This window comes from Sporocytophaga sp. (assembly GCF_017745095.1).
Lineage (GTDB): Bacteria > Bacteroidota > Bacteroidia > Cytophagales > Cytophagaceae > Sporocytophaga.
The window spans coordinates 1-57,671 of record NZ_JAGHZZ010000009.1; the positions used below are offsets into that span (position 1 = coordinate 1).

Sequence of the window (57,671 nt, forward strand, 5' to 3'; positions counted from 1 at the left end):
ACCTGTAAACCTATTTCAGGACGAGACAGAAAGTTTGGCAAATCAATAGACTTGCCATCATTTGTGGACTTAAGTTAAATAAACTTAAGCCAGGATGCTGAATATTTGTTCCAGCTTGTATTCCGGAGCAAAATGAAGTACACTAAGTTTATCATAAAAGAAATTTGTTTATCTCTAAGGTAAAGATATAAAACCCTGATGCGCTCAAGAGTATTACAGGATGGACAAACAGCATTTTGTCTTTTTATATTTCCGTGTGGAAGAAATTTTGTAAAACTCTTATTGCAGCAAACACATGTTACGTTTGATCCTGAATAAAAAAAATTCTTATATAAAATTTTGTATGATGAAGTTTTATCCACGTCCTTTCGGAAAGGATGGATTTATAGATCGTCTTTACTATTTGCAACATTGAATAGGGCAAGAATTGAATCGTTAAGTTAAAGGATAGTTTATCAAAAACGAAGCATTAAATTTTCATGCCCAATTTTAGTAGTAGAAATTTTTAGTTTTGACACCTTATAATATCTTTTATAATTGGTGCAGCCAAATTAGGCACAAGATAGTCTGTAAAGTAGCTCCCACTGCTACTCTTTTGCTTTGAGCTTCTGTGTGTACTTCTGTATGAATATTTTGAAGTATAGTTCCGGTAAGGCTTCCCCTGAAGATTTTTTTTGAGAGGAGCAGCATTGTATTGTTGATTTTTATAAGCAAAACCTTCAAATCTGTTTTTCCTTGAGTTTAAAAAGTCGTATTGACTTTTTATAAAATAATTGTCGCCCGATGTCTGAGCTTTGAGATTGAGCATAGCCAGCAAAAATAAGCTTGTAAAAATAATAGTTACAATTTTCTTCATTTTTGTAAAAGTGTAAAGATATAAGTATAAGTCCTTTTTTGTTAAAAGGTTACAAGCTCGACAAATGATTTCCTAAACTCTTAACGGATCATTTTATTTATTACAGGCTTCCCTTCCAGATTAAAATCTCCTTCCAGATCTACCCATGACTTGCAGCCTCCATATTCCGGAAGTATTTCAATAGTTTGAGGTTCGTTTAGTTTGTAAATCTGAACGATAAGAAGATGTGCTCTTTTCTCCCATCTTTCAAAGCGTTCCTTAATGATTGCTTCGCTCCATGCATGGAAAGGAAATAATTTGGCAAGTTTGTCCCACTCAGTTATAATCCTGCTGTCCGCAATCTCAGCAAAATATTCAACCCTAACTTTATCTTGTTCCTTATGAAATTTTTCTGGATCAAAACCTTCAAACCAATCGCTTTTTACTAAGTCTTTTGCCTGATGGAAGAGGGTGGGGAACAATAAGAATTTTTTTGTTTTAATTTCAAAATCAGAACCTTCTTCATGAATACCTCCTTTTCGGATGATGATGTTCTGTTTGCCTGTTCCTAAGGCTTCCACTATATATGACCATTCTTTAAATGCAGGAGTCATGATTTTAACTTTGTAATATGTTATAAAAACTTAAGCATTAATTGGTAATCGTTCTGTAATGCTGGAATAAAAATAATAGAGGAAATTCAGATTTAAGTATTTTTATTCCCTAATTTATTTTTGAAATTGTAAGTTTATTACATTAACACCTGTTCATCAAAACATTGAAAGATATCATAATCATAGGTGGAGGCCTTGGTGGGCTCATTACTTCCATTTGCCTTGCAGATAAGGGATATGATGTTTTAGTGATAGAAAAGAAAGAATATCCCTTTCATAAAGTTTGCGGAGAATACATCTCTAATGAAGTAAAACCTTTTTTGAGCTCAATAGGATTAAAAATTGCCGACCTTGGCCCTTCAGAAATTAAAAGACTAAAAGTTACTTCTCCGCTTGGTGCGGAAGTAAACATGCAGCTTGACCTTGGGGGATTCGGACTCAGTCGTTATGCACTTGATTATGCTTTATATACACTTGCAAAATCAAAAGGAGTAAGTTTTGTCTTAAAAAGGCAGGTTGAAGATGTGAACTTTGAAAACGACATCTTCAACGTAAAACTGCAGGATGGCTCAGAGTATTATTCCCATATTGTCGTGGGTAGTTTTGGAAAAAGATCAAACCTTGACAGGCAACTCAATCGCAGATTTTTCTTTAAAAGGTCTCCTTACATTGGTGTGAAATACCATATCAGGACGGAATTCCCTAACGATCTGATCGCTTTGCATAACTTTAAAGATGGTTACTGTGGTATATCAAAAATTGAAGATAATAAATATTGTCTATGTTATCTGAGCTCAAAAAGTAATCTGAAAGATCATGGAAATATTGAAGAGATGGAGAAAGAAGTACTTTTCAGGAACAAGCATTTAAAGTACATTTTTGAGCACTCTGATTTTCTATATAAAAAGCCAGAAGTAATAAATGAAATCAGCTTTGAAAGAAAAGAAGCTGTATCCAATCATCTTTTGTTTTGCGGAGATGCAGCTGGTATGATCTCTCCCCTTTGCGGCAATGGAATGGCTATGGCTATACATTCTTCAAAGATCTTATCAGAACTTATCTCCACACATTTTGTAAAATCATCTTTAAACAGACAGCTTTTGGAAGATCAATATTCACAAAGGTGGAATGAATTATTTTCAACCAGATTGTTTGTTGGGAGCCAAATACAAAAATTATTCGGGCAGGACCTGATGACAGAGTTTTCTTTGAGATTCCTGAATACAGCAAAGCCTGTTTTAAGGCAACTTATAAAAATGACTCACGGTGACCCATTCTAGGTATACTTAAGAACGGTAAGGAAGATAAAGAAAGCTATAAATCCTAGAGAGGACAGCATATTCAGTGTCATAGTTGATTTGAAATTTGCAGCATTTTCATCCTTTAATACTCTTATAAACCATAGGAGAAAGTAAACCAGAGTGGGCATCATAAATAAAGGAAAAGCGTAAAGAGCAACTAAAAGATTTTTTGCGATGAAATAATATACAAATCCACCAGAACCAATTGTAAAGACCAACGCTGTCCAGATGAAAGTACCTCTGATTCCAAGCATTCTGCTAAATGTTTGATCTCCTCTTCTACCATCTTCATTATGCTGATATACTTGAGTCATAGGGTATGATCCCAAAAGGATCAAAGTACAAAGAGAAGCCGGAAGAATAAGATCATAAAAATTGACATCTGAATATGTCAGTCCGTTAATCGCTAAATAAGACATCAGATAAGTCCAGAGGCCCTGAAAGAAAGAAACGACAAGAAGTCCTCCTATTGGATATTTCTTCAATCTTGTAGAAGGATGACTATATGCCTTACTTGCCATTGCGATAATAAAGACCATTAGGGCAAATTGCCACCCTATAATAAATGAAAGGCCAATCGCTATAAACTCAAATAGTAATGATGTAAAATACAACTCTTTTGAAACAGGGGGAGGATTTTCGATGCCTCCTATACTTTCTTCATCTTTGTCAAAATAACTATTGTAACCATTGCTTGAGGGATAAAAAAAGAGGTGAATTATAATGAATGAAAGAATCAAATAAGGTATATTGGGATTCGGTGATTGGCTTAAAGCAAAGATAAAGAAAGGCATCAAAAAAATTGAGAAGGGAATTCTCAAGTGAATTAATGTTGATTTTTGAATCATCATTGTTTTAAGAGTTTTTAACAAGATAGATAAAATTTTGTTTCTAAGGAATGAAAAGTTTCATTACAGCGATAGGTACTGCAAATCCCGCATATGGTTTTCCGCAATTAAAGATAGCGGAGTTCATGTCGGATGCTGTTTCCATGAATGAGGAGGAAAGACAAAGGTTATTTACCTTGTATCGTGCTTCTGGCATAAGACATAGATACTCGGTCTTACCTGACTTTGGGACTGCATTTAAGTATTCTGATTTTTTCAAACCAGGAGATAAAGCCCTTATGCCATCTGTGTCTGAAAGGATGGCTCTTTATAAACAAGAGGCGCTTCCTCTGAGTATCGCTGCAATTGAGAACTGTTTGGATCAATTAGGATCTTTTTCCAAAGATAAAATCACTCATCTTATTACTGTTTCATGCACTGGTATGTATGCTCCAGGTCTTGATCTTGATATTGTTCAGTCTCTTGGCTTATCTCATTCAGTGAACAGAACATGTGTCAACTTTATGGGATGTTATGCTGCATTCTCTGGGATGAAAGTTGCGGACGCTATTTGTAAAGCGGACAAAAATGCTGTTGTATTAATGGTTTGTGTTGAACTTTGTACCATTCATTATCAGAAGAGTATGAATTGGGATCACATTCTCTCTAATGCTATATTCGGGGATGGAGCGGCAGCGGTGATTGTTCAGGCTGAAAAATCCAGCGCACTAGCCTTGAGTCCGGAGTTGTTTTATTGTGATTTACTACCGGAAGGTCGCAAAGACATGGCCTGGTCTATAGCTGACTTTGGCTTCGAAATGACTTTATCTTCTTATGTTCCTTCAATGATAAAAAGTGGGATAAAAGAGTTAACAAACAATTTGCTATCAAAGCTTAGTTATAAAGTTGATGAAATAGATTATTTCGCTGTTCACCCTGGAGGAAAGAAGATACTGGAAGTAATAAAGGATGAGTTGGAAATTAAGAAGGAAAAATGTCAACAGAGTTTTGACGTGCTTGCTGATTATGGGAATATGTCTTCGCCATCGGTACTTTTTGTTTTGAAAAAGATTATGCAGGATTTACAAAACGATCTTTCCTCTAAAAGAATTTTATCATTTGCATTTGGTCCTGGACTTACAATGGAATCAATGGTTTTGGAAGTTGTCCCATCAGAATTTACCAAAGCCCTTGAAGATGATAAGGAGTTTATCAATATAGAAGCAGTATGAGTCGTTTTTTGCAAAGATCAGCAGACCCTGAAATTATGGACGACCTGGAGTTCGAAGGGGAGGTTCTTGGCCAAACGTTAGATGAAATTGAATTTATAAATAAATGGTTAGGGGGTAATGCAGTAACGTTGGATGCTGTTAAAAGGGTTATTAAGGAAGGTAAGTTGCAAGCTTCAGATAATTCTATAACTATTTCTGATCTCGGATGCGGTGGAGGAGAAATGCTTTCACTCATTTATAAATGGGCACAGTCAAAAAGTATAAAAGTAAACCTTATTGGCATTGATGCTAACGACTATGTGGTGAATCATGCAGCAAAAAAAGTTCCTTTAAATAACAGTATATCATTTAAAAAATTTAATGTGCTGGATAAGGATTTCAGAAATGAATTATTTGATATAAGCACTTGTACACTTTTTTGTCATCATTTTGAAGATGATGTTTTTGTAGATTTTTTAAAGCAATTGAGGAAACAAACTCGTGTTGCTATCATAATTAATGACATTCACAGGCATTGGTTTGCTTATTATTCCATAAAATACCTTACGGGGTTGTTCTCCAAGTCATACATGGTGAAATATGATGCTCAGCTTTCGGTACTTAGGGCATTCAAGAAAAAGGAACTTGAACTTTTAATTACTAAAGCCGGTTTCGCTAAGTTTGAAATCCGCTGGAAATGGGCGTTTCGTTTTCAGGTGATTTTGTGGTGTGATTAATCTTGTGAGTTAAGATCAATTAACTACGGAATTAGTTTAACCTTCTTTTGAAGCTGCAAAACAAGAAATTTTGCTTTGTATTAAATGGTGTAATATGATCTTCAGTGATGCACTTCATTTTGTCAAATCCAGCTTCAAGTTCTGCTGTCAATGCTTGTTCATCATACTGTTTTATTTCAAGGCCACTGCACTTTGTTGGTCCATCTGTTGAAAAAGTTCCTATAGCTATGTAGCCAGATACACTTTGCTTTACAGTTTCCAGATAATGGGCAATTTGATCTTTTGTTGTGAGGAAATGAAAGGTTGCTCTATCATGCCAGATGTCGTAGTTTGAAGTAGGCTTAAATTCTGTTATATCACTTACAATCCAGGTTACCTTGTCGGCTTTGTCACCCAAGCGATTTTTTGCTTTGTCAAGGGCATTTTTAGAAATGTCAAGAACTGTTATGTTTTCATAACCTTCGTCAAGAAGGTGATCCACTAGTTTACTATCTCCACCGCCAATATCAATAATTTTCGCATTCTTAGACAGACCAAATGAATGAATAAAGTTCAATGAAGTGGAGGGAACATCTTGAGTCCAACTTACCTGGTCAGGAGTTTTCGTTGCATAGACTGTTTCCCAATGTTTTTTATTTGTCTGATTTTCCATAATAAGTGCTATTTAGATAGGAATATTTAGGTTCGTTCCGTTGTATTACCACTTATTTACAACAGATTGAATATAGTTTCAATTCTTCCTTAGGAGAAATTGCACCTATTTATTTTGATCTTGGTTGATTTATTAAGGAACCAAAGGGAAAGATCTTATGAGCAAGGTACATTTTATAGTTGGATTAATTGGTATCGTTGTACTCATCGTTGCGGGTGCTGCAACTGGTATAGTAAAAATAGGTGAAGCCGCGATTATTGGTGTTCTCGTATTCGCAGCTTCTCCTTTTATTTTCAAATTTGTGCAAGCAACCAGAAAGCACGACGAGCGCTGACTATCTGTAAAAAAGTTATTCTATTTTATTGAAGATCATTCAATAATTGGCCGCTTAACCTTTGCAGCTCAATTTCGGCAGTTTTTGCTGTAAATTGGGCTGAAAGAAGGTTGTTTTCTGCATCGGTAAGTTTTTGCTGGGTAATTCGAAGATCTATATCATTTATATTACCTAGTTTATATCTGCCCACTGCAATATTTAAGTCTTTACGTGCTACTTCAACATTTCCAACCTGAATATTTACAAGTTGAATGCTTGTGAGGTAATTGTTATAGTATTTATACAAGTCATTTTTAAGAGATAATTTTGTGTCTTCATACAGAGATGTATTTGATTTATATTGAACCTTTGCATTCTGAACATTCAAGGACGTGACACTTCCATTGAAGATGTTCATGCTTGCCGTTACCCCGTATGTTAAACCATTGGATTGGTTCAAACGTGCTGGGCTCACTGGGTTTTGGGTTTTTGTATAGTTGTATCCTCCAAACACTCCAATTATCGGTAAATATTGGCTACGGAAAGATTCTATATCATATCTGGCAATATTGGCATTTGCTCTGGATGTTAGTAACATTGCATTTTGACTCTCTAACTTCTCATTAAGATCATTAAAATCAAGCTTTGCATTAATTGGTATTTCTGGCCTTACTTCAAATGCCGTAGTAATTTCACGTGCAAGAAGCCGGTTAAGATCTGCTTTGGCATTACGGATTAGGGCCGCTTGTTGTAGAAGCCTTGTACTGTCGGCATTTGCATCCACCATTGCCTGATAAATTGCCTGCTCGGATCCGGTTCCTATACTTTTCATGCTTTGGGCCAGCTTAAGTCTTTGCAGTGAAAGGCCGATAGCTTCTTGAATCACATACATCATCTTTTGTTGCTGTACAATTGAGTAATATGTATTAATGATGTTTGCGACTGTTACTTCAATATCCATACGAGCTTTTGTCTGTCCGGCTCTTTCAAGTTCCTGAAGTTTATTCTTTGTAATAAACATGTTGAAGCCATCGAATATGGTCCAGTTGACAAGGGCATTAGCAGATATGCTTTTGGGTTTAAGACCGGTTACATCTTTTGCAGGTGTAGGTGGCTGATATTCTACGTGAGTATTCACAAGGTTGCCGGTATTATTAAAGTTTAAGTCAACCGTAGGTAAAAATCCAGCATTCCCAAGAGTATTGCTATTTTCTGCTATCTTCTGATTATTCCTTGCAATTATTATGGAATAGTTATTTTCAAGCCCTGTTTCAATAGCTTTTTCAAGTGTCAAAGTATCCTGACAAAAAGCAGTTAAAAAGCTGGCTGTCGATATAACAGCCAGCATAAAAAATTTAATTTTATTCATATGAATATTCTATCTTTTTAGGCTCTTCTTTAACTTCTTTCTTTTTATTCTTCTTTCTGGATAAGAATGTGTACATCGCCGGAATTACATACAAGGTCAGGATTAAAGAAAACAATAATCCTCCGATAATTACAAGTCCCATCGGGATACGGCTTTTAGCGCCAGCCCCAATAGCAAATGCAATCGGAACTGCTCCCAGAATAGTTGCAAGACTGGTCATTAGGATTGGTCTTAAACGTGCTGCTGCTGCCTCACGTGCTGCATCCATTACAGATAATCCTTCTTCTATTTTATGATTCGCAAATTCTACAATCAAGATACCATTTTTGGTTACCAGACCAATTAATATAATAATACCAATCTGGCTGAAAATATTTAATGTCTGTCCAAACGCATACAAAGTTATAAAAGCTCCGGCAAGTGCTAGTGGTACGGTTAACATAATTACCAGCGGATCTATAAAACTTTCAAATTGCGCAGACAAAATAAGATAGATAAGTACCAGCGCCAAAGAAAATGCAAATAGAATATTTGAAGAACTTTCGGCAAAATCCCTTGATGGTCCGCTCAGACTGGTGCTGAAGGAATCGTCTAGCAGTTTTTTGGAAATCTGGTCCATGGCTTCAATTCCATCCCCAATGGTTTTGCCAGGAGCAAGTCCGGCAGATACTGTTGCAGATTTATATCTGTTAAAGTGATAAAGTTGGGGTGGACTATTCGTTTCCTCTATTTTCACCAGATTGTCCATTTGAACAGGAACTCCGTCTTTGTTTTTCACATACAGCGAACTCAGATTCAATGGCTGATCACGGTTTGCCCTGTCAAGCTGACCGATAACCTGATATTGTTTTCCATTCATGTTAAAATAGCCAAACCTCTGCCCACTAAACGATAATTGAAGAGTCTGAGCAATATCACTCACAGAAACGCCAAGCGCTTTGGCTCGTTCTCTATCAGGTTTTACAATAAGCTCAGGCTTGTTGAATTTTAGGTTAACATCAAAGCCCATGAATGTGGGGTTTTTCCCTACTTCTTCCATGAATTTAGGAAGTACAGAAGACAGTTTTTTAAAATCAGATGACTGGATAACATACTGTACCGGAAGTCCGGACTTGGCGGCGCCCCCACCGCCACTGATCGTCTGTTCCTGAACGACGAAGAGTTTGGCAGATGGGAAAGACTTCAGATTTTTGGATAAGTAATCTGCAATCTCCTGCTGCGACCTGTTCCTGTCATGAGGATCTGTCAATGCTATTCTGAATATACCCGTATTCATGGCTCCGGAACCTGAGAATCCCGGTGCTGTGATGGTCATAGCAATTTTATTTTCAGGTACGGAATCTTTGATGAACTTAGATACATTGTCCATGTAGTTAAGCATGTAATCAAATGAAGTACCTTCAGGTGCCGTTGCAGAAACTCTGAGTACACTTCTATCATCAAGTGGTGCCAGCTCTGACTGAAGATTTCCTTTGATATATCCGATAGTTCCTAATGATGCAAGAAGTATGATAATTGCAACCCATCTTACATTCAGAAATTTTCCCAGAGAGCGACTGTATAGATTGGTCATCCCAACAAAGAAAGGTTCAGACCATTCATAGAAGCGTGTTCTCTTGGTATGGTTTTTTCTAGCCAGTTTTACATTCAACATTGGCGTAAGTGTAAGAGATACAAATGCTGATATAAGTACAGCACCTGCAACCACGATACCGAATTCCCGGAATAATCGACCTACAAAGCCTTCAAGAAATATAATCGGAAGAAACACTACAGCGAGAGTTATGGAAGTTGATATTACCGCAAAGAAGATTTCTTTGGAACCTTCATGAGCAGCATTTAACGGATCCATGCCTTCCTCAATTTTTTTGTAAATATTTTCCGTGACGACTATACCGTCGTCGACTACGAGACCTGTGGCAAGAACTATTGCAAGTAAGGTTAGAATATTAATAGAAAATCCTGCAACATACATGATAAAGAATGCCCCAATAAGAGATACAGGGATATCTATCAAAGGTCTGAAAGCAATAAGCCAGTCGCGGAAGAACAAATAAATGATGATAACCACAAGTACGAATGCGATGATCAGTGTTTCCTGGACTTCCAGTATAGATGTCTTAATGAATCTCGTGTTATCAAGAGCGATGTCCATCTTGTAATCATTAGGAAGATCTTTTTTTATCTGGTCGAATCGCTTGTGAAACTCGTTGGCAATTTCAATATAGTTTGCTCCTGGTTGGGGCACCACACCAAGACCAATCATTGGAATGCCAGATTCCTTAAGCATGGTGTTTTCATTCTCTGCACCTAAAGTAGCCCTTCCGATATCAGACAGCTTAATAATTCTGGTTCCATCGTTTTTAATGATAAGGTTATTGAACTCATCTTCTGTGGTAAGTCTTCCCATCGTCCTTACGGAAAGTTCAGTAGCATAACCTTCAATTTTACCACTAGGAAGTTCTACATTTTCTTTGTTCAATGCACCCCACACGTCGGCAGCTGTTAGCTGATAGGAGGCCAGTTTAAATGGGTCCATCCAAATCCGCATAGCATATTTTTTCTGTCCCCAAATCTGTACAGTACTTACACCTGGAATTGTCTGGAGCCTTTCAAGCACCACGTTTTCGGCATAGTCGCTCACTTCAAGCTGACTTCTGGTATTGCTTTGCAGGGTAAGAGCTATGATGGCATCAGAATTTGCATCTGCTTTTGTAACAACCGGAGGACCATCAATATCCAAGGGAAGAAAGCGAACCGCTTGAGAAACCTTATCCCGAACGTCATTCGCTGCAGTTTCAAGATCTGCATCTAGATTAAATTCAACAGTGATGCTGCTTGTTCCTGTGCTGCTTGAAGAAGAGATGGATCTGATACCCGCGATTCCGTTGATACTTTTTTCCAATGGTTCCGTGATCTGCGATTCTATAATATCAGCATTGGCACCAGTATAGGATGTCTTAACTGTAATGACGGGAGGGTCAATGGATGGGAATTCCCGTATACCCAGGTATTTATAGCCGATGAGTCCGAATAGTACAATGACTATGGACATCACGGTTGCCAGAACAGGGCGGTTTATACTTACAGAAGAAATATTCATAGCAGATTACTTGGATAAGGTTATGTTTACCTTCAGGCTGTCTTTTAATTGCATGATACCTGAAGTAATTAATGTGTCTCCAGCATTCAGACCTTCGGTTATCTGAATGGAAGAGTCGTTACGCACGCCAGTTTTTACATTTTTGGAAATAGCATAACCTTGTTTATAAACAAATACTTTTGAGCCATTTTGCATGGGTACAATTGACTGTGTAGGAGCCATGATAGCTTGAGCGTCTTTTTGTAACAAGAGATCAATTTTAATAAATGACCCAGGTCTCAAACTGAAGTCTTCATTTGAAGATCTTGCACGCACTTTTAAAGTTCTTGTAGCTACATCTACCATAGGTTCCGAAGCATATACTGTACCATTATAAATCTTGTCAGATCCGGTTACAGTAAACTTTATATCAGAACCTTTCTTGACAAAAGCACCATATTTTTCAGGAATATCGAATTCAAGCTTAATGGGATCTATTTGCTGAAGAGAAGCTATAACAGTAGTAGGAGAAACAATTTCACCTTCACTCACATAGCGTAGTCCTATTATCCCACTGAATGGTGCTTTCACTTCAGTTTTACGCAATTGAGCAGATAATAAGTCCAGATCTGCATGCAGGGTACTTGCTTGGTTGCTGGCAATGTCATATTCTTCCTGGCTAATACCACCTATTTCGAGGAGCTTCCTTTTACGCTCTTCTTCTCTGTTAGCTAGTTCTTGTTGAAGCTTGATCTTTTTATATTGAGCTCTGAGTTCTTCATCAAAAATTTTTACAAGAAGTGTTCCTTTGGAAACTTTTGCATCTTCTTTAAAATGAATCCCTGTTACTCTACCGGATACCTCACTTCTAAGATCTACTTTTTCATTTGAAAGTATAGTTCCTATAATTTCTATCTTATTGTCCACCTCTTCAGGCTTAAGAATTAAGCCTGTGATGGATAAAGGAGGTGTATCCTTTGGCCCACGGATCTCTTTGGCTTTTTTGCCGGAGGATGTGCAGGACCAGATAGTGGCCAAAATAAAAATAGCGGGAAATATGGTGGTTCTGATACTCATCGCTTTGGTTTTACTTAACTTTATTAATTTTGAGTTTGATGTCTATTTTGCTTGAATGCAGAGCTTTTAAATTATTTCTTATCAGGTCAAGGGTACTATAGAAATTATTTATTTCTATTTCACTCATCCCTTTAAATGCTCCTTGCTCCAGTTCTTTATATGTTTTCCTGATTTGCGGAATTAACTTTTTGCCTTTGGTGGTCACTTGTAAAAGATGCTCCCTTCGATCTTTCTGGTTAATGACCCTTTCTACAAGCTCAAGCTTGGACAAATGATCAAGATTGCGCAGGGTAGTAACTTTGTCGCAATGAAGTAATTCGGAGAGTTGCTGCTGGGTTATTTTTCCTGAGTTTTCATCCAAAACCAACAACATATAATAATACCTGTCCAAGCCAGAGCTTTCTAGATTTTCAACAAGAAATGCCAGATAATTTTTGGCCAGATCTGTGCAGCGTTTTCCCAGCGGAGGTTCTTTTGATGAAATAATTCTCATTTAAAGCAACAACAATAGTAAATTAAGTTAATTGTTAGCAATATTAACTAATTGGTTTAATAACGTAAATAAACAGACTAAAATTTAATTGTTTATCATCGTTCGTCTATGAATTCCATGATTTGGAATTCGAAAAATTAGGAACAGTAAATGCGGGATAATAGTTTGAAAAATATTTATTTGAATGTGAAAACTTACAGCGGAGAGTTCAGATGTTTCGTTTTTTTATTTTTGCCTATTTTTTTAGGCATAGAAACTACCTTATAGGTTAAAAAGCAAACAATGGCGAGAATAAAGAATAGTAGCATAACAAAAAAATTAAGGTGTTTAAGTGTTTATACGTGTTTTTTGAGGGTAAGTAACCTGGTTTTTCGTGAATTTTATTTCTGTGATATTAAACGTTTTATGTAATGAGGAGTCTGTGGATTCCTTATTAAGTCTGCGTTAATATTTTTTGCTCATCTTCTCGCAGGTTGGCAATAATTAATTTTCTGATTATAAGTAGATTATAATGATTGATAGTAAAGCAATTACTAAAATTTGTTACAATTGGTCAATTTGTTTTGTTTTTAACATTTCTCCGATTAATTTTGAACCCTCCAAAGTCAATTACTCTGAACATGTAATTGATTTATAAAGAAGAGGGGAGAGAAAAGGCTCTTTGAACCTCTAGCAACCTATCCTTTTGAGATAAGGTGCTAATTCCTTTCCTAAGATATTAGGGCATATAAATTAATTATGATGAAGAAATTAATTGAATACTATTACACCTTTCGTTATACCTCTTTCTTTAAGAGTAAAGGCCAGTCTTTTAATTTCCTTTTTATCTGTTGTTAGTTTTGTGCTGAATTTGTTGGTTTAATCTGGAGTTTAAAAGTGGAAAATAAGACCTTTACATATAAGAATAATTTTGTTTTAGAGTCAGGGCAGGTTCTTGAAAACCTTACGATTCAATATTCTACATTTGGGAAACTAAATAGTAGAAAAGATAACGTAATTTGGGTTTGCCACGCTCTTACTGCTAATTCAGAAGTACATACATGGTGGTATGGGTTGGTAGGAGAGGATAAATTTTTTAATCCTGAAAAGCACTTCATAGTATGTGCCAATATACTTGGTTCTTGCTACGGAACAAGTGGCCCTCTTAATGTTAACCCTCAAACAGGTAAACAATATTTTCTAGACTTCCCGCAGGTTACAATAAGAGATATGGTAAATGCCCATATCGTCCTTAAAGAGGAATTGGGTATTTCTAAAATACATTCATGTATCGGCGGATCCCTTGGCGGTCAGCAGGCTATGGAGTGGGCTATTATAGCTCCTGATACTATCGAAAACCTGATCTTGCTGGCAACTAATGCGTTTCATTCTCCGTGGGGAATTGCTTTTAATGAATCTCAGAGAATGGCTATTCAGGCTGATAGTACCTGGCAAGAGTGCAGAGAAGATGCAGGGCAGGATGGTTTGAAAGCGGCAAGGGCTATCGCACTTCTTTCATACAGAAATTATAATACTTACGTTTCCACACAGAAAGAAACGGACGACAATAAGCTGGATAACTATAAAGCATCCTCTTACCAGAATTATCAAGGGGTTAAGCTTGTAAACAGATTTAATTGTCATTCATACCTTTACCTTTCAAAAGCAATGGATTCACATCACGTCGGTCGTGGACGCGGTGGAGCTGAGGTTGCGTTAAAGGCTATAAAATCAAATACTTTGGTGATTGGCATCAAAACCGATATTCTTTTTCCAGTTTGCGAGCAAATTTTCTTAGCTCAAAATATTGTTGGAGCAGAATATCAGGAAATTGATTCTTTGTATGGGCATGATGGCTTTTTGATTGAAACTGAAAAAATTGCACATATACTGAAGGATTTTTATAAAAGAAAAACCGCTGCCGGATTATTCTGATAATTTATTTTTCTTCCCTTCGTCTTCCCCGCAATAACTTTATCCGATAAATCGTATAGAAAAAAAGCCTATATTTAGGGCTCTTTGTATTTATCAGAAATCTGACAGAAATCAATTAATTCAATTCAAATGAAAAAAGGTCTTCTTATTTTTCTGGGGATAATAGCATTTTTATTTATCCTCTTGTTAACCATTCCATTCCTTTTTAAAGATCAAATCAAAGCCAAAGTAGATGAGCAGATCGCCAAAAGCGTGAATGCTACTGTTGTTTTTGATGCGGATAAATTAGGATTGTCTCTTATCAGAAACTTTCCAAACGTAACTATTTCCATCGACGATTTTGGTATCATCGGAAAACAGGAAGAGTTTAAAGGTGATACTCTTTTCTTCGCTAAGAACTTTAAAGTTGTCGCCGATATCATGAGTGTTATTTCAGGAGATCAGATAAAAGTTAAAAGCATTTATCTGAATAAGCCAATTGTTGCTACATATGTGACGAAGGACGGCAAGATGAGCTGGGACATTGCTATAGCAACTCCTGAAGATACTGTTAAGAAAGCTCCGGAAGAGCCTTCTAAGTTCAGCATTGCACTGGATAAATGGGAAATCGAAGATGGTCTTATTATTTATGAAGATAAATCGTTGCCTATGTATGCTGAGTTGAGGGGCTTTAACCATACTGGGAAAGGGGATATTACTCAGGATATTTATGATGTTGAAACTTATACAAAGTCTAAAGAGACAGTTGTTATTTTTGACAATGTTGCTTATCTGAACAAACATCAGGTTGAAGCGAACCTTAATCTGAATATCAACATGCCTAAGTCAGAATATAAGTTCCTTGAAAACAATATCAAGATCAACAATTTTGATTTCGGGTTTAACGGACTTATAGCAATGCCAGGTGATGATATCATCTATGATCTTACTTATGAGGCAAAGGAAACTGATTTCAAAGATCTTATTTCTCTTGTTCCTGCGATCTATACTAAAGATTATAATGATCTGAAGGCTGAAGGTAAAGTTGCATTTAACGGAATTGTAAAGGGTAAACAAACAGCTACTACACTTCCAGGCTTTACATTCAATTTGAAAGTTGATAACGGAAGCATGAAATATCCATCTCTACCTTCTGCTATCAGCAATATTGCGACTGACCTGAGTGTGGTTAACAATGACGGAATCATTGATAATACTGTTATCAATCTGAAAAAATTCCACATGGATATGGACAAAAATCCTATAGATGCACGTGCTCTTGTTGAAGGGTTGAATCCATATAAAATTGATGCGAATGTACTTGCAAAGGTAAAGCTTGATGATGTAACTAAGTTTTACCCGATTGAAGGAACTACATTAAAAGGACTTTTCGGTGCTGACGTAAAGGTAAAGGGTATGTATAGCGACTCTTTGAAACTGATGCCGGTTGTAGATGCAAAGATGTTCTTACAGAATGGTTATGTTAAAACCAAAGATTTCCCTGCTGCATTGGAGCAAATGAGCTTTAATGCTGCAGTGCAAAGTTCAGGTGATATGCCAACTTCTAAAGCATCATTGGAAAACTTTAAAATGGTGATGGACGGAGAGCCATTTGAAATGAAGGCTAATGTTGTGAATTTTGATGACCCTGCCTATGACGTGAATTTGAAAGGAATTATTGATCTTACAAAAATGACAAAGATCTATCCTCTTGAAGATATGACAGTAGCAGGTAGAATCATTGCAGATATCGCAACTAAAGGAGTATTGTCTGATGTGGAAGCAGGAAGGTATGAAAAAACTTCTACTGCTGGTACAATGAAGGTTTCCAACCTGAAATATTCTAGTAAAGATTTCCCTCAGGGAATGGCTCTTTCCTCTGCAAGCTTTACACTTACACCTGATAAAATGACTATCGATAATATGGATGGTTATCTTGGAAAAAGTGATATCAGCATAAAAGGATTTTTCTCTAATTACATGGGCTATATGTTCGGAAAGCAGGACACTGTACTTCGCGGAAACATGAGCTTTAATTCGAAGAAATTTGATGTGAATGAGTGGATGACAGACGAAGAGGCTACAACTCCTCAGGCTCAGGCTGAACCTGTAGATAGCGGTCTTGTTGAAATTCCCAAGAACATAGATTTTTTCCTTGCTTCACAAATCGGAGAAGTTCTTTATGACAATATGAGCCTTAAGGATCTTAAAGGTAACATCATCATGAAAGATGGTATAGCGAGACTGGAAAATCTTGTATTCAATTCTCTTGGCGGAAGTTTCTTACTGGCTAAGGGAGAGTATAATACGAAGGATGTAGAAAAGCCGTCATTCGATTTTGATATGAAGATTACAGAGATTCAGATCAAAGAGGCATTTAAGACCTTCAATACAGTTCAGACATTTGCTCCAATGGCAAAAAATATGGAAGGCGTTGTTTCTTTATCCCTGAAGACAAATGGTCAGATGGATAAATATATGAATCCGCTTTATCCGACAATGTCAGGAGCAGGAAGTCTTGCTATTCCTAATGCTACCATTAAGGACAATCCTATTCTTGCTACAATGAGCAAGCTTACTATGGTAAAGGAGCTTAACCCGCTTGGTGTTAAAAATGTGATTGCGAATTTTAAGATTGAAGGCGGCAAGTTAAAAGTTGAACCTTTTGATGTAAATGCTGGTAACTTCAAAATGAATATTGGTGGTGCTTCTGGCTTTGATGGAGGTCTTGATTACATTGTAAAAATGGATGTTCCAGCAGGTGCATTAGGTTCTGCCGTAAACTCAGCTTTAGGGAAGATTACAGGTCAGCCTTCTTCAGGTTCTGAGAACATAAAACTTGACCTGAAAATTGGCGGTACCAACAGCGATCCAAAAGTGGGTATAGCAGGAAGCAGCGTACAAGAGCAAGGTAAAGCTCAGGCGAAGACAGCCGTTGAGAACAAGGTAAAAGAAGAAATCAAAAACAATGCTCAGATCCAGGAAGCTCAGAAGCAAGCTGAAGAAGCGAAGAAGGCTGCAGAAGAAAGAGTAAAGGCAGAGCAGGAGAGAATAAAGAAAGAAGCAGAAGAAAAGCAGAAAGCGGAGCAGGAAAGACTGAAGAAAGAAGCTGAAAAAGCAATTAAGGATAAGTTTAAGCTTCCTAAATAATAATCAGAAATTATAATTAAAAAGAAAAGAGGTTGTTTCCAAAAGAAGCAACCTCTTTTTAGTTTTAAGTAATAATTTCTATGAACACACTCTTACAATTTATTACTTACAACTTTTAAATTTCCACCAGAGCTACTTCAGATACATAATAGCTTTTTCCACTTTTGCATTCTTTGCATATATACCTTGTTCGATTTAGTTTGCCTTTGATAAAAAATTTTCTTCCCAGTCGGAATCGTTGTCCCTCGTTAAGTTCCGACAAATAGACGAGATTGTCATCCTTATCGAATTCTCTTAAAGCCATCATCAGATTTGTGTCAGAGCAAGTGGAAGCTTTAGGATCAGCGATATAATCTTTTAAAGCTTTAGATAAGGAGGCTGGAAAATCATGCCTTTCGAATATTGGAATCAATAATTCTGAGAATATGGCTTTCCATTGATCACCATGAGGTTTTATCCTGTTTCCGTAACGGATCTGTGCTTTAAGGTGTGCTACTTCATGCAGATAAGTGACAAGGAAAGAATATGGATTAAGGTCATGATTGAGCGTTATTGTATGTTCCTTAGTACGTGGATCATATCTGTAATCGCCAAGTTTTGACTCCCTTCTCCGTGCTAATCTGAAGTAAAAGTGATTCTCATACCATAGCTTGTAACAATATGAAACTGTCCCTTTCGGAAGATGCTTTTCAAAAACTGAAATAAGAAGATTTTCCTGCATTTTAGGTGTAAATAGAATTTTAAAATAAGAATTTGCAGGAACAGTGGCATGAGAATGTAAGGATTTTTTATTCCTGGTAATAATGGGACTTTTCTGCTTATTTTTCATACCCTTTTTTTGAAATTACATGCCAGAACAGGAAAAGTTTTACAAAAAATGGTCTAAATTTTTAACTTATGGTGTTTAGATGATATAAGAAAGCTTTAAAATTGTTATATTAGCTCCTTAAGAATTTTTAAATTAAATAAGTATGGTTGAAAATATAAAAACATCCGCTCTAAAAGGTGTTGTAGTAGGAGATCAGGTTCAGGAGATTTTCGAAGCAGCAAAAAAACATCAGTTTGCCCTTCCTGCAGTAAACGTAGTAGGAACTAACTCTGTAAATGCTGTTATGGAAACAGCAAAAGAAGTTAATTCACCTGTAATTATTCAGTTATCAAACGGTGGTGGACAGTTCTATGCTGGAAAATCTCTTCCAAATGACAAACAGCAGGCTTCTATAGCAGGTTCTATTTCTGCTGCTCACCATGTACACCAATTATCTTTGGTTTACGGTGTTCCTGTTATCCTTCACACTGACCATGCAGCAAAAAATCTTCTTCCTTGGATAGATGGGATGCTTGCCGCTGGTGAGGAGTTTTTCAAAGCATACAAAAAGCCTTTGTTCTCATCTCACATGATTGATTTGTCTGAGGAGCCTCTTGAAGAGAACATCGAAATCTGCAAAGAATATCTTAAAAGAATGTCTAAATTGGGTATGACTCTTGAAATCGAACTTGGTGTAACAGGTGGAGAAGAAGACGGAGTTGATAATTCAGATGTGGATAATTCTAAACTATATACTCAACCTGAAGAAGTTTCTTACGCTTACGAAGAGCTTATCAAAATCAGCGATAAATTTACAATTGCAGCAGCTTTCGGTAACGTTCACGGCGTTTATAAGCCAGGTAGCGTAAAGCTTGAGCCAAAAATTCTTAACAAGTCTCAAGAGTATGTTAAGAAGAAATTCAATCTGAGTGCTGAAAAACCAATCAACTTTGTATTCCATGGTGGATCTGGATCTAGCCAGGAGCAAATTAGAGAAGCTATCTCTTACGGAGCTATCAAAATGAATATCGATACAGATATTCAGTGGGCTTATTGGGATGGTGTGAAGAACTACTACAAGAAGAACGAAGGATATCTACAAGGTCAGATTGGTAACCCTAAAGGAGAAGATCAGCCTAACAAGAAATTCTACGATCCAAGAGTTTGGTTGAGAGAAGGTGAGAAAACTCTAGTAGCGAGATTGAAGCAGTCATTCGAAGATTTGAATGCGATCAATATCAACGCTAAATTGTAATTTGATTATATAATATACCTCAACGTGCCGCTCCGAAGGAGAAGTACGTTGAGGTAAAACTCTATAAATAAAAAGCCCTCGACGTATCGAGGGCTTTTTATTTATGCATGTATTTATCTTAAAGATTCTCCTGAGGTACTTCAGTAACTTTACCTTTGAGGATAATCAGAAGATCTGTTAATTTAGATTTAAGCTCTTTTCTGTCAACTAGAAAATCAAGGAAGCCATGCTCCAATAAGAATTCAGCGGACTGGAAACCTTCAGGAAGGTCTTTACCTATTGTTTCCCTGATTACCCTTGGTCCTGCAAAACCAATCAAAGCTCCTGGCTCAGATATGTTGAAATCGCCTAACATTGCATAAGAAGCAGTAACCCCTCCGGTGGTAGGGTCTGTCATTAATGAAATATAAGGAATTCTCTCCCTGTCAAGAAGGGCTAGTTTGGCAGAAGTTTTAGCCATTTGCATCAATGAAAAGCCAGCCTCCATCATTCTGGCTCCACCAGATTTACTGATCATTAAAAAAGGAATTTTGTGTTTTCTTGAGTAGTCGATTGCTCTTGAAATTTTTTCACCCACAACTGATCCCATTGAACCACCAATGAATTTAAAATCCATGCAGGAGATAACGATTTCAATTCCGTTCATCTTTCCTACAGCAGATCTTACAGCATCTTTAAGTCCTGATTTTTTTTGTGAAGCTTTAATTCTGTCCGGGTAAGCCTGGCTATCTGTAAATTCTAATGGATCTGAGGAGCTAAGGGTAGGATCTAATTCAGTAAACTGATTATCATCAAAAATCAGTTCGAAATATTCTTTTGAGCCAATTCTGGCGTGGTAATTACACTCAATGCAGGTATAGGAATTAAGTACATGAGCACTCGTCTGCATGACTTTTTTGCATTCGGGACACTGATACCAAAGCCCGTCAGGAACCTCTTTTTTCAGTTCTGTTGGTGTTTGAATTCCTTTTTCTGTTCTCTTAAACCAAGTCATCCCCTTATTCGTTTTGATTGTTTATTTTCACTATTAATTATAATTCTTAAGCTAAGTCAATTTCTTTGGTTAGGTAAACATCCTGAACCGCATTTAAAAGTTTTACGCCCTCGGATAGCGGTCTTTGAAAGGCTTTTCTACCTAAAATTAGTCCAACTCCTCCAGCTCTTTTATTAATAATCGCTGTTTTTACCGCTTCTTTTAGGTCATCATCTCCTTTTGATTCTCCGCCAGAATTGATCAGTCCAATTTTTCCTGAATAACAATTGGCTACCATATATCTTGTGAGGTCGATAGGATGGTTTGTTGAAAGCTGAGAGTACATCTTTTCGTCATATTTTCCGAAATTTAATGCCTTAAAGCCTCCGTTGGTTTCTGGTAACTTTTGCTTGATAAGATCGGCCTGTATGGTCACTCCTATGTGGGTTGCCTGGCTGCTCATATCTGTCGCATTATGGTAGTCAACGCCGTCTTTTTTGAAAGCATTGTTCCTTGTATAGCACCATAGTATTGTTGCCATCCCAAGTTCATGTGCCTGCTCAAAGGCTTCAGAAACTTCAATGAGTTGTCTGTTACTTTCTTCGGCGCCAAAATAAATAGTTGCTCCGACCGCAACAGCCCCAAGGTTCCAGGCTTCTTTTACTTTTCCGAACATAACCTGATTGTATTTATTCGGATAAGTGAGCAGTTCGTTATGGTTGATTTTTACTATAAAAGGAATTTTGTGGGCGTATTTTCTGGCATTGATGGCTAATGTACCGAAAGTACTTGCAATGGCATTGGAACCACCTTCAATTGCCAGTTTTATAATGTTTTCAGGATCAAAGTAAATGGGATTTGGAGCAAATGAAGCTCCTGCTGTATGTTCTATATCCTGGTCCACGGGCAAAATAGATATATACCCTGTTCCAGACAGTCTTCCGTGTCCAAGCATAGAAGCAAGGCTTCTCAGAACCGGTGTCGGGCGATTAGACAGAGCAAACGATTCATCTACATAGTTAGGTGTAGGATTTCTTATCGATTGCTTAGTGATTGTCTCACATTGATGCTTCAGGAGGTAATCGGCATCATTTCCAAGCAGACTTAATATCTTATTGTAGGACATTTTTCTTCTTTTGTAATGAAAACTTTATCCAATACAGAAAAGCAAAGATATCTTTTTTTTCAAATCCTCCAAATTTGGATATTTCAAACACCTGTCTGAAAATCAAATGATTAACAGACAGGTGTTTTGGTGATTTCAGAGTAACATTTTGAAAAGGATAGCTTTACTTTACTTCCTCATAGTCTACATATTCCCCCTCAGAAGGTGATTTTCCCGATTTCTTCTGATTGTTAGGAATATAGTCAATGTCTATAGTCCCTTCTTTTTTTCTTGGACGTATTGGCTCTTGGTTATTTGTGTTAAAACCATGCTGTTCAGCCATTTTTTTTGCCATGCGCTCAATAGCATACCTTAATAAAGGTTTCGTAAGCCACCTTATCGCCAGATAAATAAGAAATATAATTAATAAGACTTTAAACATATATCTATAAACTACCTGCTGAGGTATAAGTTCCTTTCAGAATAAAGTTTTAAGAAATAGTCGTCCTGCAAATCGTCAATGAAGTAAATTGCTTCTCCTGTCGATTTCATTTCAGGGCCAAGTTCCTTATTTACATTCGGGAACTTGTTGAATGAAAATACTGGTATTTTTATAGCGTATCCCTTCTTTTTCGGATTAAAATTGAAGTCTTTAACTTTATTTACGCCTAACATTACCTTTGCTGCATAATTTACATATGGCTCATCATAAGCTTTGCAGATGAAAGGTACTGTTCTTGAAGCTCTTGGGTTTGCTTCAATCACGTATACTACTTCATTTTTTACAGCAAACTGAATATTTATTAAACCTACTGTATTTAAAGCAATTGCAATTCTTCTGGTATAATCTTCAATTTGCTTGATCACATTTTCACTCAGATTAAATGGAGGTAGTACTGAATGAGAATCTCCTGAGTGAATTCCTGCTGGTTCAATATGTTCCATTACGCCAATGATGTAAACATCCTCGCCGTCACATATTGCATCTGCTTCTGCTTCGAGCGCATTTTCAAGGAAATGGTCAAGGAGTACTCTGTTTTCAGGGATATCTCTCAGGATGTCCACTACATGCTGCTCCAATTCCTTTTCGTTGATAACGATTTTCATGCTCTGACCACCTAATACATAAGAAGGTCTTACAAGAAGTGGGAATCCAAGTTCTTTGCTTAATTCAATTGCATCATCAGCAGTCTGAATAACACCAAATTTTGGATATGGAATATTGTTTTCTTTAAGAAGGGTAGAGAAACTTCCTCTGTCTTCAGCAAGATCAAGTGATTTATAGTTTGTTCCAAGGATTTTTATTCCGTAACGCTCAAGTTTTTCTGCAAGCTTAAGCGCAGTCTGACCTCCAAGCTGAACTATTACGCCTTCAGGTTTTTCATGCTGAATGATATCATACAAATGCTCCCAGAAAACTGGTTCAAAGTATAGTTTATCCGCAATGTCAAAATCCGTAGAAACAGTTTCTGGATTACAGTTGATCATGATGGTTTCGAATCCAGCTTCTTTAGCTGCAAGGATCCCATGCACACAAGAGTAATCAAATTCGATACCCTGGCCAATCCTGTTCGGGCCAGATCCAAGAACGATGATTTTTTTCTTATCGGAACGGATAGATTCGTTTTCTCCTTCGAAAGTCGAGTAGTAATATGGAGTTTTTGCCTCAAACTCTGCAGCACAGGTATCTACTACTTTAAATACTCTCTGGATATTGTAATCTGTTCTTTTCTTGTGGACTTCACTTTCAAGACACTTCAAAAGATGCGCTATTTGTCTGTCTGCATAGCCTTTTTTCTTTGCAGTAAACAGCAAGTCTTTTGAGATATTATCTATAGTATTTTTTTGAATTTCTTTTTCAAGCAACACTAGCTCCTCAATTTGATGCAGGAACCAAGGGTCAATTTTGGTAAGCTTATGAATTGTTTTAAATGGAATTCCCATAGCGAAAGCGTCACGCACATGGAATATTCTGTTCCAACTTGGATGTTCAAGGCTCTCAAGGATTTGATCCTGTTTGGTAAGTTCTTTGCCGTCCGCTCCAAGTCCGTTTCTCTTTATTTCGAGAGACTGACAAGCCTTCTGAAGCGCTTCTTGGAAGTTTCTTCCAATACCCATAGCCTCTCCAACAGATTTCATCTGTAAGCCAAGGTGTCTGTCTGCTCCTTTGAATTTGTCGAAGTTCCAGCGAGGAATTTTAACGATTACATAGTCAAGTGCTGGTTCGAAATAAGCACTTGTTGTTTTTGTAATAGCGTTGTTTAATTCATCCAAGTTATATCCCACTGCAAGTTTTGCTGCTATTTTAGCGATTGGGTAACCAGTAGCTTTTGAAGCGAGAGCAGATGAACGAGATACTCTAGGGTTGATTTCAATGGCAATTACAGATTCGTCTTCTGGATTAACAGAGAACTGTACATTACATCCACCGGCAAACTGACCAATACCGTTCATCATTTTGATGGCAAGGTCTCTCAAGTGTTGGTAAGTAGTATCCGCCAGAGTCATTGCCGGAGCTACAGTTATTGAGTCTCCTGTGTGGATACCCATTGGGTCAAAGTTTTCGATAGAGCAAATGATAATTACATTGCCTATATTATCTCTTAAAAGCTCAAGCTCATATTCTTTCCAGCCCATGATACTTTGCTCTACAAGAACCTCATGAATTGGGGAGGCGTGCAATCCTCTTGTAAGCGCTTCATCAAAATCTTCAGGTCTGTTTACGAAACCCCCACCTGTACCACCAAGTGTAAAAGAAGGTCTGATAACAAGAGGAAATCCTATTTCCTGAGCAATTTCTTTTCCTTCTAGGAAAGACGTTGCAGTTTCCCCTTTGCAGACACCTACTCCCAGTTCAAGCATTTTAAGCCTGAATTTCTCTCTATCCTCAGTGGTTTCAATTGCTTTAATATCAACCCCAATAATTTTTACATTATATTTTTTCCAGATACCTGCTTTGTCGCAGTCAATTGCCAGATTCAGAGCAGTTTGTCCGCCCATTGTTGGAAGAACAGCATCAATTTTATGCTTTTCTAAAATCTCAATAATAGATTTTTTCTCAAGCGGCTTTAGATAGACATGGTCAGCAGTGACCTTATCAGTCATGATTGTAGCCGGGTTAGAATTAATGAGTACGACTTCTATACCTTCTTCTCTCAGGGACCTGGAGGCCTGGGAACCGGAATAGTCAAACTCACAAGCTTGTCCGATGATGATTGGACCGCTACCTATGATCAAGACGGTCTTGATACTATTGTCTCTTGGCATTTATGATGGGCGTTTTATAAACAAATATTTAAATCTGATACAAAATTGGGAACTCATCGTTCCGAAGGATTTGGAAAATTCCTGGCCGGAATTTCAAAAATCCTACAAATGTAGGGCAAAAAGTGATTAAAGTGAAAGGATGTAAGAGAAATGTGGATATTTAATGGTTTCTTGGAAAATGAAATTTTGATTGGACTTCGATCAAATTTGGATTTTCAGATTTAAAGCAAAATTGTTTAATAAAAATGAGATTTAGATATTCGAAAAAATGGGATATAAAAGCCCAAAATAAGGCTCGGGCAAATATATCTTATTGAAATTTAGATTAACGGTCCGTTAAACTAAGATTAGAGACTATGTCGGAACCAAATTCTTTTTCAAGAATTATATACGTTGATTTTTTGCTAACTGCAAAATATTCTGAAGGAAGAACATTTAGACTTGTATTCCAGGTATCATAAAAAATAATATCAGAAGAGTGCAAATTATGATTAATTTCATTTATGTTGGGAGCAACATAAATCAACTTACTTTTAGTATTCCCATCTAGTGAACTGAGCAGCAACGCTTCATCTGGCGATGCCCAAAATAATTCTGGATTACCTATATTTTTTGCATTATCACGAGATATTATTGCCTTTGATATGCCATTTTTATCCATAAAATTTAGATAATTTTGAAAGAAAGCATGTCTTTGTTTGATTATGATACTGTCTCTGCAAATAAAATAGATAGGGAAAACAAATATCATTGAAAGAATAATGGGATAGAATTTTGAGATCTTAAATGCTGTGGTAGCATATTGACCAAAAAATAATGCAATAATAAATGTTAAAGGCTGAAATAAGTGCTGACAATAAAAATCATATATAATTGCAGGACGAGTGATCAAATACAATATATAAAAGCTTCCAAGGCTGAATACAAACATACTGATTAATGCATATTTCCTTAAATATAGAAGCCCGCAAATTATTGCCAATACAATTATGAGTGTATAAAAATATTCAGACTGAAGGTAAGTCCAAAGATTATTTGAGGTCTCATTTGTAAATGAATGAAGACCGAAGTTTTTAAGGCTACCTGCCTTTTCTATATTTCTTTGATCATAGTTTGATTTAAATAGTGTTTCACGGATGTTATAATTAACCAGTGCAGCTAACAAGATTGAAGGGATCCAATTTCTTCTCTCTGGTAATTCATAATATTTTAATCCACTCCATAAAATGAATATCAGTAACGTTAAAGGGTGGCTAAATATAATTACAGAGATAAGAAACAAGCTGCTAATAATGAAAATTATAAAATGCTTATTTTGGGTATTATAATGGTTATATAGGCCATTATAGAATAGAAGCACACACAAACCTATTTGAAACTCACTTACTGGATAAAAAAACAGATATGAATTCATTATGGAATAAAACGCTAGTATGGAAATTGCTGTCTTTGTTTCTTTAAACCACCAAATTGATAAGAAGATTAATACCAAAGGTATAAGGAAGAAATTGACGGAGTAAGATATTAAAATGGCAGAAAGTGAAAGATGTAAATTGAAAGCAAAAAATGGAAGAAACTGTGAGAAGATACTAATGTATCTATTAGTAGCAATATAAAATGTGTTATTCTCCATCATAGTCAAGAGATAATGGGAGGTATCTACAAGAATTATTCTTTCTTTTGAAAAGACTACAGACAATATCAAAAGAGATAAAGTCCAAATAATGATAAATGTCAGTTCTGTCTTAAAGATTGTTTTTTTTGAAAGAAGATTCATGCCCTAATAGAGTGTTGAATAGTTTGATGGTTTGTGGATTATCTTTTTAGATTGAAGAAATGAAAAATTAAAATCCTGAAAAAACTTAAGCTTTCAATTGTCAGAATTTTTATGTTTAAGTTAGAAAAGGTGACCCCTTTTCTTAAAGATACTTGATGACTGATAAGTTTTACACCTTTTCTTTTGCATGCTAAATATATAAATTCCAGGTCAAATAAATACCTGTTAATTGTTGTTTCTGAATAAATGCTTTTACCCAAGTTATTAAAGCCTTTAAGGCCACATTGAGTGTCTGTCACGGAGAGATTCAGAAGTTTCGCCGAGAAGTATTTAAAAATTTTTGAAATTAAAATTCTAGTTTTAGGAACAGTAGAGTAATAGCTCTGATCTCTCACACCAACAATTATATCAGCCTCCTTGCCTTTTAATTTATTGTAAATTTCTACTATATTGATTTCTTCGAAAGGAAAATCAACGTCAGTGTAAATGATTATTTCCGATGTTGCGTATTCTAACCCTTTTCTTAAAGCAAATCCCTTTCCTTTATTTTCATTATAGGAGTTAAATTGAAAGGACTTTAAGTTCTTAAAAAGGTAATCGATTGATGATTGTTCTATATTGGGTGAACCGTCATTGACTACTATTAGATTAATATTTAAATCGGGAAGGATTTCGTTCAGATTTTTTATACTTCGATTAATTCTTACTTCCCAACCATCCAGAGGATTATAACACGGAAGGACAATATCTAAACAATTCTCCACTTAATCTTTATAAAAAAATATTTTACCAATATATTAATTTTTACAGAATATATTCACGCTAAACTTAAGAGAAGTTTTATACCAGATTTATCTATAGATATTTGAACCGTTTCATTTTTTAGAATAGTCTAAATATAGTTGATCCATAATAATTTGATATTTCTATGGTTTAAACATCAAATTATATTATGGATTTTCTGAGTAAAATTTAGTATTTTTGAGTTTTAATATTCCTGAGGAAATGTATTCAGCTCCACTTTCTACCAAAAATTTTACTCTTTTAGGTATAATTTTATTTACAGTATTTTTAGCCTTTTACCGAATTACCGCTTCAGAAATTCAGCTTAGTGATGAATCAAGGGTTGCTGTTAATGCTCTTGAAATGTATCACAATGGGAATTTTATAACAACTTATTTTAATGGAAGTCCCGATACATTGAATACAAAACCACCTTTCCCTGTTTGGTGTACTGTAGTTTCAATGAAGATATTCGGTGTAAATGAATTTGCCATAAGATTACCCAATGCACTGGCATTTATACTCCTTTCGTTTTTTACCTTTCTTTATATAAGAAAAATTACAGGTGATGAGATTTCTGCATTTTTTTGCTCATTAGTTATTCTTACTTTTCCAAGTCTGGCTTCGCTTCAAGTATTTCGGACAGGGGACTATGATTCAATGCTGGTACTTTGGGTTACACTTTATTGTTTTTCTTATTTTGAATATCTGAAAACTAACAATATAAAGTACGTTAATTATTTTTTCACATTCTTTATTTTAGCTTGTTTTACAGGGGGAGTCGCAGCGTTTTTTGCATTACCTGGTCTAGCCCTTTACTTTTTACTTTTTAATAGAAGATTTGAGATTTTCAAAGTTGAAAGATTCCTTTATCTAACTTATCTCACGATATTTCTGATAATAGGCTATTATTTCTTAAGGGAGAGTCAGAATCCAGGTTATGTTAATCTTGTCATTACAAAAGAGTTGGGTGGAAGATATTTTAAATCCCTTGAAAGCTATAAGCAATTCTGGGATACTTCTTGGCAGGTGGTTGTCAATTTACAAATTCCATTTTGGATATTTTTATTACTCTTTTTAATAAAGGATAAGGTTGTTAAGCATACTATTTATTTCAGCCTTATTGTTGCCTTCTTTATTGCGCTGGGTATATCGCCATCCAAAGCAAAATTAGATTGGTATATAGTTCAGACATTTCCCTTCATTGCAATATGCATAGGGCTGTTCATTGGTTTTATATATAAACATGTGAATCAGTATTTATCAGATAATGTAAATGAAAATATACTATTAAAACCTTCAGTAATAAATACTGCATTTATTTTATTAATCATATTTCCTATATACAAAGTTGTAAAAGTCATTAATGAAAGAGAAGTAGTCACTAACGGCAAATATATTCCCGTAAAAGAGGCCTTGGCTGATCTTAAAAATTACAAAACAGGCAGCAAGAAGTCTTATGCAATTTTCTCTGATTCTTCCACTTCCTTAGCTTTTTATATGACAAAATTCAATCACGAAAATAATTGTGATATTCATTTTGATCGCGAAAATTATAATGATACAATTCTTTTGATTAAAGGGACAAACTGGGGAATAAGGGAAATTTATCGCACTGATTTGCTTTTTGAATCAGCTAATATGCAGGTCTTAGCAAGAAGCGGGCTACGTTTTAACTTCCCATTAACTGACAAAGATTTGATTTTTATTAAACACCTGAATGAAATTAAGAACTCACAAGATCTCATCAAACTGGAGCTGGACAAGATTATATATAACAATAATTCTATTATGACCCAGATTATTCTTGATGCGGGGTATTTGATGGAAATGAATAATGAAGGTTCTAAGGAAGAAATTGCAATATTGATAAATAAATACACCGAAGAATATAAAAAGGGAAATTTGTTTTTTGCTTCTCCAAATGTTCAGGACTTATCCAAAAGCGGGAAATACTTTAACTTCCCTTTAAATGAAAAAGATTTTACTTTTTTAGGACATTTTGATAAAATTAAAAACTCAGAAGCTCTTCTGAAAGTGGAGACTGAAAAGATCAAATATAACAATAATCCAATGATGGTTCAGATCCTTATTGATGCTGGGTATTTAATGGAGATTAATGGACAGGGATCTAAGGATGAAATAAATCAGCTTGTAAATAAATATACAGAAGAATATAAAATGGGTAATATTCTCTAAGAAACTGGTAAAAAGATTCAACAGGCAGAATTTTTCATAGGATTATTGGCATAAAATTTCTCTTTTATAATCTAATAAGTCTATGTATATATTTTGCTTCGGCTATAAACCGTTATTGGAGAATAATTAGAATTAAAAATCAGGTTTTCCTAGTATGCCTGAAAAATCAATTTTAATATTAATTTAATATATTCTGGCTTTGTAGAAGAGTAACAGAGGCTTTAAGCGTAATGTTTATAGGCATAATTGGAGAATATATCAGTTGAATTGCAAATTATGTGAGAAACAGACCTTTGTATATATCAATAATGCTAATCTTATTCATTTAGAAATAAAATTTTCAAAAACAGTTAATCAGTGAAAGATAATTTGACTCTTGACCATAACCCTGCAAGACTGGCTTACCTTGACAGTTTAAGGGGGATTGCCGCTTATAGTGTATTAGTATATCATGTGATAGGAGCGCATTGGGGATACTTTACTGAAGCTCATTTATTTTCTATGGTTTTTAATGGATCAGATGCAGTTTCATTTTTCTTTGTGCTTAGTGGATTAGTACTTTCGTACAAATACTTTAATTCCTCTAATGAAAAAAGTCTGGATTATAAAGAATTTGTCATTTCCAGAATATTTAGGATTTATCCTGCTTTCCTGGTGATGATATTAATTTACTATTTTTATAAATATAAAGCCGAGTTCAGTTTTGATCTTATATGGAATACTATATTTCACAATAAGTACTTTCTATATGAAGAAGCTTCATTATTGAGAATGAAGTCGGACCTTTTTTTACCGGATTGGACTTTAGGTGTTGAAATTGCGATGTCTGTTTTAGTGCCTGTATTAATACTGGTTCTGAAAAATGATCGTAAGATGTTTCTTATGCTTATTCCGGTATTTTTTATACTAAATAAGTATTTGAGCATTTTCATTTTCCACTTTGCTCTCGGTGTATTGATAGCTTACTACTTTCCAAAAATTCAGTCTTATGACTTTAAGAAATCTAAGTGGTATACTTTCCGCTATCCTTTATATGTAGGAATTTTTTTGATGTATGGTGTCAGACATTTATCCAGGATTCATCCCTTTGGGCAAACCTATGATTACTTCTCTGGCAGTTTAATTGGCCTCGATTTCTTCCACATTACAGGATTGGCCTCTGCTTTGATAATTGTGCTAATAATCAATAATACAAAGTTACAGGAGATGCTTTCTGCTGCTCCCCTAAGATTCTTAGGAAAAATCTCATATGGCGTTTACCTTATTCATTGGTTTGTTATAGGAAATCTGTTGATGGAAAATTTTGACATGTTCCTTAAATTCTTTGGAAGTGAATTAAGAACTTTAGTAGGGTTTATCATCATTACTTCAGTTGTAACTTTTGTGTTGGCCACTGTCTTATATAAGTTAGTTGAGGAACCGGCAATAAATGCAGGCAGGAGGTTAATTCAAAGCTTGAGGGCGAAAGAGACAACTACAGAAACAGAATTGTTAGCTGAAACAAAATAAACAGCTTCTTAAAATAAATTTTACAGGAATAAATGCTCCATGATGAATTAGATGCATTTATTCCTGTTCTTTTTAATATCAGTTACTTTTCGCTAAATTTTTCTCAAACTTCCTATTCAGTTGAAAAAAGATTAAAAATTAGTTATCAATTATTCTAAATTTGTCTTTTGTGTCAATTTTAATTTCAAAAGAATAATGAGAAAAAAAATAGTTGCAGGAAACTGGAAAATGAATAAAACTTTGGAAGAAGGTTTAAAGCTTGCTTCAGAAGTTGTTAATATGGTAAAAGATGAAGTAAAGTCTGATGCTGGCATCGTTCTTTGCCCACCTTTTATTGAGCTTCATGCCGTAAGCAAATTAGTGGAAGGAAGTAAAATTAGTCTTGGCGCTCAGAATTGCCACTCAAAAGCCTCTGGAGCTTATACTGGTGAAGTTTCAGTAGAGATGTTAAAATCTGTAGGTGCTGGATTTGTAATTTTAGGACATAGTGAAAGAAGAGAATATTTTAATGAGTCTAATCAGTTTTTGACTGAAAAAGTAAATATAGCTCTTCAGAATGGTCTTACTCCAATATTCTGCTGTGGTGAGACGTTAAGCCAAAGAGAAAAAGGTGTTCACCTGGATTTCGTTAAAAGTCAATTAACAGAAAGTCTTTTCCACCTTCCAGAATCTGAATTTCTAAAAGTAGTTATTGCATATGAGCCAATCTGGGCAATAGGTACTGGTGTTACAGCTACTACAGCTCAGGCACAAGAAATGCATGCTATTATCAGAGACCATATCAAATCAAAATATGGAGCTAAAGTAGCAGATGCGACTACAATTCTATACGGTGGAAGCTGTAAGCCTGACAATGCAAAAGAACTGTTCGCATGTCCGGATGTTGACGGCGGATTGATAGGCGGAGCAAGCTTGAAAGCAAGAGATTTCGTTGATATTGTTAAATCTTTCTAAAACAAATAGTAAAAGGCTGGGTTGGTAGTATTCTCGGAATACAAATTCCGAATATTAGTGGTCCAGCCTTTTTAAATAATCGAAATATTTAGTATTTTAAATAGTTTATTTTGGACTTTCTTCAAATAATAATTCCAGCATCAGAGGAAATAAAGGAAATGCTGATTGCTGAACTTGATTTTTTAGGTTTTGATTCTTTTCAGGAAACAGAAGAGGGGGTCGAAGCTTATGTGCAAGATGATCTTTTTCAAGAGGAACAATTGAAAGAGGTACTTTCTAGATATCAGGATATTCCAGCCTATACTGTATCTAAACTTGAAAAAAAGAATTGGAATGAAGAATGGGAGAAAAACTTTGATCCGGTCAGAATTGAAGATCAGGTGCTCATTAGAGCATCATTTCATCACCCTGACAAGAGTTTTCCGTATGAAATTCTGATTAATCCCAAAATGGCATTTGGCACAGGTCATCATGAAACTACTTCTTTGATGATCAAAGCTCAGCTAGGCCTTGAGCATCAGGGAAAAATAATACTGGATGCAGGAGCAGGAACGGGGGTATTGGGCATATTTGCCGGAATGCTTGGGGCAAAGGAAATTACTGCCACAGATATTGATGAGTGGGCCTATTCCAATATGATGGAAAATGCTGAAATCAATAACATACATAACATGAAATGTTTGCAGGGCACAATGGCTGAACTGAATCTCGTTAAGAATAAATATGACATTATCCTGGCCAATATTAATAAGAATGTTTTGCTGGATGAGATCAAATTATACTCGTTAGCTTTAAATAAATCCGGAAATCTGCTATTAAGCGGATTTTATACAGAAGATATTGAAGATATTAAATCAGAAGCACTTAACAGGGGCTTAAAATTCAAAAAGAGCTTTCAGAAAAATAACTGGGCTTGTTTAATGTTTCAAAATTCCTGAGAGAAATTACCATGATGAGGCTTAAATTTTACCTTATTTTTTTAATTGTTGCTGTACCTCTCTTCTGCAGAGCTCAGTATAAACTTGCATCAGAACCTGCACAATTTGTTGTGGACGTGAGTACAATGCTTAATACCACCAATAATCAGGGAGCGATGCTCGTGGCCTCTAACTTTAACTCATCGTGGTCTGGGTTTTCCGATGATCAGAAGAAAAAAATTATTGAAACTTGTCAGAAGATGTTGAAATCCAAAAAATTAAGGACAAATCCTAATTTTTCGGATTTCTTTGCAACTTTAGTTGCATCCAAAAATGCTAATCTTTCGACTTCCAACCTTGACACCCTATTAGCCATCACTCAATACGCAGTTGAAAAATACGACGGCCAGAAATTGAATACATATTTTTCTACAATAAGGCTGGTTGTGGAAAAAGGAATGGTTTATTCTTCAGGATATAACAGACTCTATTTTAAAGGGGGATCCTACAACTTCAGAATGGTAAAAGCAAAGGAGGAAGCTTCTGTAATAGACCAATATGACCAGCAAATTGCAAAGGAGGAACAGCAGGATCAGTCCCAAACTCAAACAACAGATGAGGGCTGGGGCAATGCTAAGGACATGGATAAGAAGAAAAACGAGTTTTTTAGTGATTGGGATAATCCGCAAGCAGAAGAAAATAGCTGGGGAACAATGGAGGAAAATCAACCTAAGCAGGAAGAACAAAATATTTATAACATTGGCTATGTACCAGCTCCTCAACCTCCGATAGATGGAGCAGTTATTGAATTTAAGGATGTTGACTTTACATTTGTAACAGCCTCTGATAGTACGACTCTCAAAGGTACAAGCGGCAGCCTGATGCTGAAAAATAATCTATTTGTTGGTAAGGGAGGAAAATTTGACTGGACTATGGCTGGTTTTGGACCGGATGAAATAACTGCAGAGTTAAAAGATTACAACTTTCCTGTTAAATCTACCAAGTTGGTTTGTGAGAGTGCGATTCTGACTTATCCAGCCAAAACAGATGCGAAAGTTGAAGGAATTTTTGAGTTCAACAGTAAGAAGCATAAGACCTTTGAGGATTGTCAGTATCCAAGATTCAAATCATATGAAAGTAATATTGATATCAAAGGTCTTGGGGAAAATATAAAGTATCATGGAGGTTTGTCTCTTGCCGGAAGAAGGATGTATAGCTCCTCTGTTGACGAAGGAACAGCATCTATAGAAATTCTTCATGAAGGGAAAACTAAGATCAGATCTGTATCTCCTCGGTTTACAATGACAGATTCTACGATCACCTCTGATGTTTCAGGTATTGTTTTATATCAAACCGAAACAGATTCAATCTTCCACCCGGGAGGTAGTTTAAAGTATAATAAAAACAGCGCAACTGTTCGTATCACAAAGCCAAATGGCTACAGGCATTCTCCATTTCTTGATAGTTATCACAAGATAGAAATTGTAGCAGATGCACTTTCCTGGAATCTTGCAGGATCTCAAATTGATTTTAATATCACTAATGGAAGGGATCAGATCCCCGCACTTTTTGAATCGGAGGAATATTTTAGTGGAGACAAATATTCAGGAATGCAAGGGATGTATAAGTTTCACCCTCTTCAAATGATCGTGGCTCATGCAGACAAAACAAAGTCTGATGTGATGTTTGCCGATGACGTAGCAAAAGCTTATAAAATTGAACCTCTTACTGTAAGAGGAGCAATGGTGCAGTTAATGAAAACCGGATTTATTGACTATAGTGTGAAATCTGGCGAAATCAAGCTGAGAAGAAAAGCTAGACACTATGTACTTTCCCGCAGAGACAAAAAGGATTATGATAACATTACCTTTGTTTCTATTAGTCCGGGTGGCGCCAATGCAACTTTGGACCTTAGCACTAATGAACTCTTGGTAAGAGGGGTGGATAAAATTTATATCAGTGACTCTCTTAATGTAAACTTTGTTCCTGACAAGAGAGAGCTCAAAATTTTGAAAAACCGTGACTTCTCTTTCCACGGAAAAATCAATACTCAGAACTTTCAGTTCATTGGGAATGATTTCAATTTTGTTTATGACAGCTTTCTGGTACACTTAAAAACTATCGACCAGATAAGACTTGCCGTGGAGTCTAAAGAAAAAACAGAAAAAGGAAAAGCAAGAGTTTTGGGCAATGAATTGAGATATTCATCTGGAACACTTTACATCAATAAGCCAGATAATAAGTCAGGAAGAAAAAGAATTCCTGCTTACCCTATCTTTGATGCTACATCTGGGGCAACGGTGTTTTTTGATAAACCAACAATTGCCAATGGCGCGTATGATACTACTATTAAGTTTAAAATTCCACCATTTAAAATAGACAGTTTAAGTAGTGATGACCCCCAGGCCATTGGTTTTGATGGAAGCTTTGAAACTGGTGGAATATTCCCTGAGTTTAAGGAGAAACTTATTGTAATGCCGGATTATTCTTTGGGATTTGTTCATGAAGTGCCCAAAAATGGTTATCAGCTGTATACTGGAACCGGAACATACTACAACAAAATATCTCTTGATAATAAAGGTATTCGTGGAGAGGGAGACATTACCTATTTAAATGCAGTTTTAAAATCTAAGGACTTTGCATTTTTTAAAGACTCGGTGCTTACGGAGGGGACATCAGTCGTCAATAAAGAAGGTACCTGTGCTCAGGCTTCATCTCAGGATGTTCATTACCCTGATATGATGGTCAATGATTATAGACTGAAATGGTTGCCGAAAGCAGACAGTATGTTCATATCTAATGCAAAAGAGCCCATCAAATTTTATAAAAACACAGGAGACATGCATGGTACTGCCATTCTTACTAAGAATGGTATGTTCGGAAAAGGAGTGCTTATCACCAGAGGCTCCGAATCTGAATCACCTAAATTCCATTTTGAACAAACTAGGTTCGCAGCGCGCGAGACACTTTTCAAAGTTAAATCTGATAACCCTGATAAACCTGCATTGAAATGTGAACAGGTAAAACTGAATTTCGATCTTGATCAAAGCATTGCCCAGTTTAGTCCCGAGCAACAGGGCTTTGCAAGTAATGAGTTCCCATATGCTCAGTATAAAACTTCCCTAGATGAAGGTACTTGGGATCTGAAAAAGAAAAAGATCTTCATGAAAATGCCGGAAGGAGGAAATATCAATAAGTCATATTTCTACTCTACCAGACCAGATCAGGATAGCTTGGTGTTTAATGCAACAGATGCAGTTTATGACATGGAAAAGCTGACACTTAACGTGTATGGAATTCCTTATATTAAAGTAGCAGACGGATTGGTGTATCCTGATAGTAGTAAGGTTATAGTGGAAGAGAATGCGGTTATGCGTACGTTAAAAAACGCAAGGATTGTACTCGATTCCGTTACCAAATACCACAATTTGTATGATGGTATTATTGATATTGAGGGTAGAAAGAAATTTGCAGGAGAGGCAACTTACCAATATGTTAACCTGGGTGCAGATACACTTTCATTCAAATTCCAGGATTTCAGACTTGTGGAATCTGAGAAGAAGAAAGAAGGAGCGCATACGGTGGCGATGGGAGCTATCAGGGAAGAAGACAGCTTGGAAGTGGCACCAAAAATCCTTTATAAAGGTAAAGTTACCCTTTTTGCAGAAAAGAAATTCCTTGCCTTTGACGGTTTCCTGAAGCTCGATCTTAAAGGAGCATTGAGCTATTCTCAATGGTTGAAGTATAATAATGATGGATCTAATGCGGACGTAGTAATCAATGTTGACAATGCCGTAGCTGGAAATGGAACACCATTGACAACAGGTATGTACTTTGACACCAGATCGAATGAGATGTATACTACATTTATCTCACAAAAGCGAAATCAGCTAGATCATGATATCTTTAGTACCAAGGGAGTACTTGAGTATATTGCACAAAAAGGATTGTTCCGTGTCGGACTTCCGGATAGACTTTCAGGTAAAACAAAACAGGGTAGCATTTTTTCATATGATGATGCTAATTCCACTTCAGAATTTTCAGGAAGATTTAATCTTCTTAAAGAAAATAAGAATATTACACTGGATGCAGCAGGTTTTGGAAAATCAGACCTTACAAATTTTAAATATGAATTTAATACAATATTGTCATTCAATTTTAAGGTAAATTCCTCAGTGTTGACAGCTGTTGGTAAAAATATGAAGACGATGTCTGCTGCTTTCCCATTAGATACTTCTGAGACTTCGGAAAAAATATTTGCAAGAGATACTGTTTTAGTATATAAGTTGGCAGAATTAATAGGAAATCCAGGCGCAGAAAAGTATAAAAGTCAAAAATCTCTTGGATATGCGCCGCTGGCAATGATTGACAGCGATTTTGGGAAAAATGTAGTATTCTCAGATGTAAATCTGAAATGGTCTACAGAGTATAAAGCGTTTTATAGTGTAGGTACCATATATGTGTCAAATATTTTAAAAGATGACATAAATAAGGCAATGCCTGGACATATCGAGATTAAGAAGACACCTAAAGGTGATGTGATTAATATATATCTTGAAGCAGGTCCTAATTCCTGGTATTACATTACTTATGATGACAACAGGTTTGCAGTGACATCTTCAAATGACGAAGTAAATTCAATATTAGCCGGAAAATCAAAAGGTGAAATGGCTGATCGTTCAAAATTCTTCTATGTCAAAGCTGAACCAGTTGAAAAAACCAGGTTCGTGACTATGTTTAAGGAAAGATATCTTGGAATTCAGGAAGACTTGAACGAATCTATACCTGAAAGTCAGGAATATGAGCAGGAGGAGGCCCCTCAAGATGAAGTACAAGAAGAGGCTCCAGCAGAGGAAACTCCTGCCGTAGGAGAGGAGCCTGCAGAAGCCGAATCTCCTGCGAAGAAATCTAACAAACCTGCTAAAAAAGGTAAAGAAGACACCAAGAACTACGATAAATATAAACTTCCAGATCAAAATCTTGATCAAGGAGAAGAGGGGCCTGCGGAAGGAGATAAGCCAGATCCTTCAATAGAGGACAGAAAAAAACAGCAACAGGATCAACAAAAGATGAAAAATTTATTCGGAAATTAATTTCTCAGGAATTTTCATTTAAAGATTTTGGTTCGGACAAAAGAGATTAAAAATCGATGTTGGTTTTTTAATCTCTTTTGTTTTATTAATCAAATTTGGTATTTTTCAAAAATTAACATTTTGTTAAGGTTACACGTAAGTAAGAAACATGAGCATATTATTTATAACAATTGGAATTGTTTTTGCCTACCTGATAGGATCACTTCCTACAGCAATATGGTATGGTAAAGCTTTCTTTGGTCTGGATGTGAGGGATTTCGGTAGCGGAAATGCCGGCGCGACAAATACCTTCAGGGTAATGGGAAAAAGGGCTGGCATTATAGTTATGCTGGTGGATATATTAAAAGGATGGACTGCGACTAACAGCGCATTCTTTCTTGCATATTATAATTTGATTGATCATCAGGATCTTGTTTTATACAAGCTATTTTTCGGATTGGCAGCGGTAGCAGGACATATTTTTCCTGTTTACGAAAGATTTAAGGGGGGAAAGGGTGTAGCGACCCTTTTGGGAATGATATTATCTATACAATCCGAAGCTGCTCTTCTTTGTATTTTGGTTTTTCTGGTTGTATTTCTGGTATTTAAATACGTATCCCTTGGTTCAATGACCTCTGCATTGGCATTCCCTATTTTGTTATGCCTTCCAAGGTTTAGTCCAAATCAGCCAATTGTTGTGCTATTTGCTTTCGCAATTTTTGCTTTGGTGGTTATCACTCACCAAAAAAATATTGTCCGTCTTCTTCATGGAGAGGAGAATAAAGCAAAAATCAGAATCAGAAGACGCTAAAATTATTACGGGGCCAAATAAATGGCCCCTCCGCAATTATCTTTCATAGAGCCTGTTACTGAGCTCAAACTATTTACCTCATTTCTCCATCTTAGCGTTCCTAAAAAGGCAAATATTAATGCCTCTTTAAATGAGACTATTTTAGCTTCCGGAACAATGAATTCGATTCCATTACCGGACTTTTCCTGGAAAAGGCCCACAAGGAATTCATTAAATGCTCCACCTCCAGTAATCAGAACTTTGCTATTATCTGAAATTTCATTCTTTTTAATAATGTCAGTTACTTTTTCTGCAATGTGATGGCAAAAAGTATTCAGTAAATTTTCAATGCTGTCTTTTGTATTTTCTATCAGAGGAATAAATAGATTGTCAACATGTTCTTTACCAAGGGATTTTGGAATTGGTTGAGAATAGTAATTAATGTGAGAAAGCGCCTCCAGTAATTTTTTATTAGTGACGCCAGCCTTAGCCAAAGCTCCTCCATGATCAAATAGATGCCCCTTATGTGCTGCCAGTAAATTTAAAACCATATTTGCAGGGCAGATATCAAAGGCGATTCTTTTGCCAGAATTGTCATCGTAGGAAATATTTGCAATGCCACCAAGATTCAGGCAAAAGTCAAATTCCTTAAATAATAATTTATCTCCAATAGGAACTAAAGGTGCTCCTTGTCCCCTGAGCGCTACATCCAGTGATCTGAAATCGCAGACTACAGGAAGATTGCTTGCTGCCGCAACTGCAGCGCCATTTCCAATCTGAGTAGTAAATCTATTTTCTGGCTGATGAAAGATGGTATGACCATGGGTGGAAATAAAATCTACAGGAATATTTAGTTTATCAAGAAAGTTTTTTACCGCATTTCCCTGAAAATATCCAAAGTCAAAATCCAGCTTGGCAAGACTTTCAGCAGAGCCTTTCATCACATTTTTCAAACTGTTTCTGCGCGCTTCGTCATATTCGAAAGTTGTAGCTTCCAGTATTTCGTAGCTCCATTTATTCTCCCTAAGTTCAAACTTACAAACCGCGATATCCAGTCCGTCAAGAGATGTTCCGGACATAAGCCCTGCAACTATATAGGTGTTTTTCATGATTCAATCTTCAAACAAATGGGATAAAATGAAACAGCTTCGCAAATTTTATTATTATTTTTGAATTTATGAACCTGGTCATAGATTCTGGCAATACATTAATAAAACTCGGATTATTCGAAAATGGTATTCTTGAGAAAGTTTTTACTACAAATGATTATAACCAACTGACAAGAATAATTTCCGGATTTGATATAAAAAGAGCAATTATAAGCAGTGTAAGGAAGGATCAAGACATTATTAAAGAGAAAATTTTATTTAAGGTAAACCCTCTTTTGTTAAGTTCAGGCCTTCAATTCCCTTTTAATAATAATTACGAAACACCTCAAACTCTTGGGCCTGATAGAATTGCGGGTATTGCAGGAGCTTATCAACTTTATCCAGGGAAAGCCAACCTGGTCATAGATGCGGGAACCTGTATTACCTATGATTTTATTGATAAAGAAAAAAATTATTATGGAGGAGCAATTTCTCCTGGGATTTCCATACGATTTAAGGCACTAAATACGTTTACAGCAGGCTTACCCTTAGTAGAAAAAGAAGAAAATATTTCTTTTATCGGAAAAAGTTCAAAAGGATCCATTCTAAGCGGAGTTTTAAATGGAGCCACTGCGGAAATTCAAGGTATGATTGGGGAGTTTAAAAAAAATGATCAGGAATTGAATGTAATAATGTGTGGTGGTGATGCAAGATTTTTTGAAAGAAGATTAAAAGAAGCCATCTTTGTGGTTCCCGATTTGGTTTTAATTGGGCTAAATAGCATTTTGGAATATAATGAGAGATTTTTATAGGATTTTACTAGCACTCCTGATTTCTTTAACAGCTTTTCAGGCAACAGCTCAGTTAACGGAAAATTCACCTTATTCACGCTTTGGTTTAGGAGATCTTTATCCCACCGGTAGCATCAGGAATATTGGAATGGCAGGTGTCGGGGTCGCATCTCCGAACCTTGAGTATATCAACTTCCTGAACCCTGCCCTGCTTACAACAAATAGACGGCTGAATCTGGATACAACATTTAAATATACCATGTTTGAAGGCGCATTGTATGGGGTGGGAAGGTCAATAAGTGACGGTACACTAAAGCAACAGAGTAAGTCTGTCAATTTTCAATATCTAAATATTGCTTTTCCTATTTCTAACCGTTGGACAACAAGTATTAGCCTTAACCCATACAGCAATATGAGTTACGATTATTACAATAACGTTGGATTTGACACAAGCGGAATAGCTGTAAGTACATCCAATATTGGTACAGGTGGAGTTTATACACTTAACTTTGCCAATGGTGTGGATTTAACGAAAAATTTCTCCGCCGGCTTAACAGCATCCTATGTTTTTGGCTCAACAAATGAGGATTATTTCACTCAGCTTACTTCTCTTGACCTTTCTGTACAGGATCAGAAATATGGAATTCACCAGAGAACTTCTTATTCGGGATTTAATTTTAAGCCAGGTTTGGCATACAGAAATGTTTTGAAAGCGGCTACCAAAGAAGAAGAGGAGCATATTTATTATAACCTTGGCGCGACCTATGATTTTTCTGCTGGTTTAACATCCAGAAGAGAACAGGTCAGGCAAATAAAAACTGATAAAGATGCTTTGAGCGAAGATTCTACTATTAGTAATGTTAAGATGAATGCGGTGCTGCCCTCAAAACTATCAGTAGGTTTTAGCATCGATAAGCCTGTTGATTGGAGTATTGGTGTCGATTTTACCTATTTGAGCTATAGTAAATACAAAAATTTCGATGCAGGAATAGATAATTTTAAAAATGGCTATAAAATTGCTCTTGGGGGTGAATACAAACTGAAGGGTCAGGAAGTGATGAAAATGCCTATATTAAGAGCAGGATTTGCATATCAGAAAACACCATTCTTTTTCAATGGAACTCAACTAAATGATTTTTCTGTTTCAATTGGCGGTTCAATACCTGTTGGCCGCAAAGATGCAAGATATAAGTCCAAACCTTTGTCAAGGCTGAATGTCGCTTTGGTTGCTGGCCAGAGAGGCACAACCAATGATGGACTTATTCGTGACAGGTATTTCCAGGTATATCTTAGTTTCCAAACCATTGACAAATGGTTTGAGCGTAGAAGAATTGAATAATATTTAATGAGAAAAGTCTTTTTATTTTTAACAGCCACAGTAATTCTCTTTTCCTGTCAGCAGGCTAAAACCTATGAACAGCTAAAGCCTTATGATGGTCCGGTAATGGAGGTGAATGATATAGAAACAATTTATTCAGATTCCTCTGTCGTAAGGGTTAGATTAAAAGCACCCAAAGAATTAGAATTGCAAAATGGAGATAAGTTGTTTCCAAAAGGAGTATTTATTGAGTTTTTCGATAAAAAAGGGGTTAAAACGTCAACGCTGAGAGGAAATTCAGGGAAGTTGGAAAAGGAAAAGAATCTCTACAATGTTAAAGGAGCTGTGGAAATTAAAAGTATAGAACAGCAGAAGAAAATGAATAGTGAAGAATTATTCTGGGACCCTGGTAAGGATGAAGTTTATTGTGATACAAACACTTTTGTAACAATCACCACACCTACAGAGATTCTGATGGGAAGAGGTCTTAAAACAAATCAGAATTTTACTTCCTATAAAATTTTGCATCCTACAGGAGTTATTGACGTTACCGAATAAATTGAAAATGAAACTTCTGGGAACAATAATATTTTCATTAGGCGTTGTGTTCCTGCTTATAGGAATTCACCAGGCAATGACAGTGGGGTTCAAAGAAAGCTACTGGCTTTTCATGTTATGTTTTATGATGCTGATGTGTTTTCAATGGGTAAAGTCGAAAAGTCCTGGAAAGCAAGAGTATAAAGAAAAGGAAGAGTCTTCAAAGAAAGTTAGGGTTAAGAAATAAATAATTTTATTTCAGAGGTTTATTGATTTTGATTTTGAAAATTAATAATAGTATTTTTGCGGTTCTTTAAAAGAAATTATAATTAAGCAATGGCAATTTTTAACAAAATTAATCAGCATTCCGGGGTTGTTGTAGGAATCGTGGCCGTAGGTCTGGTTCTTTTCTTGGTGGGAGGCGAGGTTTTCGGACCAAATTCCTATTTCCGTAACAGATCCAAAAATGTAGGAGAAATCGCCGGAAAAAGTATTTCCGCTGAAGATTTCCAAAAAAAGGTAGACGAAACAGAAGCTGACTATGTCCTGAGAACAGGCAGAAGTATTGGCGAAAGTGAAAGACCTTCTATTATTGAACAGGCATGGAATGCAAAAATATTTGATATTGCTTATGCAAAGCAGTTTGAAAAACTGGGCCTTACCGTTACTAACGATGAGCTATATGACATGGTTCAAGGCGAGCATATTCACCCTACTGTAATCCAGTTATTTTCTAATCCTCAGACACAACAGTTTGATAAAGCTTTCCTAAAAGAATTCTTTAATAAATTTAAAGAAAGAGATCCTCGTGATCAGCAACTGTGGTACAGTATTGAAAGAGGCATTAAAGAAGAAAGACTTAGAACTAAATATCTTAACCTTTTCAGAAAATCTGTTTATGTGACCTCTGAAGAAGCAAAAAGAGATTATAACAGTCAGAACACTAAAGCTGAAGCTAAATATTTATATGTTCCTTTTTATGCCGTTGCGGACAGCCTTGTTAAAGTTACTGACGATATGTTGTCTGATTATCTGAACAAGCATAAGAATGAGTTCAAAGTTGAAGCAGGAAGATCATTTGACTATGTTACTTTCAGCATTAAACCAAGCAGCGAAGATAGCGCAGCGTTTAAACAAGAACTAGCGGAAGTTAAGAAGGAATTTGCAACTTCTCAGAATGACACTTTATTTATTCAGACAAATTCTGATAATCCTGTTCCTCCTTCATTCAAAACTTTCGGAGAACTACCTGAAGAGTTGAAAAACATTGCTAACAATGTTGTTATTGATAGCATTTATGGTCCTTTTATTACAGCTGGTAAAGTTCAGTTGTACAAGATTAATGATATAAAATCTGATTCTGTTTCTTACGCAAAGGCAAGTCATATCCTTTTTGACACAAGAAATAAATCTGCTGCTGAAAAAGATTCTTTGAAGAAAAAAGCAAACGATGTCCTTAATCAGATTAAATCAGGTGCTGACTTTGCTCAAATGGCAAGAATGTACGGATCTGACGGAACTGCTTCAAGAGGTGGTGATCTGGGCTGGTTTAGCCAGGGTCAAATGGTGAAGCCTTTTAGTGATGCTGTATTCCAGGCCTCTTCAGCGGGGTTACTTCCAAAGTTAACTGAGACAGAGTTCGGTTACCATATCATCAAAGTAACAGGTCCTAAAAACAATAAGAAATATCTTGTAGCTCTTGTTGAGAAGGACATTGTAGCTTCTGAAGCAACAAAAGATGCCGCTTTCAGAAAAGCAGATGAATTTGCTAATTCTATTAAAGATACTGCTGACTTTAATGCAAGAGTAAAAGCAGATACCTTGCAAAAATTCACAGCCACTAATATCAGAAAATCTGACAGATATGTAAACAACCTTTCAAATGCGAGACAAATTGTAAGATGGGCTTTCAATGATGCAGACCTAGAAGAAGTTTCTTCTGTTTTCTCATTGGATGATCAGTATGTAGTTGCGATTTTAACAGGAGAAAGAGAAGAAGGTATCGCATCTGTGAATGATGTAAAAGATGAGCTTACTGCCAAAGTGAGAAATGAAGAGAAAGCAAGACTTATTACTGAAAAGCTTTCAAAACTTTCTGGTTCGTTTGAGAAGATTGCAGCTGAATTTGGTCCTGGTGCTACTTCTGGAGCTGCTCCTGATGTAACCCTTTCCTCTAATTCAATTGCAGCTATTGGTTATGATCCAGTAGCAGTAGGAAAGTTATTCGGCTTGCAAAAAGGTGCGAAGACAGGTCCGTTTAAAGGTGAATATGGTGTAATCAATCTTGAGCTTGTAAGTTTGACTCCTGCTCCTGAAATAGCTGATTACTCTAAATATAAAAATGATCTGATCAATCAAAGAATAGGAAGAGTTGATTACAGTGTGGATGAGGCAATCAGAAAGAATTCCGATATCGTTGATAATAGAGTTAAATTCTTTTAACAATTAGTTGTCAAAATAAAGCATAAAAAAAACCTGAGAATTTTCTCAGGTTTTTTTTATGCTTTTTATGAAAGCCTTAGAGTGATATTTTTCTTTACAGCTTCATAGAACTGTAGCGGTGGCATTGTCCTCCAGTTAGTGATTTCAAGAGTGCCGCCAAAGTTGATATAATAGTCTAGGCGAAATTTTTTCCATTCATCAAGAACAAAATCTCTGAAGTTTACAGCAGCAATCCATCCATCTTCTACATCTTCAAACCATTCTTCATAATAGCAATCATCCGAACCGTGAAAGTTAAGAATGTTTTCTCCCAAAAGAATAAACTGATTTATTCCTTCTCCAAGTAAATGATCAATGACATTCCGTTTAAAATGCATAATATCATTGTGGAGGGTGTCATTCCATTCTCCGAACATTTCAAGTATTGCGATCCCTTTTTCATAATTGATAAAAAGGATTTTTAAATAAAGTGTATCGGACCCTATGTAATCCCATAGCGGATGAATGAAGTATCCATAAATGTTATTGGTATATCCCTGCATATTGTATTCTACTCCATGGAAAGGAGATCGTTCATCATCTGCAGGGTTGTAGTAGTTTTCCCAGTTATAAAATGGTTCTATCTCATGCATGTTTCCTGTACCAGTCTATAGCTTTTCTCACGCTTCCTTGTTCTTCCAGAAGACGTGCAGCTTTTTCGGTTTCAATCTTTAACTCATCCACGATCATTTTAATTCCTCTTTCGATGAGTTTTTCATTACTAAGCTGCATGTCTACCATTTTGTTTCCTTTAACTCTCCCGAGCTGGATCATAACGGATGTACTGATCATGTTAAGGACAAGCTTTTGTGCAGTCCCGGCTTTCATTCTTGTGCTACCGGTAACGAATTCTGGTCCTGTAATTACTTCTACAGGAAAGTGAACTTGTTCAGCGAGTGGCGAATCGGGATTGCAAGTAATGCATCCAGTTGTCAAATTATTACCGCGAGCGGTTTTAACACCTTCCACAACATAAGGCGTAGTGCCGGATGCTGCTATACCTACTACTACATCTTTCGAAGTAACATTGTAAAGTTGTAGGTCAATCCATGCTTGCTGTTCGTCGTCTTCAGCAAACTCTACTGCTTTGCGCAAAGCGATATCACCTCCGGCAATAAGTCCTATTACCCAATCTTCCGGAACTCCGAAAGAAGGAGGACACTCTGAAGCATCCAATACGCCAAGTCTTCCGCTGGTACCTGCTCCTATGTAAAAAAGCCTGCCTCCGGCTTTCATTTTTTCAACGATTGCGGAGACAAGCTTTTCAATTTGTGGGATTGCCTTTTCAACGGCAATCGGAACAGTTATATCTTCCTGATTTATATTTCTAAGAAGTTCACCAACAGACATTTTTTCAAGGTCGTTAAACCTTGACGATGTCTCAGTGATGCGCATGCACGTATTCTTTTTTATAATGATAATCTGTAAGAGATTCCATCGGATCACCTACGATATTTCCGATTGTTACGCCTTTATCAGCTGCTACTTTGTATAGTACATCACTTAGATAGTGTGCAATAGAACCAACAAAATTAACAGGAAGGGTTTTAGCTCCTTCGTATCTCAATATTGATCTGTCAAACATCAACTCAAAGTTGTGGTAGGCAAGATTAAATAAATATGGATCTTTTTGGTTTTCTGCAACAAATCTTGCGAAAGAAGCCAGATATCTGTTAGGAAAAGGTTTTGTGTAAACTTTATCTAACATGTCAGCTTGTCTGTCTGGAGTAAATTCCTCAAACTTCTTTGAAATATGTGCCGGCATTGCTTCTCTGATGTATTCTCTGATAACCATTCTGCCTAGGTATCCGCCACTACCTTCATCACCAAGGAATAAACCAAGACTGTGAATGTTTTTTGTAACATCTTTTCCATCATATGAACAAGTGTTGGAACCTGTTCCGGAAATGCAGGCAATACCAGGAGTATCTCCAAGAGCAGCTTTTGCAGCAGCAAGAAGATCATGATCAACCATTACTTCAGTTCCAGGAAAAGCTTTACGGATGGCAATTGCTACCTGCTCTCTTTGTTCCAAAGCTTCGCATCCTGCACCGTAAAAGAATATTTTCTCAATTTTTTTGGAACCTAACTGAGGTATCAAGTCGTTTATCAGCGTCTGATAAATATCTTCAGTGCTTTGATAATACGGGTTGAATCCAACAGTTTTTGCTGTAGACCTGTTATTGTCTTTGTCGACAATAACCCAGTTTGTTTTGGTTGAACCGCTGTCTGCAATTACTATCATCGTTTAATTTTTTATTTATTGGGAAATATTACAAATTATCAAGGCTTCAATATACCTACAATTTTAAATTTATCAAAAACATTCTCATTATGAGGAGCGTCTTTCATTTCTTCCGTTAAATCCTGTCCCGCCCAATGTTCATAATGCTTACCGCCTCTCCATAATCTTGATTTATTCAATTCATAAATAAAACCATTATAGGCGCACCAGATCTCTTCTTTATCTACTCCGTTTCGCAAGGCAAGCTGTGATCTTGTAAAAGTCGGGTAATCAGACAAATTCATAAAGACTTAAAAGCAGAGGTGGTGTTATAGTAATCCTTTAGAACGGTTTTCAATAACACGATAGGGTCCATTTGTGTTTGAATATCGAGTGCAGTTTTTATCTTTTTTGAAAGTTCGCCTGCTGGAATCATGTTACCAGAAGCTTCATAGACCTTTATTGCCTCTTTGATAATTTCCATATCTCGATCATTTAACCTGTCAACACCGGTAAATACCGGAACATAGTTATTTTCCGGGTTCACAAAAAGCGTGTTATCCAGACTGTATTGTTTTTTTAGTCGAATTACAGTTGTGCCTGCCAGAAGATCCCCAAGCCTTTGTCCCTTCCGAGTTGCTGCTATAGTAAGCATGGCAACGCCACCATAGAAGAACAAATCAATGGGCCTGAGTACCCATCTTAGAAAGTAATTCAAAAAATTACATTCTTTACCATCAATTCTGACGACTTTTAAACCTCTGCTTTTCATCCCAGGCGATTGGCCATTCATAAATGTTTCAAACAATAGCTGATATAAAAAAGGCGGAATTGCAAAAAGGAAGTATACGAGCGGGTTATTACCTCCAATATAGCCTACAATAATTGCTAAAAGTATAATGTATGAAATGATAATAAGATAATCCCTGAAATTTGCGACAATTCTATCCCAAATTGAGGCAATTTCGTATTCTATAACTACATTTTGTGGGGTTTGAATCTTAAGGGTTTGCATCTCAGCAGAAAATTTATAAATTTTATGAAATATACTTATTTTTTATGAGGGAAGCGGCTTTTATAAAGCAAAATTCGGAGAAGTGGAAAAAATTTGAAATCCTGCTGGGAGAAAGATATACAGGAGATCCTGATAAGTTATCAGAACTGTTTATTGAACTTACTGATGACCTATCGTATGCACAAACTAACTATCCTTCAAGTAAAATTACTATATATCTTAATGACCTCACATTAAGAGTTCATGGAAATATTTATAAAAATAAAAAGGAAAAAAGTGGAAGGTTCTTCTCGTTCTGGAAGTCAGAACTTCCATTAACTATCTATAGAAATAGAAATGCACTCCTTGCCTCTCTTATTATCTTCGCGATATCTATTGCAATGGGAGTAATATCTGCATATTACGATGATTCTTTTGTTAGGATAATTCTCGGAGATAATTATGTAAATATGACGATCAGCAATATTGAAAGAGGTGACCCAATGGCTGTGTATAAAGGAGAGGGTGAGACAAATATGTTTCTTTTCATTACTTTTAATAATATCAGAGTAGCATTCATGACCTTTGCCGCCGGTGTGGCATATGCTTTAGGCACAGTTTACTTTCTATTTACCAATGGCGTTATGCTCGGGGCATTTCAGACTTTTTTTTACAAGTATGATTTGTTACTTCATTCCGTACTAACTATTTGGATCCATGGTACAATAGAAATTTCTTCTATTGTAATTGCAGGAGGAGCAGGACTAGTACTTGGCAATTCATTGTTATTTCCTGGTACATATTCAAGGGGAGTTTCTCTGATGAGAGGTGCTCGAGAAGGTGCCAAGATAAGTTTGGGACTTGTCCCTTTGTTTATTGTAGCTGGCTTTTTAGAAGGCTTTGTTACTAGACATACAGAAATGCACAATGCCATAAAACTATTAATTATCCTGGTTTCCGCAGGCTTCATAATTTATTACTTTGTTTTCTATCCTAAATTAATTCACAACCGATACAACCATGCAACAAAAAATTAATTTTCGTCAGTCAAGAGATTTGGGTGATATTATAAGCATTACTTTTTTATTCCTGACAGCGAATCTAAAACCCTTGCTGATGGCCATTTTGTTTATCTCGGGCCCTTTTATCTTATTAGGAGGGATTGGCTTTGGACTTTATTATTCATTTATCATGAGTTCAGCTATGGGTGGTGGCGTGCCGGATTTGCTATTGTTTCAAAACATGGGATTGCAGTTTATATTATTGTATCTCATTCTAACCGCAGGTTCTCTGGTGTTTTTTATTACTATATATGAGTTTATGTATTTGTATATAAATAACATGGATACCTCTGTCGGTGAAGTTTGGAAAGGTGTGAAAAAGAGATTTCCTCTTGCTCTGAAAGTGATTTTCGGTTCAATTTTTCTTATGGGCTTAACCTTTGCTATAATTGGAGGACTGTTGTTTCAATTGTTTTTTGCAGGAGGAAGCCTTGGGTTTTTTCTGAGCTTTATCACAATTGTCCTGTCAATAGCACCATTTTTCTATATAGCCGTAACTTTGTCTTTGTTGATGAGCGTTTGCCTTTTTGAGCAAAAAGGATTTTTTGCAGGACTCAAGCGTTCATTCAGCCTGATTGCTGGAAAGTGGTGGAGAACATTCGGATTAATTTTTGTTTTTACTCTTATCTATTCAGGTGCATCTTTCGTATTCGCGGTACCAATGTATGCAGCACTTGGCATAGAGATGTTCTCACAAATCAATGGCAATGAAGTTTCGCCTCTTATTAAGATTGCTACAGCTGCTTCTTCTGCTCTTTTACTTGTCGGAAGTTACCTTGTTTCATCAATTTTGTTAATTGGTATTAATTTTCATTATTTCAGCTTAGCAGAGGAGAAAGACGCAACAGGCTTGCTGGAGAGAATTGATTCTTTCGGATCCATTTCATCTGAATCTAAAAATGTTGAAGAGTATTAAGATTTATATAACATCAGTTTTATTGGTATTCACTATTCCGGTACTCTTCTTTTCTGATTGCTTTGCACAGGCTGATACCATTGCTTTGCAGCTGAATCAACAGAAGTTTGATGTGCAGGAATGGAATGAACTAAGATCAGAACCAGAGTTTAATTATCATCCTCAGGCAAATGCTTTTTTTGACTGGTTGGGAGAAATCTTTGGATCCTTTCTCAGAAGCTTGTTTAGCAAGGATTTTAAGATGGGTAATACTAAGTGGATAGATTATGTCATCTATGCAATTGCTATTGCAATCTTTATATGGTTTTTGATAAAAGTTATTAAGGCAGACAAAGGATGGCTTTTTTGTAGAAGTAAAGAAGCAGAAAAACAAAACCCTGTATTTACAGAAGAAGATATTCAAGGCTCAAACCTTGATGAAGCTATAGCAAAGGCAATTAAAGATGAGGATTACAGATTAGCTGTCAGATATTTATTCCTTTCAAATTTGAGCAATCTGAATAGCCTTCAGCTGATACAATGGGCTCCAGATAAAACAAACCGGGATTATTCAAGAGAATTAAAGAAAAAGGAATATTCTGAAACATTTAAAGAGAATGCATCGGCATTCGAGAGAATCTGGTATGGAGAATATATTCCCGATAAGCATTTATTTGAGAAGCTGAGAGAGGATTTCAGGAGTTTTGACAGGAGGGTCGCAAGATGAAGAAAAAAGAAGTGAAATATGGATTGGCTTTACTGTCGCTATTTGCTCTACTGATCGTTGTGGAGTATAACCAACCTGAACCTATTGATTGGTCACATACTTATTCTGTTGAAAAGAAAGGTCCTTTTGGGGCTTATGGTTTGTTTAAGTTATTGCCTGGGTACTTTAAAAATTCAAAGATAACTACTGCCAGAAAGACAATCTTTGAAATAGAAAAGGATTATGCTGATTCAACCTATAACTACATCATCATTGGAGATGAATTTAATCCTTCAAATGAAGATATTGTGGCAATAAAATCCATTCTTAACAAAGGGAATGATGTATTTATAGCCGCTTCTTATTTTTCAAAAGAGGCAGAGGATTCATTAGGTTTTTATACAGGTGCAAAATTTTTCAAAGATCTTAATTTAAATAGTGATTCTTTATACAAAAAAGCTTCGGATACTATTCAACTGAGCTTTGTGACTCCCTATTGGGAGAAGCATAACAACTACATGTTTGAAAATAATCATCTTGTTGCCATATTTGATAGCTTAGAGAAACATCCTGATAATAAAGTGTTGGCTGCTACTGCTAAAGGAGAGCCGATTATGATACATAAGCGCATTGGAAAAGGGAGGCTGTTTCTCTCAACAATCCCTCTAGCATATACCAACTATTATTTTACTCAGCAATCAGGAAAGAGGTTTATTGAAAAAAGCTTTAATTTTCTTCAGCCGAATAGAAAAATATTGTGGGATGTTTACTATCATGGTGAAGTAGTGGTGTCAACAAATCCTTTGAGATTTGTGCTTGAAAATAATGCACTGCGTTATAGCCTTTATCTTACAATGCTGGGTGCCTTTCTTTTTGTTATGTTTGAAGGAAAGAGAAAGCAACGTATTATTCCAATTATTGAGCCTGTGACAAATAACTCACTTGAGTTTATAAAAACAGTTAGCAATCTTTATTTTTCAAAAGGGAATCACAAAAATATAGCTGATAAAAAGATTGTGTATTTTTTCGATTATGTAAAAAATCATTATTACATACATGCTTCTGATACTGCCTTTAAGGACAGACTTGCGGCCAAGTCTGGATTAGAAGAGGCAAGGGTCAATCACTTGCTAAAATACATAGAAACGATAAAGAGTAGATCCTCTCTTAATGGAGATGATTTGATTAAATTAAATAACCTGTTAGAAGACTTTTTTAAAAATTGCAGATAATATGCAAAACGAAATGTTTGAAAATAAAATAGATCTGAGCGTAGTTGCCAATTCAATTGCGAAGATAAAGGATGAAGTAAGGAAAGTTATAGTTGGCCAGGAGACAATGGTAGAGCTACTGTTGGCTTCGATATTAGCTGATGGACATGTTTTGATTGAGGGAGTTCCAGGTGTAGCAAAGACGCTTACATCAAAAGTATTGGCAAGGACAATATCGGCAGAATTCAGCAGAATCCAATTCACTCCAGATTTAATGCCTTCGGATGTGACAGGAGTTTCTGTCTTTAATCAGAAAACTAGTGAGTTTGATTTTAAGAAAGGGCCAATATTTTCCAATATAGTATTGATTGATGAGATTAACAGAGCTCCAGCAAAAACTCAGGCAGCGTTGTTTGAGGTGATGGAAGAAAGACAGATTACTATAGATGGAAATACATATCTGATGGACCCACCTTTTATGATCCTTGCAACACAGAATCCCATTGATCAGGAAGGGACATATAAGCTTCCTGAAGCTCAGCTGGATCGTTTTCTTTTTAAAATCGTTGTAAGGTATCCTCAGGCAGAGGAAGAATTTTTAATTTTGAAAGATGCCCATGTGAATGGCAGCAGGGCTAATTTATCAAAAGTTGCTGCTGTTTTATCCAAGCAGGAAATAAAAGAAATAAGAGAAGCTGTTCAGAAGGTCCATGTAGAAGATCACCTTATCCGCTATATTACTTCAATTATTCAGGAAACAAGGAACAATGCATCATTGTATCTTGGAGCTTCCCCAAGAGCTTCCGTAGCGATATTAAGAGCATCAAAAGCTATAGCGGCTATAAGAGGTAGAGACTTTGTAACTCCGGAGGATATTCAGGAAGTAACTTCTCCTGTACTTGAACACAGAGTAGTCGTAACTGCCGAAAAGGAGATGGAAGGTACTACAGTTAGTGATGTGCTGAAACAAATTATTAAAAAGATAGAAGTGCCGAGATAGATGAAATTATTGAAGTCTCTTTATTTTAACTTATTATTTTTTTTCCTGATTGGAGGCAATGTGGTATTCTACATAATGGCCTTCTTTTTTCCATTTTTGTTGTTGCCGGCATCCATTATATTAGCATGTTTGGTGGTAGTTTTGTGTATTGATATAGCAATCTTATACAGGCTTAAGGCAGGAATAAATGGTGGCAGAATATGCTCAGAAAGATTTTCTAATGGTGATGAAAATCAAATATTAATTAGAATAAAGAATAACTATCCTTTTACTGTTAAAGCAACTATCATTGATGAAATTCCTTTTCAGTTTCAGAAACGAGATTTTGAGATCCATGAAACATTGAAGCCAGGGATTGATAAGGAAGTACGGTATTCTTTAAGACCGGTGAAAAGAGGAGAGTATAGTTTCGGGACTATAAACATTTATGCTCAGTCGCCCTTTAGACTTATCAAAAGAAAGTATATGTTCGATGGTGCATTTAATGTAAAAGTCTATCCTTCTTTTCTTCAGATGCGCAAATATGAGCTGCTTGCTTTTACGGATAAACTCAGAGACCAGGGGATAAAGAAGCTTAGAAAGCTAGGACACAATCTTGAGTTTGAGCAAATAAGAGACTATAGTCTTGGCGATGATATCAGAAGTATCAACTGGAGAGCTACAGCGAGAAGAGGACATCTGATGGTCAATCAATATCAGGACGAAAAGGCACAGGATATTTACAGCATCATTGACAAAGGAAGAACCATGAAGATGCCTTTCAACGGCATGACACTGCTTGACTATTCAATAAACAGCAGTCTTGTAATGTCTAACATTGCACTGAAGAAAGATGACAAAGCGGGTTTGGCAATCTTCTCCAATAAAGTAACATCTTTTGTTAAAGCTGACAGAATATCTACTCAGTTAAATACAATATCAGAGACGCTGTATAATGAAAAAACAGCCTACCCTGAACATGACTTTGCTTCGCTTTATGTCTATCTCAGCAGGAAGATATCAAGAAGAAGCCTTTTAATGATCTATACAAACTTTGAGGGCATTACTTCGGCGAGGAGGCAACTTTCATATTTGAAGAAGCTTTCTGCCAGGCATCTTGTAGTCGTGATATTTTTTGAGAATACTGAATTAAGTAAAGTTGCTAATTCATTAAATTCTACTTCTCTTGAAGAGATCTATACAAAGACTATTGCTGAAAAGTTCTTATATGAGAAAAGGCAGATCAGTATTGAATTCCAGAAGTATGGTATCTATACTATTTATACCACCCCTGAAGCACTTACTGTAAATACAATTAATAAATATTTGGAGTTGAAATCTAGAAATCTTATATAGGGAACTAATTAATAGGTAAAATAAAAGCCCTCAAGAGAATTCTCCTGACGGCTTTTATTTTATTGTTATAGGTTTTAGCAATTTGTCCCATCCACATCACACGAATCGCCTTGCAAAGGCGTTTCTGCTGCAATATCTGTAAGTGCTTTTACAAAAACATCAGCAGGTTGTGCTCCGGAGATGCCATACTTATCATTGATAATGTAAAAAGGAACCCCTGAAACACCGGCACCTTGAATAAAACGTTCAGACTCTTTTACTTCATTCAAGCCTTCATCTGATTCTAAAAGGGCTTTTACTTTTTGAGCTTCAAGACCCGCTGAAGCTGCGACAGAAATAAGATTTTCTTTTTGGGTAAGATCTACTCCATCTTCAAAATATGCTTTAAAAAAAGCTTCTACAGTTGCTCTTTGATTGCCTGTTTTCTCAGAAAACCAAATGATTCTGTGTGCGTCCAGTGTATTAGGAGATTTTAATTGTTTGCTAAAGTCAAACTTGAGCCCATCCTGTGCAGCCACACCTGTGACGTTGCCAGTGATCTGCTCATATCTTTCTTCTCCACCGAATTTGTTAGAAAGATATTCTTTCTGGTTATAACCCTCTTTGGGAGTACCAGGGTTTAATTCAAAAGGCAGATAGCTAATGTCAAAATCGTAATCATTTTTAAGTTGATCCATCGCTTTCTCGATTCTTCTTTTACCGATATAGCACCATGGGCATACTACATCAGATGCAATGGCAATTTTTATTTTTGGTTTCATAAAGAACAGTTTATTCTATTTTAAGATAAGTAAGAAGCGGAATAGTTCCTTCAATTAATTATTTAACAAATAACCATAGTTTAACGACTTTTAAAAGAGATTTTATAAAGATTTATTACAAGGGAACTCAATTTTGTTGAAGAGGTGTAATGGGCTATTTCTTGCCTTAGATCAACGATTAATAAAATCAAACAAGCTAGTTTTACATCAGAAATAACAATTAAAGTTATGGCAATGAGAAATATAGAAATCGTAGCATCTCCCAACGCACCTCATATGGTAGGAGATGGCTTCAGGGTACATAATTTCATTCCTAGCAGATTTCGTCTGGATATGCAAAGAATGGATCCATTCATTATGATGGATTATAATTCTAAGTTTTATTTTCCTCCTACACAAAAACCAAAAGGGGTTGGTGTTCATCCCCATAGAGGTTTTGAAACAGTGACGATTGCTTATAAAGGTAAGGTTGCTCATCATGACAGTACCGGAAATAAAGGCATTATAGGTGAGGGAGATGTACAATGGATGACTGCAGCATCAGGTGTATTGCATAAAGAGTATCATGAAGAAAATTTCAGCAAGACAGGTGGAGATTTTCAAATGGTTCAGCTTTGGGTCAACCTCCCTGCAAAGGATAAGATGTCTCGGCCAAAGTACCAGGCAATTACAAATGAAGAAATCAGTAAGGTTAACCTGCCGGACAATGCAGGAGTTATTGAAGTGATTGCAGGAGAATATCAGGGAATTAAGGGCCCTGCATTTACCTTTACACCAGTGAACATGCAGAATGCGAAATTGAACAAAGGCGGAAAGGCTACATTTTCATTTCCTTCTGATTATAATACTGTGATTCTGGTTATTGAAGGAAGTGTAAAAGTTAATGACAAAGAAAATGTTCCTACAGATCATCTTGTTCTTTTCGAAAATAACGCTGAAGATTTCACTATTGAGGCTTTAGAGGATTCAATTGTTCTGGTTTTAAGCGGTAAGCCAATTAATGAGCCTATCTACGCTCATGGTCCTTTTGTGATGAATACAAAGGCAGAAATAATGCAGGCTTTTGAAGATGTAAATAGTGGAAAATTCGGATATTTGGAAGACTAAGATTCCCGACTATGTCCAATATTAAACTTATTATAGAAGAACGTCCGACACATATAGGAAAATTTATGGTCGGGCGTTTGCTTCCATTCAAAGAAAAGAGAATGGTAGGTCCGTTTATATTCATCGATCATATGGGCCCTGCAAAGATGAATGAATCAGAGAATATTGATGTGCCGCCTCATCCGCATATAGGGCTTTCAACACTTACTTATCTTTTCGAAGGAAGTATCATGCATCGAGATAGCCTTGGTGTGGAGATGGAAATTAAGCCTGGTGCAGTAAACTGGATGACGGCAGGCAAAGGCATTGTACATTCAGAGAGAACTCCTGAATATCTCAGAGGTTCTGACAAAGTTTTGCACGGATTGCAGATATGGGTTGCATTGCCCAAGGAATATGAAAAAGATGAGCCTTCATTTGTTCATGTAGAAGAATCTGAAATTCCTGAATGGAAAAAAGATGGTGTTAATTTTAAACTAATAGCAGGGGAAGTAATGGGTAAGAAATCGCCGGTTCCAGTCTATAGTCCTCTTTATCTTTTGGAACTAAAGACAATATCAGGGGCAAAATTATCCATAGGTAACGAGCTTTTTGGTGAGAGTGCAATGTATATCCTTGAAGGAAGTGTAAGCAGCGAAGGCAATACATTCGGCACCAAACAGATTCTTGTTGCAAAAGATGCTACACTATGTGAATTTGAAATGGGGCCAAATACTAGCATATATATTTTTGGAGGAATGCCTTTTGATGAGGAAAGATTTATCTATTGGAATTTTGTTGCTTCTGATAAAGACACTATCGAAAGAGCTAAAGAAGATTGGAAGGAGCAGAGATTTCCTAAGATCAAAGGAGAGAAAGATTTTGTGCCCCTACCATCAAGGTAAGTTTAATAATGAGAATAATTTATTCCTGATAATATCAATTGATGCGATCATTCTTATCGTTGACATCATTTGATATTATCCCGATTAGAACAAAAAGTCAGCAGGTTATTCTTCAGGTATTAGGGAATAAAAAAGCCCTTATAGATAAATTGTCCGTCTGTGATTCATAAATCTTGAATTTGATAAGATAGGTCGCATAATATCTTTATATAGTAGGATAAACGACCCAAGGAGGTTTATGACAGAGGAAGTGGGATGTAAACTTAATTGAAGAAAGCTTTGAATCGAGATTATTTTATTGATAAGAAGAATATA

General features: G+C 36.1%; 48 protein-coding genes and 1 riboswitch. Of the genes, 26 read left to right on the top strand and 22 right to left on the bottom strand.

Going from position 1 to position 57,671, the window contains the following annotated elements; all coding sequences use genetic code 11:
• Positions 1-505 precede the first annotated feature (505 nt).
• Both J7604_RS14855 and J7604_RS14860 read right to left on the bottom strand, forming a co-directional pair.
• A complete protein-coding gene (locus J7604_RS14855) occupies positions 506-856 on the bottom strand; it encodes a hypothetical protein (RefSeq protein WP_293897125.1) in 351 nt (116 codons plus the stop codon).
• A gap of 80 nt (positions 857-936) precedes the next feature.
• Positions 937-1,449 carry a DUF1802 family protein gene (locus J7604_RS14860; protein WP_293897126.1) on the bottom strand — a complete coding sequence of 171 codons (513 nt, stop codon included), beginning with the start codon at positions 1,447-1,449 and terminating at the stop codon, positions 937-939.
• 164 nt (positions 1,450-1,613) lie between these two features.
• Here J7604_RS14860 and J7604_RS14865 point away from each other — a divergent pair, with 164 nt between their 5' ends.
• Positions 1,614-2,729 (top strand): FAD-dependent monooxygenase, encoded by a 1,116-nt coding sequence (locus J7604_RS14865; RefSeq protein WP_293897127.1) that lies wholly within the window; start codon positions 1,614-1,616, stop codon positions 2,727-2,729.
• On the opposite strand, the gene J7604_RS14870 is transcribed toward J7604_RS14865, so the two are convergent.
• Positions 2,726-3,601, bottom strand: coding sequence for a UbiA family prenyltransferase (locus J7604_RS14870; RefSeq protein ID WP_293897128.1), 876 nt, complete (start codon positions 3,599-3,601; stop codon positions 2,726-2,728). The genes J7604_RS14865 and J7604_RS14870 overlap by 4 nt on opposite strands.
• 47 nt (positions 3,602-3,648) lie before the next feature.
• On the opposite strand from J7604_RS14870, the gene J7604_RS14875 reads away from it, so the two are divergent.
• Together J7604_RS14875 and J7604_RS14880 are read left to right on the top strand one after the other, a co-directional pair.
• The gene (locus J7604_RS14875) at positions 3,649-4,809 is read left to right on the top strand and encodes a type III polyketide synthase (RefSeq protein ID WP_293897129.1); all 1,161 of its coding nucleotides are present in this window, start codon (positions 3,649-3,651) and stop codon (positions 4,807-4,809) included.
• On the top strand, positions 4,806-5,525 hold the full coding sequence (locus J7604_RS14880) for a methyltransferase domain-containing protein (RefSeq protein ID WP_293897130.1): 720 nt from the start codon (positions 4,806-4,808) through the stop codon (positions 5,523-5,525). The genes J7604_RS14875 and J7604_RS14880 overlap by 4 nt, the downstream gene beginning before the upstream one ends.
• Before the next feature lie 31 nt (positions 5,526-5,556).
• Here J7604_RS14880 and J7604_RS14885 read toward each other — a convergent pair whose 3' ends face one another.
• Positions 5,557-6,177, bottom strand: a complete 621-nt coding sequence (locus tag J7604_RS14885) for a class I SAM-dependent methyltransferase (RefSeq protein WP_293897131.1) — start codon at positions 6,175-6,177, stop codon at positions 5,557-5,559.
• 157 nt (positions 6,178-6,334) lie between these two features.
• Here J7604_RS14885 and J7604_RS14890 point away from each other — a divergent pair, with 157 nt between their 5' ends.
• The gene (locus J7604_RS14890; RefSeq protein ID WP_156027063.1) at positions 6,335-6,511 is read left to right on the top strand and encodes a hypothetical protein; all 177 of its coding nucleotides are present in this window, start codon (positions 6,335-6,337) and stop codon (positions 6,509-6,511) included.
• 25 nt (positions 6,512-6,536) lie between these two features.
• Here the strand turns inward: J7604_RS14890 and J7604_RS14895 are convergent, their stop codons facing one another.
• The 4 genes from J7604_RS14895 to J7604_RS14910 are packed head-to-tail and all read right to left on the bottom strand — an operon-like array spanning position 6,537 to position 12,511.
• Positions 6,537-7,859, bottom strand: coding sequence for a TolC family protein (locus tag J7604_RS14895; RefSeq protein ID WP_293897132.1), 1,323 nt, complete (start codon positions 7,857-7,859; stop codon positions 6,537-6,539).
• Positions 7,852-10,962 (bottom strand): efflux RND transporter permease subunit, encoded by a 3,111-nt coding sequence (locus J7604_RS14900; RefSeq protein WP_293897133.1) that lies wholly within the window; start codon positions 10,960-10,962, stop codon positions 7,852-7,854. The genes J7604_RS14895 and J7604_RS14900 overlap by 8 nt, the downstream gene beginning before the upstream one ends.
• Positions 10,963-10,968: 6 nt before the next feature.
• Positions 10,969-12,018, bottom strand: a complete 1,050-nt coding sequence (locus J7604_RS14905; protein WP_293897134.1) for an efflux RND transporter periplasmic adaptor subunit — start codon at positions 12,016-12,018, stop codon at positions 10,969-10,971.
• A 10-nt stretch (positions 12,019-12,028) separates the two neighbouring features.
• Entirely contained in the window at positions 12,029-12,511 is a 483-nt protein-coding gene (locus tag J7604_RS14910; protein ID WP_293897135.1) for a MarR family transcriptional regulator, read from the bottom strand.
• A gap of 628 nt (positions 12,512-13,139) precedes the next feature.
• Positions 13,140-13,245, top strand: a riboswitch (SAM riboswitch).
• Between the two features lie 142 nt (positions 13,246-13,387).
• Here J7604_RS14910 and metX point away from each other — a divergent pair.
• Both metX and J7604_RS14920 read left to right on the top strand, forming a co-directional pair.
• Positions 13,388-14,425 carry a homoserine O-acetyltransferase gene (metX, locus tag J7604_RS14915; protein ID WP_293897136.1) on the top strand — a complete coding sequence of 346 codons (1,038 nt, stop codon included), beginning with the start codon at positions 13,388-13,390 and terminating at the stop codon, positions 14,423-14,425.
• Positions 14,426-14,554: 129 nt separating this feature from the next.
• Positions 14,555-17,554, top strand: a complete 3,000-nt coding sequence (locus tag J7604_RS14920) for an AsmA-like C-terminal region-containing protein (RefSeq protein WP_293897137.1) — start codon at positions 14,555-14,557, stop codon at positions 17,552-17,554.
• 115 nt (positions 17,555-17,669) lie between these two features.
• Here J7604_RS14920 and J7604_RS14925 read toward each other — a convergent pair whose 3' ends face one another.
• Entirely contained in the window at positions 17,670-18,383 is a 714-nt protein-coding gene (locus tag J7604_RS14925) for a SprT-like domain-containing protein (protein WP_293897138.1), read from the bottom strand.
• A gap of 142 nt (positions 18,384-18,525) precedes the next feature.
• On the opposite strand from J7604_RS14925, the gene fbaA reads away from it, so the two are divergent.
• Positions 18,526-19,617, top strand: a complete 1,092-nt coding sequence (gene fbaA / locus J7604_RS14930; protein ID WP_293897139.1) for a class II fructose-bisphosphate aldolase — start codon at positions 18,526-18,528, stop codon at positions 19,615-19,617.
• Positions 19,618-19,735: 118 nt separating this feature from the next.
• Here fbaA and accD read toward each other — a convergent pair whose 3' ends face one another.
• From accD to J7604_RS14960, 6 genes are all read right to left on the bottom strand, one after another.
• A complete protein-coding gene (gene accD / locus J7604_RS14935; RefSeq protein ID WP_028980778.1) occupies positions 19,736-20,611 on the bottom strand; it encodes an acetyl-CoA carboxylase, carboxyltransferase subunit beta in 876 nt (291 codons plus the stop codon).
• 46 nt (positions 20,612-20,657) lie between these two features.
• Positions 20,658-21,716 carry a class I fructose-bisphosphate aldolase gene (locus J7604_RS14940; RefSeq protein WP_293897140.1) on the bottom strand — a complete coding sequence of 353 codons (1,059 nt, stop codon included), beginning with the start codon at positions 21,714-21,716 and terminating at the stop codon, positions 20,658-20,660.
• A 163-nt stretch (positions 21,717-21,879) separates the two neighbouring features.
• The gene (locus tag J7604_RS14945) at positions 21,880-22,137 is read right to left on the bottom strand and encodes a DUF4834 family protein (RefSeq protein WP_293897141.1); all 258 of its coding nucleotides are present in this window, start codon (positions 22,135-22,137) and stop codon (positions 21,880-21,882) included.
• An 11-nt stretch (positions 22,138-22,148) separates the two neighbouring features.
• Positions 22,149-24,962 carry a carbamoyl-phosphate synthase large subunit gene (gene carB / locus J7604_RS14950; protein ID WP_293897142.1) on the bottom strand — a complete coding sequence of 938 codons (2,814 nt, stop codon included), beginning with the start codon at positions 24,960-24,962 and terminating at the stop codon, positions 22,149-22,151.
• Positions 24,963-25,287: 325 nt separating this feature from the next.
• Positions 25,288-26,739, bottom strand: a complete 1,452-nt coding sequence (locus J7604_RS14955; protein ID WP_293897143.1) for a hypothetical protein — start codon at positions 26,737-26,739, stop codon at positions 25,288-25,290.
• A 38-nt stretch (positions 26,740-26,777) separates the two neighbouring features.
• Entirely contained in the window at positions 26,778-27,503 is a 726-nt protein-coding gene (locus J7604_RS14960) for a glycosyltransferase family 2 protein (RefSeq protein ID WP_293897144.1), read from the bottom strand.
• A gap of 217 nt (positions 27,504-27,720) precedes the next feature.
• Between J7604_RS14960 and J7604_RS14965 the strand changes: the two genes are divergently transcribed.
• The 6 genes from J7604_RS14965 to plsY all read left to right on the top strand — a co-directional run bounded on the left by J7604_RS14965 (position 27,721) and on the right by plsY (position 38,984).
• Positions 27,721-29,721, top strand: coding sequence for a glycosyltransferase family 39 protein (locus J7604_RS14965; RefSeq protein ID WP_293897145.1), 2,001 nt, complete (start codon positions 27,721-27,723; stop codon positions 29,719-29,721).
• A 357-nt stretch (positions 29,722-30,078) separates the two neighbouring features.
• Positions 30,079-31,230, top strand: a complete 1,152-nt coding sequence (locus J7604_RS14970) for an acyltransferase (RefSeq protein ID WP_293897146.1) — start codon at positions 30,079-30,081, stop codon at positions 31,228-31,230.
• Positions 31,231-31,425: 195 nt separating this feature from the next.
• Entirely contained in the window at positions 31,426-32,184 is a 759-nt protein-coding gene (tpiA, locus tag J7604_RS14975; protein WP_293897147.1) for a triose-phosphate isomerase, read from the top strand.
• Between the two features lie 110 nt (positions 32,185-32,294).
• Positions 32,295-33,122: a 50S ribosomal protein L11 methyltransferase gene (gene prmA / locus J7604_RS14980; protein WP_293897148.1), complete on the top strand. Its 828-nt coding sequence runs from the start codon at positions 32,295-32,297 to the stop codon at positions 33,120-33,122.
• An 11-nt stretch (positions 33,123-33,133) separates the two neighbouring features.
• Entirely contained in the window at positions 33,134-38,194 is a 5,061-nt protein-coding gene (locus J7604_RS14985) for a hypothetical protein (RefSeq protein WP_293897149.1), read from the top strand.
• 148 nt (positions 38,195-38,342) lie between these two features.
• Positions 38,343-38,984 (top strand): glycerol-3-phosphate 1-O-acyltransferase PlsY, encoded by a 642-nt coding sequence (gene plsY / locus J7604_RS14990; RefSeq protein WP_293897150.1) that lies wholly within the window; start codon positions 38,343-38,345, stop codon positions 38,982-38,984.
• Positions 38,985-38,989: 5 nt separating this feature from the next.
• On the opposite strand, the gene J7604_RS14995 is transcribed toward plsY, so the two are convergent.
• Entirely contained in the window at positions 38,990-40,072 is a 1,083-nt protein-coding gene (locus tag J7604_RS14995; RefSeq protein WP_293897151.1) for an anhydro-N-acetylmuramic acid kinase, read from the bottom strand.
• A gap of 68 nt (positions 40,073-40,140) precedes the next feature.
• Here J7604_RS14995 and J7604_RS15000 point away from each other — a divergent pair, with 68 nt between their 5' ends.
• The 5 genes from J7604_RS15000 to J7604_RS15020 all read left to right on the top strand — a co-directional run bounded on the left by J7604_RS15000 (position 40,141) and on the right by J7604_RS15020 (position 45,139).
• A complete protein-coding gene (locus J7604_RS15000) occupies positions 40,141-40,863 on the top strand; it encodes a type III pantothenate kinase (RefSeq protein ID WP_293897152.1) in 723 nt (240 codons plus the stop codon).
• Complete coding sequence (locus J7604_RS15005; RefSeq protein WP_293897153.1) at positions 40,847-42,181, top strand: hypothetical protein; 1,335 nt, start codon at positions 40,847-40,849, stop codon at positions 42,179-42,181. The genes J7604_RS15000 and J7604_RS15005 overlap by 17 nt, the downstream gene beginning before the upstream one ends.
• 6 nt (positions 42,182-42,187) lie before the next feature.
• Entirely contained in the window at positions 42,188-42,718 is a 531-nt protein-coding gene (gene lptC / locus J7604_RS15010; protein WP_293897154.1) for an LPS export ABC transporter periplasmic protein LptC, read from the top strand.
• Positions 42,719-42,725: 7 nt separating this feature from the next.
• Positions 42,726-42,944, top strand: a complete 219-nt coding sequence (locus J7604_RS15015) for a hypothetical protein (RefSeq protein WP_293897155.1) — start codon at positions 42,726-42,728, stop codon at positions 42,942-42,944.
• A gap of 89 nt (positions 42,945-43,033) precedes the next feature.
• Positions 43,034-45,139, top strand: coding sequence for a peptidylprolyl isomerase (locus J7604_RS15020; RefSeq protein ID WP_293897156.1), 2,106 nt, complete (start codon positions 43,034-43,036; stop codon positions 45,137-45,139).
• A 65-nt stretch (positions 45,140-45,204) separates the two neighbouring features.
• Here J7604_RS15020 and J7604_RS15025 read toward each other — a convergent pair whose 3' ends face one another.
• The 5 genes from J7604_RS15025 to J7604_RS15045 are packed head-to-tail and all read right to left on the bottom strand — an operon-like array spanning position 45,205 to position 48,417.
• Positions 45,205-45,771 (bottom strand): hypothetical protein, encoded by a 567-nt coding sequence (locus tag J7604_RS15025; RefSeq protein WP_293897157.1) that lies wholly within the window; start codon positions 45,769-45,771, stop codon positions 45,205-45,207.
• Positions 45,764-46,573 (bottom strand): N-acetylmuramic acid 6-phosphate etherase, encoded by an 810-nt coding sequence (gene murQ / locus J7604_RS15030; RefSeq protein ID WP_293897158.1) that lies wholly within the window; start codon positions 46,571-46,573, stop codon positions 45,764-45,766. Before murQ ends, J7604_RS15025 begins: the two co-directional genes overlap by 8 nt.
• The gene (locus J7604_RS15035) at positions 46,560-47,423 is read right to left on the bottom strand and encodes a BadF/BadG/BcrA/BcrD ATPase family protein (RefSeq protein ID WP_293897159.1); all 864 of its coding nucleotides are present in this window, start codon (positions 47,421-47,423) and stop codon (positions 46,560-46,562) included. The genes murQ and J7604_RS15035 overlap by 14 nt, the downstream gene beginning before the upstream one ends.
• Positions 47,424-47,461: 38 nt before the next feature.
• Positions 47,462-47,707: a cytochrome b5 domain-containing protein gene (locus J7604_RS15040; protein ID WP_293897160.1), complete on the bottom strand. Its 246-nt coding sequence runs from the start codon at positions 47,705-47,707 to the stop codon at positions 47,462-47,464.
• The gene (locus J7604_RS15045; RefSeq protein ID WP_293897161.1) at positions 47,704-48,417 is read right to left on the bottom strand and encodes an RDD family protein; all 714 of its coding nucleotides are present in this window, start codon (positions 48,415-48,417) and stop codon (positions 47,704-47,706) included. The genes J7604_RS15040 and J7604_RS15045 overlap by 4 nt, the downstream gene beginning before the upstream one ends.
• Positions 48,418-48,461: 44 nt before the next feature.
• Between J7604_RS15045 and J7604_RS15050 the strand changes: the two genes are divergently transcribed.
• The 6 genes from J7604_RS15050 to J7604_RS15075 are packed head-to-tail and all read left to right on the top strand — an operon-like array spanning position 48,462 to position 54,604.
• Entirely contained in the window at positions 48,462-49,433 is a 972-nt protein-coding gene (locus J7604_RS15050; RefSeq protein ID WP_293897162.1) for a stage II sporulation protein M, read from the top strand.
• Complete coding sequence (locus J7604_RS15055; protein WP_293897163.1) at positions 49,417-50,373, top strand: hypothetical protein; 957 nt, start codon at positions 49,417-49,419, stop codon at positions 50,371-50,373. The genes J7604_RS15050 and J7604_RS15055 overlap by 17 nt, the downstream gene beginning before the upstream one ends.
• On the top strand, positions 50,357-51,079 hold the full coding sequence (locus tag J7604_RS15060; RefSeq protein WP_293897164.1) for a hypothetical protein: 723 nt from the start codon (positions 50,357-50,359) through the stop codon (positions 51,077-51,079). Before J7604_RS15055 ends, J7604_RS15060 begins: the two co-directional genes overlap by 17 nt.
• Complete coding sequence (locus J7604_RS15065; protein ID WP_293897165.1) at positions 51,076-52,290, top strand: DUF4350 domain-containing protein; 1,215 nt, start codon at positions 51,076-51,078, stop codon at positions 52,288-52,290. Before J7604_RS15060 ends, J7604_RS15065 begins: the two co-directional genes overlap by 4 nt.
• 1 nt (position 52,291) lies before the next feature.
• Positions 52,292-53,269, top strand: a complete 978-nt coding sequence (locus tag J7604_RS15070) for a MoxR family ATPase (RefSeq protein WP_293897166.1) — start codon at positions 52,292-52,294, stop codon at positions 53,267-53,269.
• A complete protein-coding gene (locus tag J7604_RS15075) occupies positions 53,270-54,604 on the top strand; it encodes a DUF58 domain-containing protein (protein WP_293897167.1) in 1,335 nt (444 codons plus the stop codon). It abuts the gene before it with no gap.
• A gap of 74 nt (positions 54,605-54,678) precedes the next feature.
• Here the strand turns inward: J7604_RS15075 and J7604_RS15080 are convergent, their stop codons facing one another.
• Positions 54,679-55,365 (bottom strand): DsbA family oxidoreductase, encoded by a 687-nt coding sequence (locus J7604_RS15080; protein WP_293897168.1) that lies wholly within the window; start codon positions 55,363-55,365, stop codon positions 54,679-54,681.
• A gap of 234 nt (positions 55,366-55,599) precedes the next feature.
• On the opposite strand from J7604_RS15080, the gene J7604_RS15085 reads away from it, so the two are divergent.
• Entirely contained in the window at positions 55,600-56,472 is an 873-nt protein-coding gene (locus tag J7604_RS15085) for a pirin family protein (protein ID WP_293897169.1), read from the top strand.
• Between the two features lie 11 nt (positions 56,473-56,483).
• A complete protein-coding gene (locus tag J7604_RS15090; RefSeq protein ID WP_293897170.1) occupies positions 56,484-57,356 on the top strand; it encodes a pirin family protein in 873 nt (290 codons plus the stop codon).
• Positions 57,357-57,671: the final 315 nt, after the last annotated feature.

What these genes read in the sequence shown, in the direction of transcription:
- J7604_RS15040 (WP_293897160.1), bottom strand. Translation starts at nt 47,707, where the DNA reads ATGAATTTGTCTGATTACCCGACTTTTACAAGATCACAGCTTGCCTTG.
- J7604_RS15000 (WP_293897152.1), top strand. Translation starts at nt 40,141, where the DNA reads ATGAACCTGGTCATAGATTCTGGCAATACATTAATAAAACTCGGATTA.
- J7604_RS15045 (WP_293897161.1), bottom strand. Translation starts at nt 48,417, where the DNA reads ATGCAAACCCTTAAGATTCAAACCCCACAAAATGTAGTTATAGAATAC.
- J7604_RS14985 (WP_293897149.1), top strand. Translation starts at nt 33,134, where the DNA reads ATGATGAGGCTTAAATTTTACCTTATTTTTTTAATTGTTGCTGTACCT.
- plsY (WP_293897150.1), top strand. Translation starts at nt 38,343, where the DNA reads ATGAGCATATTATTTATAACAATTGGAATTGTTTTTGCCTACCTGATA.
- J7604_RS14880 (WP_293897130.1), top strand. Translation starts at nt 4,806, where the DNA reads ATGAGTCGTTTTTTGCAAAGATCAGCAGACCCTGAAATTATGGACGAC.
- J7604_RS14890 (WP_156027063.1), top strand. Translation starts at nt 6,335, where the DNA reads ATGAGCAAGGTACATTTTATAGTTGGATTAATTGGTATCGTTGTACTC.
- J7604_RS14920 (WP_293897137.1), top strand. Translation starts at nt 14,555, where the DNA reads ATGAAAAAAGGTCTTCTTATTTTTCTGGGGATAATAGCATTTTTATTT.
- J7604_RS15055 (WP_293897163.1), top strand. Translation starts at nt 49,417, where the DNA reads ATGCAACAAAAAATTAATTTTCGTCAGTCAAGAGATTTGGGTGATATT.
- J7604_RS14945 (WP_293897141.1), bottom strand. Translation starts at nt 22,137, where the DNA reads ATGTTTAAAGTCTTATTAATTATATTTCTTATTTATCTGGCGATAAGG.
- J7604_RS14900 (WP_293897133.1), bottom strand. Translation starts at nt 10,962, where the DNA reads ATGAATATTTCTTCTGTAAGTATAAACCGCCCTGTTCTGGCAACCGTG.
- J7604_RS15035 (WP_293897159.1), bottom strand. Translation starts at nt 47,423, where the DNA reads ATGATAGTAATTGCAGACAGCGGTTCAACCAAAACAAACTGGGTTATT.
- J7604_RS15050 (WP_293897162.1), top strand. Translation starts at nt 48,462, where the DNA reads ATGAGGGAAGCGGCTTTTATAAAGCAAAATTCGGAGAAGTGGAAAAAA.
- J7604_RS14870 (WP_293897128.1), bottom strand. Translation starts at nt 3,601, where the DNA reads ATGATGATTCAAAAATCAACATTAATTCACTTGAGAATTCCCTTCTCA.
- J7604_RS14860 (WP_293897126.1), bottom strand. Translation starts at nt 1,449, where the DNA reads ATGACTCCTGCATTTAAAGAATGGTCATATATAGTGGAAGCCTTAGGA.
- carB (WP_293897142.1), bottom strand. Translation starts at nt 24,962, where the DNA reads ATGCCAAGAGACAATAGTATCAAGACCGTCTTGATCATAGGTAGCGGT.
- J7604_RS15060 (WP_293897164.1), top strand. Translation starts at nt 50,357, where the DNA reads ATGTTGAAGAGTATTAAGATTTATATAACATCAGTTTTATTGGTATTC.
- J7604_RS14910 (WP_293897135.1), bottom strand. Translation starts at nt 12,511, where the DNA reads ATGAGAATTATTTCATCAAAAGAACCTCCGCTGGGAAAACGCTGCACA.
- lptC (WP_293897154.1), top strand. Translation starts at nt 42,188, where the DNA reads ATGAGAAAAGTCTTTTTATTTTTAACAGCCACAGTAATTCTCTTTTCC.
- J7604_RS15025 (WP_293897157.1), bottom strand. Translation starts at nt 45,771, where the DNA reads ATGCATGAGATAGAACCATTTTATAACTGGGAAAACTACTACAACCCT.
- tpiA (WP_293897147.1), top strand. Translation starts at nt 31,426, where the DNA reads ATGAGAAAAAAAATAGTTGCAGGAAACTGGAAAATGAATAAAACTTTG.
- J7604_RS15090 (WP_293897170.1), top strand. Translation starts at nt 56,484, where the DNA reads ATGTCCAATATTAAACTTATTATAGAAGAACGTCCGACACATATAGGA.
- J7604_RS15015 (WP_293897155.1), top strand. Translation starts at nt 42,726, where the DNA reads ATGAAACTTCTGGGAACAATAATATTTTCATTAGGCGTTGTGTTCCTG.
- J7604_RS15075 (WP_293897167.1), top strand. Translation starts at nt 53,270, where the DNA reads ATGAAATTATTGAAGTCTCTTTATTTTAACTTATTATTTTTTTTCCTG.
- J7604_RS15005 (WP_293897153.1), top strand. Translation starts at nt 40,847, where the DNA reads ATGAGAGATTTTTATAGGATTTTACTAGCACTCCTGATTTCTTTAACA.
- J7604_RS15085 (WP_293897169.1), top strand. Translation starts at nt 55,600, where the DNA reads ATGAGAAATATAGAAATCGTAGCATCTCCCAACGCACCTCATATGGTA.
- J7604_RS14895 (WP_293897132.1), bottom strand. Translation starts at nt 7,859, where the DNA reads ATGAATAAAATTAAATTTTTTATGCTGGCTGTTATATCGACAGCCAGC.
- J7604_RS14875 (WP_293897129.1), top strand. Translation starts at nt 3,649, where the DNA reads ATGAAAAGTTTCATTACAGCGATAGGTACTGCAAATCCCGCATATGGT.
- J7604_RS14885 (WP_293897131.1), bottom strand. Translation starts at nt 6,177, where the DNA reads ATGGAAAATCAGACAAATAAAAAACATTGGGAAACAGTCTATGCAACG.
- J7604_RS14995 (WP_293897151.1), bottom strand. Translation starts at nt 40,072, where the DNA reads ATGAAAAACACCTATATAGTTGCAGGGCTTATGTCCGGAACATCTCTT.
- J7604_RS14855 (WP_293897125.1), bottom strand. Translation starts at nt 856, where the DNA reads ATGAAGAAAATTGTAACTATTATTTTTACAAGCTTATTTTTGCTGGCT.
- murQ (WP_293897158.1), bottom strand. Translation starts at nt 46,573, where the DNA reads ATGCGCATCACTGAGACATCGTCAAGGTTTAACGACCTTGAAAAAATG.
- accD (WP_028980778.1), bottom strand. Translation starts at nt 20,611, where the DNA reads ATGACTTGGTTTAAGAGAACAGAAAAAGGAATTCAAACACCAACAGAA.
- fbaA (WP_293897139.1), top strand. Translation starts at nt 18,526, where the DNA reads ATGGTTGAAAATATAAAAACATCCGCTCTAAAAGGTGTTGTAGTAGGA.
- J7604_RS14905 (WP_293897134.1), bottom strand. Translation starts at nt 12,018, where the DNA reads ATGAGTATCAGAACCACCATATTTCCCGCTATTTTTATTTTGGCCACT.
- J7604_RS15020 (WP_293897156.1), top strand. Translation starts at nt 43,034, where the DNA reads ATGGCAATTTTTAACAAAATTAATCAGCATTCCGGGGTTGTTGTAGGA.
- J7604_RS15065 (WP_293897165.1), top strand. Translation starts at nt 51,076, where the DNA reads ATGAAGAAAAAAGAAGTGAAATATGGATTGGCTTTACTGTCGCTATTT.
- J7604_RS14925 (WP_293897138.1), bottom strand. Translation starts at nt 18,383, where the DNA reads ATGAAAAATAAGCAGAAAAGTCCCATTATTACCAGGAATAAAAAATCC.
- J7604_RS14955 (WP_293897143.1), bottom strand. Translation starts at nt 26,739, where the DNA reads ATGAATCTTCTTTCAAAAAAAACAATCTTTAAGACAGAACTGACATTT.
- J7604_RS14940 (WP_293897140.1), bottom strand. Translation starts at nt 21,716, where the DNA reads ATGTCCTACAATAAGATATTAAGTCTGCTTGGAAATGATGCCGATTAC.
- J7604_RS15070 (WP_293897166.1), top strand. Translation starts at nt 52,292, where the DNA reads ATGCAAAACGAAATGTTTGAAAATAAAATAGATCTGAGCGTAGTTGCC.
- J7604_RS15080 (WP_293897168.1), bottom strand. Translation starts at nt 55,365, where the DNA reads ATGAAACCAAAAATAAAAATTGCCATTGCATCTGATGTAGTATGCCCA.